Source organism: Nonomuraea aridisoli, assembly GCF_003236395.1.
Lineage (GTDB): Bacteria > Actinomycetota > Actinomycetes > Streptosporangiales > Streptosporangiaceae > Nonomuraea > Nonomuraea aridisoli.
On record NZ_POUD01000044.1, the window covers coordinates 1 to 44375 of the forward strand.

At 71.5% G+C, this 44375-nt stretch carries 38 protein-coding genes; 17 read left to right on the forward strand and 21 right to left on the reverse strand.

What is annotated here, in order from left to right; all coding sequences use genetic code 11:
- Window positions 1–35 precede the first annotated feature (35 nt).
- The 3 genes from C1J01_RS54270 to C1J01_RS13320 all read right to left on the reverse strand — a co-directional run bounded on the left by C1J01_RS54270 (window position 36) and on the right by C1J01_RS13320 (window position 4574).
- Window positions 36–2522: an ATP-binding protein gene (locus C1J01_RS54270; RefSeq protein ID WP_111179262.1), complete on the reverse strand. Its 2487-nt coding sequence runs from the start codon at window positions 2520–2522 to the stop codon at window positions 36–38.
- A 50-nt stretch (window positions 2523–2572) separates the two neighbouring features.
- Window positions 2573–3766, reverse strand: coding sequence for a cytochrome P450 (locus C1J01_RS13315; RefSeq protein WP_235854416.1), 1194 nt, complete (start codon window positions 3764–3766; stop codon window positions 2573–2575).
- A 94-nt stretch (window positions 3767–3860) separates the two neighbouring features.
- Window positions 3861–4574, reverse strand: a complete 714-nt coding sequence (locus C1J01_RS13320) for a hypothetical protein (protein ID WP_111179264.1) — start codon at window positions 4572–4574, stop codon at window positions 3861–3863.
- A 334-nt stretch (window positions 4575–4908) separates the two neighbouring features.
- Here C1J01_RS13320 and C1J01_RS13325 point away from each other — a divergent pair, with 334 nt between their 5' ends.
- Window positions 4909–6429: an FAD-dependent monooxygenase gene (locus C1J01_RS13325; protein ID WP_235854417.1), complete on the forward strand. Its 1521-nt coding sequence runs from the start codon at window positions 4909–4911 to the stop codon at window positions 6427–6429.
- A 484-nt stretch (window positions 6430–6913) separates the two neighbouring features.
- Here C1J01_RS13325 and C1J01_RS13335 read toward each other — a convergent pair whose 3' ends face one another.
- On the reverse strand, window positions 6914–7747 hold the full coding sequence (locus C1J01_RS13335; RefSeq protein WP_235854419.1) for an RpnC/YadD family protein: 834 nt from the start codon (window positions 7745–7747) through the stop codon (window positions 6914–6916).
- A 291-nt stretch (window positions 7748–8038) separates the two neighbouring features.
- Between C1J01_RS13335 and C1J01_RS13340 the strand changes: the two genes are divergently transcribed.
- From C1J01_RS13340 to C1J01_RS13350, 3 genes are read left to right on the forward strand one after another with little or no spacing between them, the layout of a single operon-like run.
- A complete protein-coding gene (locus tag C1J01_RS13340; protein WP_111179265.1) occupies window positions 8039–8299 on the forward strand; it encodes a type II toxin-antitoxin system Phd/YefM family antitoxin in 261 nt (86 codons plus the stop codon).
- Entirely contained in the window at window positions 8296–8550 is a 255-nt protein-coding gene (locus tag C1J01_RS13345; protein WP_111179266.1) for a Txe/YoeB family addiction module toxin, read from the forward strand. Before C1J01_RS13340 ends, C1J01_RS13345 begins: the two co-directional genes overlap by 4 nt.
- A gap of 36 nt (window positions 8551–8586) precedes the next feature.
- Window positions 8587–9540 carry an NAD-dependent epimerase/dehydratase family protein gene (locus C1J01_RS13350; RefSeq protein ID WP_111179267.1) on the forward strand — a complete coding sequence of 318 codons (954 nt, stop codon included), beginning with the start codon at window positions 8587–8589 and terminating at the stop codon, window positions 9538–9540.
- On the opposite strand, the gene C1J01_RS13355 is transcribed toward C1J01_RS13350, so the two are convergent.
- Genes C1J01_RS13355 through C1J01_RS13375 form a run of 5 tightly spaced genes read right to left on the reverse strand, consistent with a single transcriptional unit; the run spans window position 9530 to window position 14185 of the window.
- Window positions 9530–10813: an ABC transporter substrate-binding protein gene (locus tag C1J01_RS13355; protein WP_111179268.1), complete on the reverse strand. Its 1284-nt coding sequence runs from the start codon at window positions 10811–10813 to the stop codon at window positions 9530–9532. The genes C1J01_RS13350 and C1J01_RS13355 overlap by 11 nt on opposite strands.
- A gap of 4 nt (window positions 10814–10817) precedes the next feature.
- Window positions 10818–11831, reverse strand: coding sequence for a branched-chain amino acid ABC transporter permease (locus tag C1J01_RS13360; RefSeq protein WP_111179269.1), 1014 nt, complete (start codon window positions 11829–11831; stop codon window positions 10818–10820).
- Window positions 11828–12709 carry a branched-chain amino acid ABC transporter permease gene (locus C1J01_RS13365; RefSeq protein ID WP_111179270.1) on the reverse strand — a complete coding sequence of 294 codons (882 nt, stop codon included), beginning with the start codon at window positions 12707–12709 and terminating at the stop codon, window positions 11828–11830. Before C1J01_RS13365 ends, C1J01_RS13360 begins: the two co-directional genes overlap by 4 nt.
- A 4-nt stretch (window positions 12710–12713) precedes the next feature.
- Window positions 12714–13430 carry an ABC transporter ATP-binding protein gene (locus tag C1J01_RS13370; protein WP_111179271.1) on the reverse strand — a complete coding sequence of 239 codons (717 nt, stop codon included), beginning with the start codon at window positions 13428–13430 and terminating at the stop codon, window positions 12714–12716.
- Window positions 13427–14185 (reverse strand): ABC transporter ATP-binding protein, encoded by a 759-nt coding sequence (locus C1J01_RS13375; protein WP_111179272.1) that lies wholly within the window; start codon window positions 14183–14185, stop codon window positions 13427–13429. The genes C1J01_RS13370 and C1J01_RS13375 overlap by 4 nt, the downstream gene beginning before the upstream one ends.
- 178 nt (window positions 14186–14363) lie before the next feature.
- On the opposite strand from C1J01_RS13375, the gene C1J01_RS13380 reads away from it, so the two are divergent.
- Both C1J01_RS13380 and C1J01_RS13385 read left to right on the forward strand, forming a co-directional pair.
- A complete protein-coding gene (locus C1J01_RS13380) occupies window positions 14364–15728 on the forward strand; it encodes a PucR family transcriptional regulator (RefSeq protein WP_111179273.1) in 1365 nt (454 codons plus the stop codon).
- Window positions 15715–17199 carry a long-chain-fatty-acid--CoA ligase gene (locus C1J01_RS13385; protein WP_111179274.1) on the forward strand — a complete coding sequence of 495 codons (1485 nt, stop codon included), beginning with the start codon at window positions 15715–15717 and terminating at the stop codon, window positions 17197–17199. The genes C1J01_RS13380 and C1J01_RS13385 overlap by 14 nt, the downstream gene beginning before the upstream one ends.
- A gap of 9 nt (window positions 17200–17208) precedes the next feature.
- On the opposite strand, the gene C1J01_RS13390 is transcribed toward C1J01_RS13385, so the two are convergent.
- Window positions 17209–18228, reverse strand: a complete 1020-nt coding sequence (locus C1J01_RS13390; protein WP_111179275.1) for a LacI family DNA-binding transcriptional regulator — start codon at window positions 18226–18228, stop codon at window positions 17209–17211.
- Between the two features lie 131 nt (window positions 18229–18359).
- Between C1J01_RS13390 and C1J01_RS13395 the strand changes: the two genes are divergently transcribed.
- From C1J01_RS13395 to C1J01_RS13415, 5 genes are all read left to right on the forward strand, one after another.
- Window positions 18360–19730: an ABC transporter substrate-binding protein gene (locus C1J01_RS13395; RefSeq protein ID WP_111179276.1), complete on the forward strand. Its 1371-nt coding sequence runs from the start codon at window positions 18360–18362 to the stop codon at window positions 19728–19730.
- Window positions 19727–20593, forward strand: a complete 867-nt coding sequence (locus C1J01_RS13400) for a carbohydrate ABC transporter permease (protein WP_111179277.1) — start codon at window positions 19727–19729, stop codon at window positions 20591–20593. The genes C1J01_RS13395 and C1J01_RS13400 overlap by 4 nt, the downstream gene beginning before the upstream one ends.
- Window positions 20590–21432, forward strand: a complete 843-nt coding sequence (locus tag C1J01_RS13405; protein WP_111179278.1) for a carbohydrate ABC transporter permease — start codon at window positions 20590–20592, stop codon at window positions 21430–21432. The genes C1J01_RS13400 and C1J01_RS13405 overlap by 4 nt, the downstream gene beginning before the upstream one ends.
- Before the next feature lie 26 nt (window positions 21433–21458).
- Window positions 21459–23486: a glycoside hydrolase family 2 protein gene (locus C1J01_RS13410; RefSeq protein ID WP_111179279.1), complete on the forward strand. Its 2028-nt coding sequence runs from the start codon at window positions 21459–21461 to the stop codon at window positions 23484–23486.
- Between the two features lie 79 nt (window positions 23487–23565).
- Window positions 23566–24315, forward strand: coding sequence for a sulfite exporter TauE/SafE family protein (locus C1J01_RS13415; RefSeq protein ID WP_111179280.1), 750 nt, complete (start codon window positions 23566–23568; stop codon window positions 24313–24315).
- Between the two features lie 3 nt (window positions 24316–24318).
- Here the strand turns inward: C1J01_RS13415 and C1J01_RS13420 are convergent, their stop codons facing one another.
- The 3 genes from C1J01_RS13420 to C1J01_RS13430 form a co-directional block, all read right to left on the reverse strand.
- Window positions 24319–25590, reverse strand: coding sequence for a serine hydrolase domain-containing protein (locus C1J01_RS13420; protein ID WP_111179281.1), 1272 nt, complete (start codon window positions 25588–25590; stop codon window positions 24319–24321).
- Window positions 25591–25648: 58 nt separating this feature from the next.
- Entirely contained in the window at window positions 25649–25933 is a 285-nt protein-coding gene (locus C1J01_RS13425; protein WP_235854418.1) for a hypothetical protein, read from the reverse strand.
- Window positions 25934–26016: 83 nt separating this feature from the next.
- Window positions 26017–26595 (reverse strand): TetR/AcrR family transcriptional regulator, encoded by a 579-nt coding sequence (locus C1J01_RS13430; protein WP_111179282.1) that lies wholly within the window; start codon window positions 26593–26595, stop codon window positions 26017–26019.
- A gap of 86 nt (window positions 26596–26681) precedes the next feature.
- Between C1J01_RS13430 and C1J01_RS13435 the strand changes: the two genes are divergently transcribed.
- The 3 genes from C1J01_RS13435 to C1J01_RS13445 all read left to right on the forward strand — a co-directional run bounded on the left by C1J01_RS13435 (window position 26682) and on the right by C1J01_RS13445 (window position 32835).
- A complete protein-coding gene (locus tag C1J01_RS13435; protein WP_438943114.1) occupies window positions 26682–28229 on the forward strand; it encodes an MDR family MFS transporter in 1548 nt (515 codons plus the stop codon).
- 121 nt (window positions 28230–28350) lie between these two features.
- Entirely contained in the window at window positions 28351–31584 is a 3234-nt protein-coding gene (locus C1J01_RS13440) for an AfsR/SARP family transcriptional regulator (RefSeq protein WP_111179284.1), read from the forward strand.
- Between the two features lie 93 nt (window positions 31585–31677).
- Entirely contained in the window at window positions 31678–32835 is a 1158-nt protein-coding gene (locus tag C1J01_RS13445; RefSeq protein ID WP_111179285.1) for an FAD-dependent monooxygenase, read from the forward strand.
- Window positions 32836–32837: 2 nt separating this feature from the next.
- Here C1J01_RS13445 and C1J01_RS13450 read toward each other — a convergent pair whose 3' ends face one another.
- Window positions 32838–33653, reverse strand: coding sequence for an SAM-dependent methyltransferase (locus C1J01_RS13450; RefSeq protein WP_111179286.1), 816 nt, complete (start codon window positions 33651–33653; stop codon window positions 32838–32840).
- Between the two features lie 58 nt (window positions 33654–33711).
- The gene (locus C1J01_RS13455) at window positions 33712–34014 is read right to left on the reverse strand and encodes a hypothetical protein (RefSeq protein ID WP_111179287.1); all 303 of its coding nucleotides are present in this window, start codon (window positions 34012–34014) and stop codon (window positions 33712–33714) included.
- A gap of 343 nt (window positions 34015–34357) precedes the next feature.
- On the opposite strand from C1J01_RS13455, the gene C1J01_RS13460 reads away from it, so the two are divergent.
- The gene (locus C1J01_RS13460) at window positions 34358–34543 is read left to right on the forward strand and encodes a hypothetical protein (protein ID WP_111179288.1); all 186 of its coding nucleotides are present in this window, start codon (window positions 34358–34360) and stop codon (window positions 34541–34543) included.
- A gap of 9 nt (window positions 34544–34552) precedes the next feature.
- Here C1J01_RS13460 and C1J01_RS13465 read toward each other — a convergent pair whose 3' ends face one another.
- Window positions 34553–35653: a serine hydrolase domain-containing protein gene (locus C1J01_RS13465; protein WP_111179289.1), complete on the reverse strand. Its 1101-nt coding sequence runs from the start codon at window positions 35651–35653 to the stop codon at window positions 34553–34555.
- A 98-nt stretch (window positions 35654–35751) separates the two neighbouring features.
- Between C1J01_RS13465 and C1J01_RS13470 the strand changes: the two genes are divergently transcribed.
- Complete coding sequence (locus C1J01_RS13470) at window positions 35752–36384, forward strand: TetR/AcrR family transcriptional regulator (protein ID WP_111179290.1); 633 nt, start codon at window positions 35752–35754, stop codon at window positions 36382–36384.
- Here the strand turns inward: C1J01_RS13470 and C1J01_RS13475 are convergent.
- The 4 genes from C1J01_RS13475 to C1J01_RS13490 form a co-directional block, all read right to left on the reverse strand.
- Window positions 36365–37114, reverse strand: a complete 750-nt coding sequence (locus C1J01_RS13475; protein ID WP_111179291.1) for an N-acetylmuramoyl-L-alanine amidase — start codon at window positions 37112–37114, stop codon at window positions 36365–36367. The two genes, C1J01_RS13470 and C1J01_RS13475, sit on opposite strands and share 20 nt — an antisense overlap.
- A 50-nt stretch (window positions 37115–37164) precedes the next feature.
- Entirely contained in the window at window positions 37165–38832 is a 1668-nt protein-coding gene (locus tag C1J01_RS13480; RefSeq protein ID WP_111179292.1) for a carbamoyltransferase C-terminal domain-containing protein, read from the reverse strand.
- Window positions 38833–38914: 82 nt separating this feature from the next.
- Complete coding sequence (locus C1J01_RS13485) at window positions 38915–39319, reverse strand: hypothetical protein (RefSeq protein ID WP_146615582.1); 405 nt, start codon at window positions 39317–39319, stop codon at window positions 38915–38917.
- Window positions 39320–39439: 120 nt separating this feature from the next.
- Window positions 39440–41380 (reverse strand): family 10 glycosylhydrolase, encoded by a 1941-nt coding sequence (locus C1J01_RS13490; RefSeq protein WP_111179294.1) that lies wholly within the window; start codon window positions 41378–41380, stop codon window positions 39440–39442.
- Window positions 41381–41563: 183 nt separating this feature from the next.
- Here C1J01_RS13490 and C1J01_RS13495 point away from each other — a divergent pair, with 183 nt between their 5' ends.
- The gene (locus C1J01_RS13495; protein WP_111179295.1) at window positions 41564–43090 is read left to right on the forward strand and encodes a golvesin C-terminal-like domain-containing protein; all 1527 of its coding nucleotides are present in this window, start codon (window positions 41564–41566) and stop codon (window positions 43088–43090) included.
- 63 nt (window positions 43091–43153) lie between these two features.
- Here the strand turns inward: C1J01_RS13495 and C1J01_RS13500 are convergent, their stop codons facing one another.
- A complete protein-coding gene (locus C1J01_RS13500) occupies window positions 43154–44212 on the reverse strand; it encodes a serine hydrolase domain-containing protein (RefSeq protein ID WP_181448733.1) in 1059 nt (352 codons plus the stop codon).
- Between the last annotated feature and the right edge of the window lie 163 nt (window positions 44213–44375).

Here is a 44375-nt window from a genome sequence, read left to right on the forward strand (position 1 = left end):
TACCAAATTCAATCCGCGGAAGATCGTCGGCAGCGTCAGATGGTTATAAGAGACAGCTCCAGAAGGGCCTGGGCCGAACGGGCGTCGCCAGGCCCGTCGCGGGACAGGAGTGTCTCGGCGAGGTGGGCGCGCGCCAGCACCGACCACGGCCGGGCCCGCATGCGGTCAGCCGAACGGTACGCCGCGGTGAGCTCCTCGATCGCCTCGTCCCACCGCTCCTCGGCGGCGTCCACCAGCCCGAGCCAGAAGTCGAACGGCCCGGAGATCTCCCAGCCGAACAGCGCCACCAGCCACCGCCCCCGGTGTGGCGCCAGCAGGGCCCGCGCTCTGGCGCACAGGTCGGCGTCGTGGGTGGCCGCCGCCAGCTCGGCCTGCAGGCGCAGCCAGATGGGCTGGATCATGCCGGACGCGGGTGGTTCGTCGTCGGCGTGGCGGAGGGCCGTGTCGAGGTCGCCGGCGTGCACTGCGGTCAGCGCCTCGAGCAGCGGGACGCAGGGATGGTCGGTGGCCCTGAGCTCGCGCAGCGCCGCCTCCTGCTCGTCGAGCTTGCCCTGCAGCGCCATCAGCGCCCAGCGGTGGTGGGCGAGCATGAAGAGGAACCGATCGTGCCACCCTCCGCGCGGGATGCCCGCGAGCACCTCTTCGGCCTCGGCGAACCGCCCCGCGAGGCCCGCGATGATGCTCACGTCGACGTCGGTGGTCAGGACGTGGTGGAGCCGGTCACTGCGCCGGCCCCTGGCCACGTAGTGGCGGAACTCCTCCAGGTAGCGGGGGTCGCCCTGCTCGATCATGGCGCCCCAGCGCAGGGCGGTGGCGAAGTGTTCGAGGTCGTCGTCGGAGGTGCGCCGGGCCAGCTCGATCAGCTCGCTGGTCAGCGTCATCCGCTCGGCGGCCGTGCCGGGGCCCCAGATGATGTCGTGGTGGGCCCACAGGCCGAACGACAGCGCGTCGTCGTCGCCGCCCTGCTTGGCCCGCGAGACCAGGTGGAGGACCAGGTCGAGCGGAAGGCGTTCGTCGGGCACGGGGCCGCCGCCGATCAGCCGCCGGTGGGCGTCTCTGAGGCGGTCGAGGGCGGTGGTCAGGCCGTAGTGGGTGTGGAAGATCAGCGCGACGCGGGCGGGCAGCTCGGGGTCGTCGGTGGCGTCGGCGATGCGGGCCGCCTCCTCGAGGATGCGTCTCGCCTCGTCGAGCTCGCCGCGGTGGTGCAGCTCCACGCCGAGGTCGACCGCGGCCACGCCGCGCCGGCGCGGGCTCGCCGCGGCGCTCACGGCATAGGCCCTGCGCAGGTGGACGAGCTGCTCGTCGCCCGCGAGCCGCCCGCCGGCCTCGCGCGCGGCGGTCAGCAGCAGGCCGACCGCCCGCTCCGGATCGACGCGGTCACCGGCGAGGTAGGCGTGCCGGGCCAGCTCGCTCGGCAGGGCCGAGCCCTCCAGCGCGGCCAGGGCCGCCGCGTGCAGGTCGCGCGGGTCGTCGAGGGAGTCGTAGAGGGTCTCGCGCACCAGGTCGTGGGCGAACGCGAACGCCCCGCCGCCCCTGGCCACCACCAGCTTGGCGACGACGGCCAGCTCCAGCAGCCGGTCGACGTGAGCGACCGGCGCCCCGGCGGCGGCGGCGAGCGCCTGCCGGTGGAACTCGCGCCCGAGCACGGCGGCGGCGGGCAGCAGCTCCGCCACCGGCTCCGGCAGCAGGGACAGCCGCCGCAGCAGCGCGTCGCGCACGCCGGGGGCGATGACGTCGGCCGAGCCGCCGCTGCGCCACAGCCGCGCGGTCTGCTCGACGAAGAACGGGTTGCCGCCCGTGCGCAGATGAACCTGCTCGACCAGCTCCGGCGGCGGCTCGAAACCGGCGGTGCGGGTCATGAGGGCGGCGACGCCGGGCCGGTCGAACCCGGTGAGCGTGATCGTGGTGGCCTTGGCGACGAGCGGCGACAGCAGGTCGCGCAGCGGGTGGTCGACCGGCTCGACCTCGGCGTCGCGGTAGGTGCCGATCAGCAGCAGCCGCTCGAACCAGGTCTGCCGCGCCGCGAACTCCAGCAACCGCAGCGACGCCGGGTCGGAGGCGTGCAGGTCTTCGATGACGATCACGACCGGGCGGCGCTGGGCCAGCGCGACAAGGGCCGAGGTGACCGCGTCGAACAGCCGGAAGTCGTCGGCGGGAGCCTCCCCCAGCGCCGGCGCCTTCGCCTCGCCGAGCAGCGCGGCCAGGCTGTCACCGCCCTCGGCCGTGGCCGCCGCCCACTCCTCGGGGTCGGCGGCCCGCCGCAGCGCCCGGATGACCTGCACCCACGGCCAGTAGCCGGGCGCGCCGTCGGACTCCCAGCACGCGCCGCCGACCACCAGCGCGCCCCGCTGCCTGGCCTCGCCGGCCGCGCTGGTGACGAGCGTGGTCTTGCCGATGCCGGCCTCGCCGGTGACCAGCACCAGGCCGCCGTGGCTGACGACGACCCGGCTGATCTCGGCACGCAGCAGCGCGGCGGGGTGCTCCCTGCCGATCAGCTCGTGTGCCGCAAGGTCGATGGGCATGACCCTTGCACGCTATCCGGCGGTGCCGACAATTCCCATCGACGCGGGTCCTACCAGGAGACCTTCAGCGACGACAGCCCGTACACGATGCTGAACGTGCGGAAGGCGGCGCCGTCCTCGACCGCGCGCAGGTTGGGGAAGCGCCGGAAGAGGGCCGGGAGGGCGGTCCGCAGCTCCATGCGGGCCAGCGGGGCGCCGATGCAGTGGTGCACGCCGTGGCCGAACGCGAGGTGGCCGGGGGCGCCGCGGGTGAGGTCGAAGCGGTCGGCGTCCGGCAGGAAGCCGGGGTCGCGGTTCGCGGCGGGCAGGGAGCAGAGGACCAGCTCGCCGGCCGGGATGACCTGGCCGCCGACCTCGACCTCCGCGGTCGTGATCTTCGTGGTGCCGTTGTTCACGATGCTGAGCCAGCGCAGCAGCTCCTCCACCGCCGCGTCGATCCGTTCCGGCTCCTTCTTCAGCAGGTCGAGCTGCTCGGGGTGGCGCAGCAGGGCGAGCGTGCCGAGGGAGAGCATGTTGGAGGTGGTCTCGTGGCCGGCGAACAGCAGCAGGCCGCCGATCCCGACCAGCTCGTCGGCCGACAGGTCGTCGCCGTGCTCGCGGACGAGCATGCCGAGCAGGTCGTCGCCGGGGTCGGCCTGGATGCGGGCGACCAGGTCCACCATGTACGCGCGCTGCTCGAACTGGGCCTTCAGGCGGTCCTCGCCGGGCGCCGTCATGTCGAGCATCCGGCCGGTACGCCGCTGGAACCCCTCCCGGTCCTCGTACGGCACCCCCAGCAGCTCGCAGATCACCAGCGACGGGATCGGCAGCGCGAACGCCGGCACCAGGTCGGCGGGCGACCCGGCGGCCTCCATGGCGTCCAGGTGGTCGTCGACGATGCGCTGGATCCGCGGCTCGAGCCGGCGCATCCGGCGGATGGTGAACTCGGGGGTCAGCATCCGCCGGAGCCGCGTGTGCTCGGGCGGGTCGACGCCGAGCAGGTTGCCCGCGCGGACCTGGGCCTTCTGCTCCTCGGTCATCGGAGGCGATCCGGGCAGCCGGGCGACGCCCTGCGGGGCGACCTTGAAGCGCTCGTGGTCGCCGAGCACCTCCCGGACGTCGGCGAAGCGCGTCACCAGCCAGGCGTCGTCGCCGAACACCGTCTTGATCCGCTTGACCCGTTCCTCGTCGCGCGCCGCCGCCAGCTCGGGCGCGGGATCGAACTCCACCCGCCGCATGTGCAGCGGCATCGTGGTCTCGCTCAATGCAATCACCTGGATCCCGGGGGTTTTTGCGTAGCACGCTACTGACCCAGGCCTTGATCCACTAGTGCGATCTTCGAGGGAAATGCGGCTTACGTCACCCGGCGGTCGTGTCCCACACGATGAGGCGGTCCCACCACTGGCCGAGACGGTCGAGCAGGGCCGCGTCGCGTCCGCCGCTCTCGACGTAGCCGACGACGGCGAGGCGGGAGTAGACCGCCGACATGGTGCCGCGCCCGGACCCGTCGAACCAGCCGCCGCGGCGGAAGTCCTCGCCGCCCGTCGAGGGGAACGCGGCGCGTTCGAGGTCCATCCACGGGAAGCTCGCCGGCACGGGGAGCTGCACGGCCTCGATGAAGTCGTGGGTGTAGCGGATCTTGGCGTCCAGCCCCTCCCGGAACCTCGCCGGGTTCAGGACCTCGGGGCGGGGCGCGCCGGTCCAGTACGCCTCGGCCCACGACGACGACCTCGGGACGGTCACCCCGCTGTCGCGTACGGCGCGCAGCACGCTGCCGAGCTGGGCGATCGCGTTCGGCGACCAGCCGTACGTGATGAGGTAGGGCTGCTCGCCGCCCTCGTCGCCGATGACGTACTCGGCCCCGTCGAGCGGGAAGCCGGCCGGGGCGCCCGCGTACACGAGGGTCGGGTCGATGGCGGTGGTGCCGAGCAGCTGCCGGGTGCCCGCGGCGGCGGCGTCGTTGTACGCGCCGTCGTGGAAACGTCCGAAGCCCTTGGCCAGCGCCCTGATGGCCTCGTACTGGTCGAGGGAGAGCATCGCGAGCGCCCAGGTGGAGACGTCCCAGGTGCCCATGCTGCCGTCGTCGCCGGTGATCAGATGGGGGAACGCGCCGGTGAAGCGGTCGGCGCCGAACCTGCCGGCCGCCTCCTGGCGGGTGAACTGGAGCTGGACGAGCCGGTCGAGCAGGACGCGGGCGGCGGCGTCGAAGCGCGCCGGGTCGGCCTCGCTGCGGCCCCGGCGGCGGCGAGGAGGGGTAACTGGAGAGCGTGACGGCGGGACAGATGCACGGCCATTTCCTCTTTCCGGTCCGGTCCGAAATTGGAGGTTAGTGGGCCGTGAATCCGGTCGGCAAGGGGTCGTCGCAGGCCCTACGACAGCGGGAACATGCCTGCCATCATGGGCGACCATGAACCTGGATACCCCAATTCCCACCTCGGTGCCCGTGTTGGTGGCCGGAGGAGGTCCCGTCGGCCTCGCGACCGCCGTGGAGCTGCGCCATCACGGCGTACGCTGCCTGGTCGTCGAACCCCGCGAGTCGGTGTCATGGCTGCGGCCGCGCGCGAAGACGACCTCGGCCCGCACGATGGAGCTGCTGCGCAGATGGGGGCTGGCGGAGACCTTACGCTCGCGGGCGCCACTGCCGGTGTCGTGGTCCCAGGAGGCGGTCTTCGTCACCAACCTGCTCGGGCGGGAGATCACCCGGATCGGCGCCTGCTTCGGACTCGACCTGGTCGGCTCCGACCTGGCCGCCGAGCCCGGCCAGCAGGCGCCGCAGCCGCTGGTGGAGGAGGTGCTGCGCGAGGCCGTCGGCGACGCGCTGCTGACGGGCTGGCAGGTGAGCGGCCTCAGCGAGGACGCCGACGGGGTCACCGTACGGATCGCGCCGGCCGGTGGTGGCGAGGAGCGCGAGATCCGGGCCCAGTACGTCGTCGGCTGCGACGGCCCGCGCAGCGTGACCCGGGCCGCCATCGGCGCCCGCTACGAGGGCCGCCAGGACGAGCGGCCCAACTTCAACATCGTCTTCCGCGCCCCCGGGCTCGCCGACCGCATCCCGCACGGGCCCGCCGTGCACTACTGGGTGCTCGACCCGGCCCAGCCCGGCATCGTCGGCCGTCTCGACCTGAAGGAGACGTGGTGGTGCATCGCGCAGGGCGTGCGGGCCGAGAACGCCGACCCCGTGCGGCTGCTGCGCACCCTGGCCGGCGCCGACATCGACGTGGAGATCCTGGCCACCGACCCGTGGACGGCGCGGATGCTGCTGGCCGACCGGTACGGAAGCGAGCGGGTGTTCCTGGCCGGTGACGCGGCCCACCAGAACCCGCCCTTCGGCGGCCACGGCTTCAACACGGGCGTCGGGGACGCGGTCAACATCGGCTGGAAGCTGGCCGCCGTGCTCAAGGGCTGGGCGCCGGCCCGGCTGCTGGCGACGTACGAGAGCGAGCGCCGCCCGATCGCGGCCGACACCATCGAGGAGGCCGCCAGGAACATGGCCACCGGCGCTCCGGAGCTGGCGAATCCGGCGCTGATGGGCGACGAGGCCGCGTTCGAGGAGGTGCAGCCGGCGGTCGCGAAGGCGGTGCTGCGCACCAAGGACAGCGAGTTCCACAGCCTCGACCTGGTGCTCGGCTACACGTACGCGGACTCGCCGATCGTCTCCCCGGGCGCGGGCGAACGGCTCCCCCACCGCTGGCTCGCCCCCGGCGACTCCCTCTACGACCGCCTGGGCCCCGGCTTCACCCTCCTCGGCGACCAGAGCTCACCTGAGGCCGCCGTGGTCACCGCCGAGGCCCACGCCCTGGGCGTCCCCCTCCACGTCGCCGGCGTCCCGGACGAGCCCCTCACCCTCGTCCGCCCCGACCAGCACGTCGCCTGGCGCGGCGGCTCCCCCCAGGGCGCCCTCCACCGCGCCCTGGCCCACACCCTCTGACTGCGTGGGACAGCCCGCGTCGTCGAACAGCCCTTGAGGGGTCCCAACGGTGACGGCGCGGGCGATCCAGCTTTTGAGCCGCTCGACATCGATGCAGGAGAGGATCCGGCCCCGGACGTCCGCCGGCACGTCGATCTCCCGCACATCGAACAGCAGCAACACCGCACTGGCCATGCCTGCGGCCCTATCTCCGGCGTCGCCGAACAGCTCTTCAAGGTCCCGGACGATGGCGGCGCGCGCGACCCAAATCTCCAGCTGCCCGAGATCCGCGCACGCGGTGATCCGCGCACGCGCCTCCTCCGGCACCTCGATCCCCCGAGCAGCGAGCACCAGCAACACCGACTTGGCCTTACCTTCCGCTTTTCCTTCCGCTTTTCCTTCCGCTAGTCCGTCGGCCTTGCCGTGGCCGTAGTGCTCGCGGGCGAAGGGGCTGTAGACCGGCCAAGCAGTGGATGTCATGAAACTCCTCCAGAAGGCAGCCGGCTCAACCCTCGTCGCCGAACAGGTCGTCGATGCTCTGGACGATGGCGGCGCGGGCGACCCACGTCTCCAGCTGCGTGAGATCCGTGCACGTGGTGATCCGCGCCCGGACCTCCTCCGGCAGCTCGATGCCCCGAGCGCTGAGCACCGTCAGCACCGACTCGGCCTTACCTTCCGCTTTTCCTTCCGCTTTTCCTTCCGCTAGTCCGTCGGCCTTGCCGTGGCCGTAGTGCTCGCGGGCGAAGGGGCTGTAGACGGGCCAGGCAGTGGACGACATGATTTCCTCCATGAGGCGACGGAGCTCGGGCGAGGACATGCTGTACGCGTATTCATAGTACTTCGGAGAGTGATCGTCGGGCCTGTCGGAAAGCGCGTCGGCGAACGCCTCGACCACCTTCCGGTTGTTGCGTCCGTGCACCATGACAGACATGGCGGACAGGTGCAGCTGGGCGGCGGCCTGCTTCGGATCGATGATGACGGGAATGCCGTCCGGGCCCAGCACCCATGGCGTGGGACGGTAACCGCCGAGCCCCGACTCGATCGTTCGGGCGTAGTAGGCGGCGACCCCCTGCTCAGGGCAGATGACCAGAACGGTGACGTCGCATCCCAGGTGCAACCAGACGGCGGCGGCATAGCGGGCGAGTTGGCGGGGGAGCTTGGACTTGTCCTGCTGGACCTCCACGACGATGGCGTGTGCGGGGGTCTGCGGAGCTCCCATGACGACGACCACATCGGGCTCGATGTCATCGGAATTGCGGGTGTTGAAGGTGTTCTTCTCCAATCGCAGGAGTGGGGTGTCGGGTAGCTCGGCTCCCATGAGGTCGCACAGGATGTCCACCGCCAACTGAGGGCGGTCTTGGAAGAGCTGGACGAGAGCGTCATGTCTGGGGGATGGCATGCCACTCATTGTCACGTAGCAGACACGGATAGCGACTCTCGCCATCGGGGCGGAGGAGGAAGCTTCCGCCTCAGAGTGAAAGAGGTTGCACCACACCTCTTCTCCATTGGAGCCCGACACGCCGCCGGCGGCTTTGCGGGCAGCGAGCCCAGGCCTGGGCGGCTCGTGGGCGCGGGTGAGCCGTCGAACGACTGGTACAATTTCCGGTACCAGAGTTCGTGGAGGCTTCTGATGTCCATCACCGCTAGCGAAGCCCGGCGTAGGCTGTTCCCCCTCATCGACGAGGTCAACGACGACGGCGCTCCCGTAGAGATCGTCGCCAAGAACAACCGCGCCTACCTCGTGCCCGCCGCCGAGTACGAAGCGCTGGTGGAGACCGCGCACCTGCTGCGCTCCCCGGCCAACGCACGCCGGCTCATCGCCTCCTACCAGAAGGCCCTGGAGGGCCGCCACGAGATCCGCGACCTCATCGACCCCGACGAGCGGTCGTGAAGCTGGCCTTCACTCCCGAGGGCTGGGAGGACTACACGTCCTGGCTCGCCTCCGACCGGCAGGTGCTGAAACGGATCAACCGGCTCATCGACGACGCGCTGCGGGACCCCTACGAAGGCATCGGAAAGCCTGAACCACTCCAACACGCCCTCCAAGGAGCCTGGTCCCGAAGGATCACCGAGGAACACCGCCTCGTCTACCTGCCGTATGACGACGAACTGATCATCATTCAGGCCCGCTACCGCTACTGAGTCTTCGGTCGATGATGGGCAGGTTACGCTGACCGCATGCGTGTTGTGGTGATCGGCGGTAGTGGCCATATCGGGACGTATCTCATTCCCCGGCTGGTCGAGGCGGGGCATGATGTCGTCAACGTGAGCCGGGGGAAGCGGGAGCCGTACAGTCCGCATGGGGCCTGGCAGCGGGTCACGACGGTGACGGCCGATCGGGAGGCCGAGGAGGGTGACGGGACGTTCGGGCGGCGGATCGCCGAGCTCGAGGGCGACGTCGTCATCGACCTGATCTGTTTCACGCAGGACAGTGCGCGGGCGCTGGCCGAGGCGTTGAGCGGGAAAGTCCGGCACTTCTTGCATTGCGGGACGATCTGGACGCATGGCCCGAGCACGCAGGTGCCGACCCCGGAAGACGCCAGGAAGCGGCCCTTCGGCGAGTACGGCATCCAGAAGGCGGCCATCGAGGCGTACCTGCTCGACCGGGCCCACCGCGACGGTTTCCCGGTCACGATCATCCATCCGGGCCACATCACCGGCCCGGGATGGGTGCCGGTCAACCCGGCCGGCAACGTGAACCCGGCAGTCTTCCAGACGCTGGCCGACGGTGAGGAGCTGGCGCTGCCCAACTTCGGCATGGAGACCGTCCACCACGTGCACGCCGACGACGTGGCCAGGCTGTTCATGGACGCCATGGCGAGCCGCTCGGCCGCCGTCGGCGAGAGCTTCCACTCCGTGGCCGCCACCGCCCTGACGCTGCGCGGTTACGCCGAGGCGGTGGCGGGCTGGTTCGGCCGCGAGGCGAACCTGACGTTCCTGCCCTGGGAGCGGTGGCGGGCCACGGTGTCCGAGCGGGACGCCGAGATCACCTACGACCACATCGCCCACAGCCCCAACTGCTCGATGGAGAAGGCCGAGCGGCTGCTGGGCCACCGGCCCAGGTACACGCCGCTCGAAGCCGTCTCCGAAGCCGTCGACTGGCTGGTCAGGTCGGGTGTGATCACTCGGTAGTGGGCGGACCGAACTGCGCGCGGGTGTCGATCACTTCGCCGATCAGCTCCCACCGCTCGCCCTTGAACTCCATGAGCTGCATCGACTCGATCGGGAAGCCGTCGTCGGGCCCGGTCTTCATCGTGATGCCGGGCAGCAGCATCGGCACCTCGACGTTGTCGAGGTTGCGCACGGAGTCGCGCAGGCCCTCACGGGTCGGGCAGGCCGCCGCGTCCATGGCCTTGTGGAAACTGCTCGCCGCCGCCCAGCCGAAGGCGTGGTAGGGGATGTTCGGGTCCTTGCCGGCGGCGTACTGCTGCATCTTCTGCTTGTACAGCTTCATCTCCGCGTCGTCGTCCCACGTCGGGTCGTTCGGGTCCTTGTAGTACGTGGCGGACATGACGCCCTGGACGTTCTCGAAGCCGACCGGTTCGAGGACGGTGCGGGAGGCGGCGACGTTGTTGACGATGTGCAGCGGGTTCCACCGGGTGTTCTTGGCGTCGGCGGCCAGCGCCAGCGCGCCGAACTTGGGCGTGGTGATGTTCAGGAACACGTCGGCGCCCGACTCGGCGAGGTTGCCCATCTGGGCGTCCACGGTGGGGTCGGCGACCTCGTAGCTCTGCTCGGCCACGACCTGGATCCCGGTGCCCTCGATGGCCTTCTTGAAGCCGCCGAGCAGGTCCTTGCCGAAGTCGTCGTTCTGGTAGAGCGCGGCGACCTTGGCCTCGGGCTTCTCGTCCTTGAGGTACTGCGCGTACACGCGGGCCTCGGAGACGTAGTCGGGCTGCCAGCCGATCGTCCACGGGTGCTCGGTGTTGGAGCCCCACTGGGAGGCGCCGGTGGCGACGAAGACCTGCGGCACCTTGCGCTGGTTGGTGTAGTCCCAGACCGCCGTGGTCGACGGGGTGCCGAGCGTCTGGAACAGGGCGAAGACCTGCTCCTGCTCGACGAGCCTGCGGGCCTCCTCGACGGCCTTGGGCGGGCTGTAGCCGTCGTCGCGCACGACGAACTCGACCTTGCGCCCGTCGATGCCGCCCTGCTCGGCGTTGACGTAGTCGAAGTAGGCCTTGATGCCGGTCGGGATGTCGCCGTAGGCCGAGGCGGGGCCGGACAGCGGGTAGATGCCGCCCAGCTTGATGCTGGTGTCGGTGATGCCGGTGGTCTGCTGGCCCGCGCACTGGCCCGCCGCGGCCGTTCCCCCTCCGGCGGCGGTCTCACCGCCGCTGTCCCGCCCCCCGCAGGCGGCGACGGCGAGCAGGAGCAGCGCCGTGCAGCCGATCGCAGATACTCGCATCCCTTTACTCCTTCTTCCGGGGAATCTTCTTGATCAGGCGGCCGGCGAGACCGGCCAGGCCCGTCGGGGCGACGTACATCACCGCGATGATCAGCAGGCCGAAGATGACGCCGGGCGCGGCGTCGTTGATGTCCTGCGAGATGCTCGGTACGAACATCACGAACAGACCCCCGAGCACCGGTCCCGACAGCGAGCCGAGCCCGCCGACGACGATGCCGGCCAGCAGGTTGATCGAGAGGTTCACCGTGAACGAGTCCGGCGAGACGAATCCGATCACCCACGTGTAGACGGAGCCCGCGACGCCGGCGAGCATGGCGCTCCAGGCGAAGGCGAGCGTCTTGTAGAACGACAGCCGCACGCCCATGACCTCGGCGGCGATCTCGTTGTCCCTGACGGCGTGCAGCGCCCGCCCGACCCGCGACCGCAGCAGGCTCGCGACCAGCAGGAACGCTCCGACGGCGACGATCAGGGCGATGAAGTAGAGCCACTGGTCCTCGGCCAGCCCGGTCCAGGCGGGCGGCTGCGGCTTGGCCAGGGTCAGGCCCATGGAGCCGCCGGTCAGCTCCTCGAACCGCTTGAGCAGCGGCACCAGGAAGATCGCGATGGCGAGGGTGACGAGCGCCAGGTAGAGGCCGCGCAGCCGCATGGCGGGCACCCCGAGCCCCAGCCCGATCAGGAACGCCACCGCGGCCGCGACGGGCAGGGTCAGCGGGTACGGCAGCGCCTCCCGCTCCATGAGGATGGCCGCGGTGTAGGCCCCGATGGCGAAGAAGGCGCCGTGGCCGAGCGAGATCTGACCGGCGTGGCCGACCAGGAGGTTGAGCCCGAGCAGCGCCACCGCGTACACCAGCACCATGGTGAGCTGGAAGACGTAGAAGGGGGCGAGCTGGAAGGGCGCGTAGACGGCGAGCACGAGGAGCACGGCGAGCGCGCCCCACCGCCACCGCGCGACGGCCGAGGTCCTCACCGGCGCGGGCGGCGCCGAGGTCTTCTCGTCCGTCTTCGTCGATTCGGTCATGCGCGTTCCACCGCCGCTCGTCCGAAGAGTCCCTGGGGCCGCAGCAGCAGGACGGCGAGGATGATCAGCAGCGGGACGCCGATCTTCAGGTCGGACCCGATGAAGCCGACGTACGCCCCGGCGAGCGTCTCGGCGACGCCGACGACGAGCCCGCCGACGACGGCTCCCACGGGGCTGTCGAAGCCGCCGAGCGTGGCCGCGGCGAAGGCGTAGATGAGGACGCCCGCCATCATGTTCGGCTCCAGGAAGAGCAGCGGCGCGACCAGCACCCCGGACACGGCGCCGACGGTGGCGGCCAGGCCCCAGCCGAGAGCGAGCGTCCAGCCGACGCGGATGCCGACCAGCCGCGCCGAGGCGGGGTTGGTGGCCACCGCCCGCATCCCGAGCCCGATCTTGGTGTGCTGGAAGAGGAGGTAGAGCAGGCCCATGACCAGCGCCACCACGCCGAGCACGCCGAGCGTGGAGAAGTTCACGGTGACGGCGCCGAGTTCGAGCGCGCCGCCGGGAAACGGGTTCGGGAAGTCCTTGATGAGGAACGTCCAGATCCAGCCGGCGGCGGCGTTGACGAAGATGAACAGGCCGACGGTGACGATCACGATGGTGAGCTCGGGCGCCCCCTCGACAGGCCGGATGACGACCCGTTCGATGAGCATCCCGCCCACGAACGAGACGACCAGCGTGATGACGAGCGCCAGCCAGAACGACATCCCGGCGGCCACCAGCGTCCAGGCGACGTACGTGGAGAACATCGCCAGCTCGCCCTGCGCGAAGTTGACGATCCCGGTGAACTGGTAGATGAGCACCAGGGCCAGCGCGAGACTGGCGTAGATGGCGCCCGCGCCCAGCCCGGTGACGATCTGCTGGAGGAATCCGGCCATCGCGCTACACCCGGTACCCGAGGTAGGACTGCGCGACCTGCTCGTCGGCCCTGATGTCCTCGGCCGTCCCGGACAGGACGATCCGCCCGGTCTCCAGGACGTGCGCCTGCTGGGCGATGCCGAGAGCGAGATGGGCGTTCTGCTCGACGACGACCACGGTGGTCTGCTCCTCTGCGTTGATGGCCTGGACGATGCGGAACAGCTCCCGGGTGACCAGCGGGGCCAGGCCGAGCGACGGCTCGTCGAGCAGCAGCAGCCGGGGCCGCAGCATGAGCGCCCGGCCGAGGGCCAGCATCTGCTGCTCGCCGCCGCTGAGACTGCCGGCCTCCTGCTTGAGCCGGGTCTTCAGGACCGGGAAATAGGTGAAGATGCGTTCGAGGTCGGCCTCGACCTCGGCCCGCCCGCGCCGGACGAACGCGCCGAGGCGCAGGTTGTCCTCGACGGTCAGCGGCATGAACGTGCCGCGCCCCTCGGGCACGTGGGCGACGCCGAGCCGGGCGACGGTGTCGGGCGAGCGCCCGGCCAGTTCCGTGCCGCCGAGCGTGGCCGTGCCGCGCGTCCTGACCATGCCGGACAGGGCCCGCAGCAACGTCGTCTTGCCGGCGCCGTTGGGGCCGAGGATCGCGCAGACCTCGCCCTGCCTGACGGTGAAGCTGACGCCGTGCAGCACGCGGACGTCGCCGTACCCGGCGACCAGGCCGTCCACCACGAGGTCGCTCATGCCGCCGTCCCCAGGTACGCCTCGATGACGGCGGGGTCGCGCTGCACCTCGGCCGGCGGCCCTTCGGCGATCTTGCGGCCGAAGTCGAGGCAGACGATGCGCTCGCAGATCCCCATGACGAACCCCATGTGGTGCTCCACCACGATCACCGTCAGGTCGTACTCGGTGCGGATGGCGCCGAGCGTGCCGGCGAACTCCTCGACCTCGGCCGAGTTGAGGCCGTTCACCGGCTCGTCGAGGAGCAGCAGGCGGGGGCGGCCGATGAGCGCGCGGGCCAGTTCGACGCGCTTGAGCGTGCCGAACGGCAGGCCGGTCGCCGGATGATCGGCCACCGCCGTCAGGCCAAGCCGCTCCAGCACGGCGTCGGCGTCCTCGCGCAGGGCGCGCTCCTCGCGGCGCACGCCGGGCAGCCGCAGCGCGGCGGAGACGAAGCCGGCGCGGCCCCGGGGGTGCGCGCCGACCAGCACGTTGTCGCGTACGGACAGGCGCGGGAACAGGCCGAGGTTCTGGAACGTCCTGGCGATGCCGAGCCCGGCGATGGCGTGCGGGGCGAGGGCGGTCAGGTCGCGGTCCTCGTAGGCGATGGTGCCCGAGTCGGCGTCGTAGCGGCGGGTCAGGCAGTTGAACAGGGTGGTCTTGCCGGCGCCGTTCGGGCCGATGAGCCCCACCATCTCGCCGCGGCCCACCTCGAATCCGACGCCGTCCAGCGCGGTGATGCCGCCGAAGCGAACGGTGAGATCATGCACCTCCAGCATCCGGCCTCCTGGAGAACAATGTTCTGAATTGCGCTCAGCGTAGGAGCCGCCCGTCAAAGGCCGCATTGGGCACGGTCACCCAAGATGTTTCAGGCGAGTTGTCCTCTGAGCACAGCGTCTGTCTCGGACCGGTTACGACCCGTTGACCGTCCGGCAATGGGCATGGATCATCCCGGGCATGTCCACTGGTTCGCGTACCGTGGAAGCCGCCGTACGCGCGGAACGCACTCGCATCCTCTCCGAGCTGCTCGACGATCTGCCGAAGCTGGCCGACGCCGCCGTCGCGACGATGCGCGAGGAGATCCCCGCCTACGAGGCGCAGGGGCCGGCCTTCCACGCCGACGTCCGCGACCAGGTGGCCAGGCACTACCGGGCCAAGCTCGGCGTGCTGCTGGAGGAGCGCACGGTGACGTACGAGGACATCGCCTTCACCCGCCGCGCCGCCATGCGCCGGGCCAGGGCCGGGGTGGCGCTGGCCGACTACATCAACGCCTTCCGGGTCGGGCAGCAGGTGTTCTGGGAGGCGGTCGTCGAGCGGGCCGGGCACACCTACGCCGGCCGCGAGGCGGCGCTGGCCCTGGCCACCCCCTTGATGCGCTACTGCGACTTCGCCAGCACGCACGCGGCCAACGCGTACATGGAGTTCCAGCAGTACGCGGCGGCCGAGGCCGTGCGTGAGAGCCGTGACCTGCTGGAGACGCTGCTGGCCGGGGCCGTGCCCACCCGGGGCAGGGAGCTGGCCGCCGCGCAGGCGCACGGCCTGGCCCCCGACGCCCGCACGCCGCTGCTGGTGGTGACCGCGGTGCTGGCCGGCCCGCCGAACGAGGTGACGACAGGGCCCGACCGCGGCGCCGACGCCCGGCACGCCGCCTGCGCGGCCATCGCCAGGACCGGCGGGAACGGCACCCGCACCCTGTCGGTCGTCCGCCAGTCGGAGATCGTGGCCATCCCCGTGCTCGGCCCCGGCACCGCCCCGGAGGAGCTCTGCGACCGGCTGCAGGCGGTGCTGGACAGCCTGGCCGCCGAGGGCATCCGGCTCGCGATGGGCATCAGCACGGTGTCGTTCGGCACCGCGCAGATCCCGCAGGCCTACCAGGAGGCCAGGGCCGTGCTCGACTTCGTGCCGGAGGAGGGCGGGGTGGCGGCGCTGCCGCGGATCACGCCGTTCCAGTATCTGGCGCTGAAGGCCGACGACACCGCCCGCCATCTGGTGGACCCGCGCATCACGGCGCTGCTCGCGGAGGACCGCGCCCGCGGCGGCGTGCTGACCGCCACGATCAGGGCGTTCGCCGCCGCCGACCTCAACCTGCGGGCCGCGGCCGAGCGGCTGCAGATCCATCCGAACACCGCCCAATACCGCTTACGCCGCATCCAGGAGCGCACCGGGCGGAGCCTGCGGTCGATCAACGATCTCGTCGAGTTGCTCGTCGCGATCGCGTTGCAGGACTCGCTCCCCACCAATGACGGCCGGGAAAGACTGGCCACCGCGACCAATGAGGGCCGTGGGAGAGCGGACGTACGGTCTTCCCATGAACCTCGCTGACCGGCTCCAGGCGGCCGCCGAACGGCTCGGCGGCAGGGCGGTTCTCACGCTCGACGAGGCGGAGCTCACCTACGGCGCGCTCGAGGAGCTGAGCGCCCGCCTGGCGGGACTGCTGCGGTGCCGCGGGATCGGCGCCGGCGACCGGGTCGCGATCATGTTGCCGAACGTGCCCGAGTTCGGCGTCGTCTACTACGGGGTGCTGCGGGTGGGGGCCGTCGTGGTCCCGCTCGACCCGCTGCTGAAGCGGCGCGAGATCGCCGCGTACCTGGGGGACTGCGGGGCGCGGCTGTTGATCGCCTGGCACGCGTTCGCGGAGACGGCCGAGGCCGGCTCGTCGGGCACGAAGGCCGACTGCTTCTTCGTGGTGCCGGAGGAGTTCCGGCGCGTGCTGCGCGGCGTGCCGGCCGAGCGGGAGATCGTCTCCATGGCGCCCGGCGACACCGCGGTCATCCACTACACCTCCGGCACGACCGGGCGGCCCAAGGGCATCGAGCTGACCCACGCCAACCTCGGCGGCAACGCGGCCACGGTGGCGCGCATGCACGCGCTCGGCGTGGACGACGTGGTGCTGGGGGCGCTGCCGCTCTACCACACGTTCGGGCAGACGTGCTCGCTGAACGCGACCGTGCAGGCGGGCGCGCGGCTGACGCTGCTGCGGCGCTTCGAGGCGGGGCGGGCGCTGGAGGTGATCAGGCGCGACGGGGTGACGGTCTTCCAGGGTGTGCCGACCATGTTCATCGCGCTGCTCGACCACCCGGGGGCGTCCGACATGTCGATGTTGCGGGTCTGCGCCTCGGGCGGCGCGGCGCTGCCGCTCGACGTGCTCCGCGCGTACGAGACCCGGTTCGGCTGCGAGATCGTCGAGGGGTACGGGCTGAGCGAGACGTCCCCGGTGAGCGCGACCAACCGGGGCGGCCGGCACCGGCGACCCGGCTCGATCGGCTGGCCGATCAGGGGCGTCGAGATGAGGGTCGTCGACGAGGAGGGCCGCGAGACGCCCACGGGCGAGATCGGCGAGATCGTGGTGCGCGGCCCCAACGTCATGAAGGGCTATTGGAACGACCCCGAGGCCACCGCCGAGGCCGTCCGCGACGGCTGGTTCCACACCGGCGACCTCGGCCGGGTCGACGAGGACGGCTACTTCTTCCTCGTCGACCGCCGCCGCGACGTGATCATCCGCGGCGGCTACACGGTCTATCCGCGCGAGGTCGAGGAGGTCCTGTACGAGCACCCGGCGGTGCGGCAGGCCGCCGTCATCGGCGTGCCCCACCCCGAGCTGGGCGAGGAGATCGAGGCCGTGGTGGCCCTGCGGGCGCCGGTGAGCGCGGGCGACCTGCGCGACTTCGTACGGGAGCGGGTGGCGGCGTACAAGTATCCGCGGCACGTTTCGTTCGTGGACGAGCTGCCGATGAGCGCCACCGGGAAGATCCTCAAGCGTGCCCTCACCCGTCCGGCGCCGAGTCCGCGCTGACGCACCCGGTCAGACCGGCTCGCCCGCCGTGCTGTCCCGGACGATCAGGCGGTGCGGCACCACGGTCTCGGTGGGCGTGGCGGCCGAGCCGTTGATCGACTCCAGCAGCATGTCGACCGCCGTCCGCGCGATCTCCCCCTTGTCGGGGGCGATCGTGGTGAGGCTGGGCGTGCTGTACTGGCCCTCCTCGATGTCGTCGATGCCGACCACGGCGACGTCGTCGGGGATGCGGCGGCCCGCCCTGGTCAGCGCCCGCATGGCGCCCAGGGCCAGCAGGTCGTTGTAGCAGAACACCGCGTCGGGGGGCTCGGGCAGGGCGAGGAGCCGTTCCATGGCCTCGGCGCCGAGGCGCCGGTGGAAGTGCGGCGTGGCGACGACGAGCCCCTCGTCGACGTCGAGGCCGGCGCGGGCGTGCGCCTGCCGGTAGCCGGCGGTGCGCAGCTGGGCGGTCTCGCCGGTCGCGTACGGCTGGTCGCCGATGGCGGCCACCCGGCGCCGGCCGAGGTCGAGCAGGTGGGCGGTGGCCTCGCGGGCGGCGGCCACGTTGTCGATGGCGACGTGGTGGAAGCTGCCGTTGAAGATGTGCTCGCCGAGCAGCACGATCGGCACCTTGTTGCCGCGCCCGCGCAGCTCCTCGGCCGTCACGGCGAGCGGGCTGAGCAGCAGCCCGTCGAACATCGTGGCGCGGGAGTCGCGCCCGAGCAGCTCGCGCTCCCGCTCGACGTCGCCGTCGGTCTGGTCGACCATGACCACGTAGCCGCGCGTGCGGGCGGCCTTGATCACCTCGCGGGCCAGCTCCGCGAAGTAGGGCACGTCCAGCTCGGGCACGACGAGGGCGATCATCCCGGTCCGCCCCTGCTTGAGGTTGCGGGCGATGAGGTTCGGACGGTAGCCGAGCTCGTCGAGCACGGCCTGCACCCGGGCACGGAGCTCGTCGGAGACGGGCGCGTAGCCGTTCACCACGTTGGACACCGTGCGAATCGACACGTTTGCCCGCTTGGCGACGTCGCGCAGGGTTGGGGCGGCCATGCGTCTCTCTTACCTCCCGCTGCTCGTCCTTGGAAAGATCCCAAATCCGCTCTTGCATCGTTGCAGACAAGTATGCATGATGTCTGCAACGTTGCAGAGCCCTCACAGGGGAACTGGCCGAGGAGTCAAAGATGTCCCTATCCCCCATAGACCGGCGCGGTTTTCTCAAGGGAGCCCTCGGCATCGGCGCGCTCGCCGCGACCGGTGGCGCACTGACCGCGTGCGCTCCCGGCACCGGCCCCGGCGCGCAGCCGAGCAGGCTGGCCAAACCGACCGTCTCGGCGTCCTCGGCCAAAGGGGAGATCACGATCTGGAACCGGTCGGGTGACCTGTTCAAGGTCTTCGACGCGGCGATCGCCAAGTTCCGCGAGGCATACCCCGGTGTCACGGTGAACCACCAGGCCGTCGACATCGACGCCAAGCTGGCCAACACCCTGATCAGCGGCACCGACGTGCCCGACGGCAGCTTCTGGGACGACGCCAAGATCGGCGGGCAGGCCGAGCACCTCTTCGACCTCACCGACCTGATCGCGCCCTACCGCGACCAGACCTCGCCGTACAAACTGTCGGTGAACACCGTGGAGGGCAGGATCTACGGGGTGCCGTGGGACCTCGACCCGGGCCTGCTGTGGTACCGCGAGGACGTCCTGGAGCAGGCGGGGGTCGATCCCGCCGGCCTGGCCACGTACGACGACCTGCTGGCGGCGGCCAGGACGATCAAGGAGAAGGACCCCAAGACCAGGCCCATCCACCTGGAGAAGACCCCGTTCCTCGGCCAGCTCTGGCTGGAGATGCTGGCCAACCAGCAGGGCACCAGCCTGGCCGACGCGCGGGGCGAGCTCCGCCTGGACTCCCCCGAGTACCGGCGCATCTTCGGCTGGATCCAGGACGCGGTCAAGGACGGCCTCGTCACGCACGCGCCGTACCTGGAGCCCGCCGACGTCAACACGCTCGACAGCGGCCAGCAGGTGTTCGTGCCGTGGGCCATCTGGTGGTCGTTCGCCCCGCAGCAGCTGCTCAAGGCCACCACCGGAAAGTGGCGGGCCGCGCCGCTGCCGGCCTGGACGCCGGGCGGCGCGCGCAGCGGCGCCATGGGCGGCAGCAGCTTCGTCATCCCCGCCAAGGCGAAGAACCCCGAGCTCGCCTGGCTCCTGTACGAGTTCCTCTGCTTCAAGGAGCCCGGCTACACCGCCGTGTACGGCCCCAACGACGTCTACCCCGGCGGCCTGTCCACCTCGATCCCGAGCTACCAGCCCGCGCTCGACCCGGCCAAGCCGCTGTTCCAGCCGATCGAGGCGCTCGGCGGCCAGGACCTGTGGAAGGTGGCCGTGGACGCCGCCGCCACCATCCCGGCCGCGGCGCCGATCCCGTGGTGGTGGGCTCAGTCGGTCGACTATCTGGGCGACAACCTCCAGCGCCTGATGGACGGCACGATGTCGCCCGACCAGGTCATCGCCGATTCGTCCGAGAAGATCCAGCGGAACCTGATCGACCGCTCATGAGATCCGTACGACTGTCGCCGTACCTGTTCATCGCGCCGTTCCTGCTGGTCTTCGCCGCCTTCGGGGTCTATCCACTGATCTACGCGCTGCAGCTCAGCTTCATGCGCTGGCGCGGCGCCGGCGCGGCCCGCTGGGTCGGCCTGGACAACTACCTCTACCTGCTGACCAGCCCCGAGTTCTGGGCCTCGCTCGGCAACAGCGCCGTCATGTGGCTGCTGATCGTGCCGATCCAGATCGTCGCCGGGCTGGGCGGCGCGGTGCTGCTGGCCAACGCCAAGCTGAAGCTGCGCGGGCTGTTCAGGGTGGCGTTCATCGCGCCGTTCGTGACGCCGCTGGTGGCCATGGCGCAGGTCTGGATCGTCGTGTTCGACCAGGACTACGGCCTGATCAACTACGCGCTCAACCTGGTCGGGCTGCCCGACGTCGGCTGGCTGACGTCCACCGTGTGGTCGAAGCCGACGCTCGCGCTGTTGTTCCTGTGGAAGACCACCGGCTTCGCCATCATCATCCTGCTGGCCGGGCTGCAGGCGGTGCCCGGCGCGGTCTACGAGGCCGCCGCGCTCGACGGCGCCTCCCGGTGGCGGCAGTTCTGGTCGATCACCGTGCCGCTGGTGCGCAGGAGCATGGCGTTCCTGGTGGTCGTGCAGACCCTGGCCGTCTTCCAGATGTTCGCCGAGCCCTACGTCGTCACCGAGGGCGGCCCGTACGGCTCCACCACCACCGCGGGCCTGTACCTGTACGAGCACATCACCGCATCCGACCTGGGCACCGGCGCCGCGAACTCGTTCCTGCTGGTGCTGCTGGTCTTCGGCCTGTCGCTGGTCTCGGTCAGGCTGCTGCGGCCGAAAGACGAGGTGTCATGACCCAGACCAGGCCGGGCCCCGTCCAGTACGCGGTGCTGGTGCTGCTCGCGATCGCGTTCCTCTACCCGATCTGGTGGGCGGTCAGCTCCTCGCTGAAGCCCGCGGCCGAGATCATCGCGAGCCCGCTGTCGATCGGCGAGCTGACGCTGGACAACTACCGCGCGATGTTCGCCGACGTGCCGATCGGCACCGGATTCGCCAACACGGCGCTGGTGCTGGTGGTCAAGGGCGCGATGACGATGTTCTTCTGCCCGCTGGCCGGCTACGCGTTCGCGAAGTACGCCTTCCCCGGCAAGAACCTGCTGTTCGGCGTGGTGCTGCTGACGCTGATGCTGCCGACGCTGGTGCTGATCATCCCGCTGCTGCTGGAGATGAGCGCGCTGGGCTGGGTGAACACGTACCAGGCGCTGATCCTGCCGGGCAGCGTCGACGCGTTCAGCATCTTCTGGATGCGGCAGACCATCGCCGCCATCCCCGACGAGCTGATCGACGCCGGGCGGGTGGACGGCGCGGGCGAGTTCGGGATCTTCGCCAGGGTCGTGCTGCCGGTGATCCGGCCGGGGCTCGCCGCCCTCGCCGTGCTCACCACCATGAACATCTACAACGACTTCGTCTGGCCGGTCGTCGCCGTCAACGACACCGCGCACCAGACCCTCCAGGTGGTCCTGTCCACGCTGGCGCAGAACGTCACGGGCAACAGGATCGGCGCCGACTTCGCGACGGTCTGGGGCGAGCTGCTCGCCGCGGGCAGCATCGCGCTCCTGCCGCTGCTGGTGATCTTCGTCCTGCTGCAGCGCCACTTCATCAACGGCATCCTCGCGGGCAGCGTCAAGGGCTGACCCGCTCACTCATGAAACGGAGCACCATGACGCCGCGTGCGGAATATCCCCGGCCCCACTTCGACCGGTCGCACTCCTGGTCGAGCCTGAACGGAGACTGGGACTTCCGGGCCGACACCGAGCCGGACTGGAGCCGGACCATCACCGTGCCCTTCGCCTGGGAGACCCCGGCGTCGGGCATCGAGGCCCACTGGCTGCCCGTCGCCTGGTACCGCCGTCAGGTCACCGTCCCCGCCGCATGGGCGGGGCAGCGCGTGGTGCTGCACTTCGGGGCGGTGCACCACGAGGCGACCGTCTGGGTCAACGACGTCGAGGTGGTGACGCACCGGGGCGGCTACACGCCGTTCGAGGCGGACGTCACCGACGCGCTGCGCGACGGGACGCAGGAGGTCGTGGTGCGCGTCTCGGCGCCGCTGGACAAGCGGGAGATCGCGCACGGCAAGCAGCGCAGCGTCCCGCGCGACGACTTCGACGGCGTCTGCTTCACCCCGTCGTCGGGGATCTGGCAGAGCGTCTGGCTGGAGGCGCGGCCCGCGACCCACCTGACCGCCCTGAGCCTACGGCCCTCCCACGAGCTGGACGGCATCGAGGTGGCGGCCCGGGTGGCCGGACCCGCCGAGGCCGTGCTCCGGCTGACCGTGCGCGAGACCGGCACGACGGTCGAGGCGCCGGTCGCCGGCGGGAGCGCGCGGGCCACGCTGCCGATCGCGCGGCCGCGTCTGTGGTCGCCCGAGGACCCGTACCTCTACCACGTGGACGCCGAGCTCGTCTCGGCCGACGGCGCCGACCGCGTCACCGGGTACACCGGGCTGCGGCGCGTCGAGGTGATCGGCGAGGAGCTCCATCTCAACGGCCGCCGCCTGTTCGTGCGGGGTGTGCTCGACCAGGGGTACTGGCCGCGCACCGGGATCACCGCGCCCGACGACGCCGCGCTCCGCCACGACCTCGAGCTGGCCGCGGCGACGGGCTACAACCTGGTGCGCAAGCACCTCAAGCTGGAGGACCCGCGCTTCGTCCACCACGCCGACGTGCTCGGCATGCTGGTGTGGGCGGAACCCGCCGCGACCGGCCGCTTCTCCGCCGACTCCGTCGCCGCCTTCGAGGCGCAGATCGCGCCGATGGTCGAGCGCGACGGCAACTCCCCCGCGATCGTCATCTGGGGCCTGTACAACGAGGAATGGGGCCTCGACTGGGACATCCCCGGCGACCCGGCCAAGCAGGAGGCGACGGCGCACGCGTACGACCTGCTCAAATCGCTTGACCCGAGCAGGCCGGCCGTCGACAACTCGGGCTGGACGCACGTCAAGACCGACCTGCTCGACTGGCACTACTACGACGAGTCGGCCGCCTCGTGGGGCAGGACCGTGGCCGCGCTGCTCGACGGCACGCAGGACGACTTCCCCGTACGCCTCGGCCCCGACTTCGTGGTGCGCAAGAAGCTGGCCGGCGTCCCCGAGCAGCCGCTGCGCGGCCTGCCCAACCTCAACAGCGAGTACGGCGGCGGCTTCACCGGCGTCGAGCGCGCCTGGCACCTGCGCTGGCAGACCCAGGAGCTGCGCCGCCATGACCGGCTGGCCGGCTACGTCTACACCGAGCTGTACGACATCGAGCACGAGTCCGCCGGCCTGCTCGACTTCGAACGCCGGGCCAAGGACCTGGCCGGCGTGGAGCCCGCCCACGTCAACGCCGTGACCACGCTCGTCCTCGACGTCGTGCCCGTCGCGCCCGGCCGCGACCTGCTCAGCGCGGAGCGCGAGGTCGCCGTGCCGGTCCGGGTCTCGCACCACGGTAGCGAGCCGGTCGGCGGGCACCTGCACACCGCCTGGACCCCCGTGTTCGGGGCCGCGCCCGTCTCCCCGGGCGAGCGGGGGCCGTGGATCGAGGCCAAGCCGTTCCTGCTCAGCGGCCCCGCCGAGGTCCGCGCCGAGCTGCCGGCCGGGTGGACGAGCGGGCGGCTGCACGTCACCCTGGTCAGCGACGGCGTCGTCGTGGCCCGCTCGGCCGTGGACGTGGACACCTTCACCGGCGACGTCATCGGGGACGACCGGAGCTGAAACCGCGCGGCTGTGGGTAATGTCTCATATGTCGGCACGGAACGTCTTACCCCTCAAGACATGCCCTAGAGTCCGCACCATGACACCCTGGGAGATGGTCGCGGTGGTCGCGGCCGGCGTCGCGGGCGGGGCCATCAACACCGTGGTCGGCTCCGGATCGCTGATCACCTTCCCCACGCTGCTCGCCGTGGGGCTGCCGCCGATCACCGCCAACGTCTCCAACAACATCGGCCTGGTGCCCGGCGGGCTGGCCGGCGTCGCGGGCTACCGCGCCGAGCTGGCCGGCCAGCGGGCGCGGCTGCTCCGGCTGGCGCCCGCCTCCGTGGTGGGGGCGCTGGCCGGCGGGGTGCTGCTGCTCACCCTTCCAGAGGGTACGTTCACCGCGGTCGTCACCGTGCTCATCGCGATCTCCTGCGCACTGGTGCTGATCCAGCCCAGGCTGGGCGCCCTGCTCGCGGCCCGGCCGCGGCGCGAGCACGGCGGCCCGTGGTTGTGGCTGGGCGCCCTCGCGGCCGGCGCGTACGGCGGCTACTTCGGCGCCGGCCAGGGCATCCTGCTCATCGGCCTGCTGGGCATCCTGCTCGACGACGGCCTGCAACGGCTCAACGCGGCCAAGAACGTGCTCGTCGTCCTGGTCAACGGCACGGCCGCCATCCTGTACACGCTCGTGGCGGACGTCGACTGGCTCGCGGTGCTGCTGGTGGCGCTGGGTTCGATCGCCGGCGGCTTCCTCGGCGCCCGCCTCGGCCGCCGCCTGCCCGCCCCGATCCTGCGCGCCGTGATCGTCTGCATCGGCGTCGTCGCCATCGTCCAGCTCCTCACCGGCTGAGCGTCAGAAGTAACGCGGGAACAGGTCGGTGGTCGGCCAGGTGGTGACCTTGCCGATCTCGGCGTTGATCCGCGGGCTCAGCACGTTGAAGTCGGGCGACCCGGTCTCCTCCCGCCGGTTGAAGATCGCGGCGTAGGTGAAGCCGTTCTGCAGCCGGGCGGTGTAGCTGTAGGTGCCGGGCAACGATCCGTCGTGCCAGGTGTTGAGGTGGCCGGTCACCTGGCGCACCCACAGGCCGGCGCCGTACCACGAGCCGCTCTCCGTGACGCCGGTCTCCGGCTTGGCCAGCATCCTGCCGATGGAGGTGGAGTTCAGCACCGCGCCGGGCGCGTCGAGCACCCGGGCGAAACGCACCAGGTCGACGGCCGAGGCCAGCCAGCCGCCACCCGGGCCGCGGTTCTCCATGCTGAACGCGCCGTACGGCGCCGGCACCACCGTGCCGGAGGCGTCCGTGACGGTCCTGCTGGTGACGTCCGACTCGTAGACCACCTCGCCGGGCGCGGCCTGCGATTCGAGGGTACGGCCGAGCCGCAGCCGGCTGATGCCGACGGGCGCCAGGATCTGCTGCCTGACGTACGACTCGTAGCTCATGCCGGAGACCTTCTCGACGATCATGCCGAGCAGCATGTAGCCGTAGTTGCTGTAGGCGTACCTGCTGCCGGGGGCGAAGTCGAGGGGGCGGCCGCCGGCGTACTGGATGATGTGGTCGCGCGTGATCGGCAGGGAGACGCCGAGGGACCGCGCGATGGTGTGGTCCATGTAGAGGAGGTCGCCGGAGATGTCGCGGTCCCAGCCGCCGGTGTGCTGCAGCAGCCGCCACACCGTCACGTCCGCCAGCCGGGCGTCGGCCGCGGTGGACAGGCCGAGCAGCGCGGCGACGGACGTCCCCAGGTCGAGCCGGCCGTCCTGGGCCAGCCGCATGATCGCCACGGCGGTGATGTGCTTGCTGAGGCTCGCGACCCGGAACAACGAGGTCGGCGACACCGACGGCACGGCTGGGTCGTCGCTGTAGCGGTAGCCCCTGGCCAGCACGAGCTTGCCGTTCTTCGTGATCGCCAGCTGCGCGCAGGAGATCCGGCGTTCCGCGACGTACGTCTTCAGCACGTTGTCGAAACCGGCGAGCGCGGCAGGCGCCACCCCGGAGGTCTGGACCGTCGCGGCGAACGCCGGCCGCGAGCCGCCGAGCACGACGGCGGGTAACGTCGCGGCGCCGGCCGCGAGGAATCGCCTCCTGCTCACCTGCGTGACGGAAGCCGGACGATCGATTCTGGGCATGACCGTATTTCTAGCGGACGATGTCAGAAAATGTCCGGAGTTTTCGTGAATCGACCGCTCACCCGGCCGCGCCGACGAGGAACGCCACGGGCACCAGGGCGGCGGTGAGCGCGACGGCCCACCAGCGAGGTGCGGGGCCGGTGCGCAGGACGGCGACGCCGAGAGGGACCAGGGCGACGGCGAGCCCCGCCAGGGCGGCCAGGGACACGGGGTCGCTGCCGCCCTTGAGCACGCCGAGCGGCAGCGCGGCCGCCGACGCCAGCGCGACGCATCTGACCGGATTGAGCACCCGCGCCCGGCACGCGCCCACGGCCCAGCGCCCGGGAATCGCAGTGATCGTCATACCGGCCATCCAAGCCCCGACCGTACGGCCGCACACGGGCGCTGCGGCGAGGACTCGTGGTGGACCTGGCACTAGCCACGGAGTCACGTGAAGGGCTGGGCCATCTGGCTGAGGGTCTCCTCCACGACGTCGAGGAGGGTGCGGGCCTCGTCCTCCTCGGTCCACTTGTGGCTGGCCAGGCGCAACGCGACCAGGGTCGCCGCGGCCATGACGCGCGGCGGCACCGTGCTCTCGCGGTCGGCGATCGCGTCGGCGAGGTCGCGTTCGAGGGCGGCGAGGCTGGCGAGCTGGCGGGCCAGGATCGAGGGGTGGCGTTTGGCCAGGCGGGTGCGCAGCGCCCACTCCCGTTCGGGCTCCCCCATCTGGTGGTAGAGCTCCTGGACGGACAGGCGCAGCGCCTGCCAGGCCGTCATGTCCGCCGGCTGGGAGCGGACCTGCTCGACCAGCCGCCGGATGCGCTGCTCCTCGCCGTAGAGCAGCGCGTCCTCCTTGCCGGAGAAGTAGTTCGAGAACGTCCGGCGCGAGATGTTGGCCGCGTCGGCGATCGCCTCCACCGTGACGGCGTCGAGCCCGTGCTCGACGACGAGCCGCAGGGCCGCCTCGTGCACGGCTTGACGGGTCTCGGCCTTCTTGCGTTCGCGCAGCCCCACGTTCATGTCCATGATGCGGCTTATCCTACCCATTGGGAATATATGCTCAATAGGCAAATTTGCTCAATGGGCATATATTTACTCGGGGAGGTCCGTATATGAACGCACCACCGCAACAGATGAGCCACCGGCAGATCCTGGAGGCCCTGAGCGGCCTGTTACTGGCGCTGTTCGTCGCGATGCTGAGCGGCACGATCGTGTCCGTCGCCCTGCCGCAGATCATCGGCGCCCTGAACGGCAGCCAGTCCCAGTACACGTGGGTCGTCACCGCGACGCTGCTGGCCTCCACGGCCTCCACGCCCATCTGGGGCAAGCTGGCCGACCTGTTCAGCAAGAAGCTGCTGCTCCAGATCTCCATCGTGATCTTCATGGTCAGCTCGCTGGCGTGCGGCTTCGCCCAGGACACCGCACAGCTCATCGCGTTCCGCGCGGTGCAGGGCCTCGGCATGGGCGCCCTCCAGGTGCTGGTCCAGGTGATCATCGCGGCGATGATCACTCCGAAGGAGCGCGGGCGCTACAACGGCTACCTCGGCGGCGTCATGGCCGTGGCCACCGTGGCCGGGCCGCTGCTCGGCGGGCTGATCGCCGACCAGCTGGGCTGGCGCTGGTGCTTCTTCATCGCGGTGCCGTTCACCGTGCTCGCGTTCGGGCTGCTGCAGAAGACGCTGCGCGTGGCCACCGTGCGCCGCGACGACGTCAAGATCGACTACGTGGGCGCCACGCTCATCGCCGCGGGCGTCAGCGTGCTGCTCATCTGGGTGACGTTCGTCGGCAACTCCTTCGACTGGCTGTCGTGGCAGACGGCCGCGATGGTGATCGGCGGGCTCCTCCTGCTCGGCGTGGCCACCTGGGTCGAGGCGGTCGTCAGGGAACCCGTGGTGCCGCTGCACGTCATCCGCCGCCGTACGCCGGCGCTCGCCATCCTGGCCAGCCTCGCGGTGGGCATGGCGATGTTCGGCGGCTCGGTCTTCCTCGGGCAGTACTTCCAGATCGGCCGCGGGTACAGCCCCACCGAGGCGGGTCTGTTCACGATCCCGATGATGCTGGGCGTACTGGTCTCGTCCACCGTCACCGGGCGCATGGTGTCGAAGAGCGGCCGCGTCAAGCCGTACATCGTGACCGGTGCGGTCGTGCTCACGATCGGGTTCCTCGGGCTGTCGGCGATGGACCACGAGACCTCGCTGGTGTTCATCGCCGTGTCGATGGTGCTGGTCGGGGCCGGGGTCGGCATGTCGATGCAGAACCTCGTGCTCGCCATCCAGAACACCGTCCCGCTGCGCGAGCTGGGCGCGGCCAGCGGCGCGATCACCTTCTTCCGGTCGCTGGGCGGCACCATCGGCGTGTCCGTGCTCGGCGCGGTGCTGGCGAACCAGGTCGCGACGAGCATCGCGCAGGGGCTGGCCAAGATGGGCATCGACGCCTCCGGCGCGACCGGCGGCAGCACACTGAACATCGCGGCGTTGCCCGAGCCGGTCAAGCCCGTCGTACGGGCCGCGTACGGCGACGCCACCGGCCACATCTTCCTCATCTCGGCGGCCATCGCCGTGGTCGGCCTGATCGCGACCCTGTTCCTGCAGCCGGTCAAGCTCCGCGACAGCCTCGACCTGCCCGCTCCGGCGGAGGAGGAGAAGTCGCCCGTCTCCTGAACGGGCAGGCTGAACGGGTAAGGGGGCGTGCGAGCCCCGGCTGCGGACAGGGCTCGCACAAGATCATTTTCCCCGATCCGCGGGGCGGTCCGTCCGCGCTCCGGGTGGGAGGATCGGGAACGTGCAGTTCGGCATCCTGGGCCCGCTCGTGGTGCGGCCGTCCGGCGGCGACCCGGTCGCCGTGGGCGGCCCGCGCCCGCGTGCCGTGCTCGCGATGCTGCTGCTCGACGCCGGACGGCTGGTGAGTCTCGAACGCCTCATCGACGGCCAGTACGGCGACCGCCCGCCCGCCGGCGCCGCCAACGCCGTCCAGGCGCAGATCTCCCGGCTCCGGCGCGCTCTGCCGGACGGTCTGATCGAGTTCCACGGCGCCGGTTACCGCCTGGCCGCCGACCGCGACGACGTGGACGCGCACCGCTTCGAGCGGCTGACCCGGGAGGGGCGCGGGCTGCTGGCCGCCGGCCGGGCCGCCGAGGCCGCCGCCGTGCTGCGGGAGGGGCTGGAGCTGTGGCGGGGGCCGGCGTTCGCGGACGTGGCCGACGCGCCGTTCGCGGGGCCGCAGGCGCTGCGGCTGGAGGAGCTGCGGCTGGCGGCGGCGGAGGACCTGTCCGAGGCGGAGTTGTCCCTGCCGGACGCGCGGCCCGTGGCGGGGCTGCGGGAGCTGGTCGCCGCCCATCCGCTCCGCGAACGCCCGCGCGGCCTGCTCATGCGGGCCCTGGACGCCGCCGGACGCCAAGCGGAGGCGCTCGCCGTCTACGAGGAGGGCCGGCGGCTGCTGGCTCACGAGCTCGGCGCCGACCCCTCCCCCGAGCTGGCCGCCCTCCACCTGGAGATCCTGCGCGGCGAACGCCCTGCGCAGCCGAGGGGCTGGTCGGCTCCCCCGGCCCAGCTCACCACGTTCGTGGGCCGCGAGGCCGAGCTGGCCCGGCTCACCGCCCTCCACGACGCCCGGCTGATCACCGTCGTCGGCCCCGGCGGCACCGGCAAGACCCGCCTCGCCCTCGAATGGATCGCCCACGCCCCCGACGCGCAGGGCAAGAGCGCTGCACTCCGGCCCTCGACCGGCCGCGACCCGCACGTCACGCCCCACCACCGAGGCGCCGGCCGGCGGGACGGGCAGGTGTGCTTCGTGGACCTCGGGGTCGTCGAAGGCGGTGTGGCGGCGGCGGTGCTCGCGGCCGCCGGGCTGCGGGAGCCGGCGTTGCGCCCGCTCGCCGCGGACGGCCCCGACCCCGTCGAACGGCTCGTCGCGGCCTTCGGCGGCCGGCCTCTCCTACTCGTGCTGGACAACTGCGAACACGTCGTCACCGAGGCCGCCACGCTCGCCCGCCGCCTGCTCGCCGGCTGCCCCGGCCTGACGATCCTGGCCACCAGCCGCGAACCGCTCGGCATCACCGGCGAACACCTGGTGCCGCTGGCGCCCCTGCCCGTCCCCTCCCCGGAGGAGGCCCCGGCGGATCCGCTCGCCTGCGCGGCGGTCCGGTTGTTCGCCGACCGCGCGGCGGCCGTCAGGCCCGGGTTCGAGGTCGGCCCGCACAACCTCGGCGCGGTGCTGCGCATCTGCGCGGCGCTCGACGGCCTGCCGCTGGCGATCGAGCTGGCCGCCGCGCGGGTGCGGACGTTCGGTGTGGCGGAGATCGCCGACCGGCTGGCCGAGCACGGCCGGTTCCGGCTGTTGTCCCGGGGCGACCGTACGGCCGCCGCGCGGCACCGGACGCTGCACGCCGTCGTGGAGTGGAGCTGGGACCTGCTCGACGCGGAGGAGCAGGCGCTGGCCAGACGGTTCGCGGTGTTCGCCGGCGGCGCGAGCCTGGAGGCGGTGGAAGGGGTCTGCGGCACCGCCGAGTCACTCGTCGGCCTGGTGGACAAGTCGCTGGTCGAGACCGACGGCGAGCGTTACCAGATGCTCGACACGATCCGGCTGTTCTGCCTGGAGCGCCTGGCCGAAGCGGGCGAGGAGGCACGCTTTCGGCAGGCCCACGCGGCTTGGTTCCTGGAGTTCGCGCGGCGCGCCGGCGACCGCCTCTACCGCGACGAGCAGCTCACGTGGCTGGCCCGGCTGTCGGCCGACAACGCCAACCTGCAGGCGGCGCTGCGCTGGAGCGTCGAGCACGACCGTCCGACGGCGTGGCGGCTGGTGGCGGCGCTGGCGATGTACTGGTGGCTGAGCGGGCGGCGCGGCCAGGCCACCCGCCACGCCGTACGCCTCCTCGACGCGACCGGCCCGGAGCCGCCCGCCGGGCTGGCCGAGGAGTACGTGATGGCCGTGCTGCACGCCGTACCGGAAGCGGGGTCGCCGCACTGGGAGCGGGCCCGGCAGATCATGGGTTCGTCCGACCGGCCGATGCGGTACCGCTTCGGCGTGGCCCTGTGGGGCATGCTCGCCGGCCCGCCCGAGCCGTGGTCACAGGACGGGCCGCAGAGCGGGCAGGACGCGCCGGTGCTCGGCTCCGAGCCGTGGAGCCGGGCGCTCGGGCGGCTCAGTGTCGCCCTGATGCTGCTGCTCGGCGGTTCGCCCGCCGACGGGGAACGCGAGCTGGAGCGGGTGCTCGCCGACTTCGGCGCGGTCGGCGAACGCTGGGGGACGGCTCAGGCGCTCGACTGGCTGGCGCTGGCGGCGAGCTGGCGCGGCGACTGGGCACGGGCGTTCCCGTTGTGGGAGCGGGCGCTCGGCCTGCTGGAGGAGCTGGGCGCGCTCGACGAGCTGGCCGACGTGATGGGCAGGCGGGCCGAGGCGCGGCTGCGGGCGGGCGACGTCCGTGCGGCCCGCGCCGACCACGAACGGGTCGGCGAGCTCGAACGCCGGCTGGGCAGGCCGGAGCTGATGGCGTGGGTCCACCTCCAGCTCGGCGAGCTGGCCCGCTACGAAGGCGACCTGCCCGAGGCGGCCCGCCGTCTGGAGACGGCGCTGGCCGGCTCGCGGACCGGCGCGTTCACCGCCGAGGGCACCCGGGCGCGGGTGTACACCGCCCTCGGCCGGCTCGCCACCGCCAAGGGCGCGGCCGAGGAGGCCGAACGCCTGCACGCCCTGGCCGTGACCACCGCGCTGCACTCGCCCATGTCCAGCGACCTCGCCGACGCCGCCGAGGGCCTCGCTTCCGTACGGGAGCCGGCCGAGCAGGCGGCGCTGCTGCTCGGCATCGGGGTGGCGCTGCGCGGCGTTGCCGTGGTCGGCGACCGCGACGTCGCGGCGGCCGCCGCCGAAGCCACACGGTCCCTGGGCCCGGACGGCTTCGCGACCGCGTACGCCCAAGGCGCGGCGATGACCCGCGCCGCGGCACGAGCCACCCTGCGACGCGCAGCCGCCGCACTGACAGAACCGGCCACCCAGCGCGATGGCGAGCCACCGCACTGACCAGGCCCGCCGGCCCGAGGCGCTGACAGGGCGGAAACGGGCTGTCAGGCGGTGGTCGCCGGGTTGTCAGCGGCGGGCGGGACGCTGCGGGGCATGCGAAACATCCTCATATCGGGCGCCGGTATCGGCGGCCCGGCGTTGGCTCACTGGCTCGTGCGCAGCGGGTACCAGGTCACCGTCGTCGAGAAGGCGCCGGGCCCGCGCCCCGGCGGGCAGGCGGTGGACTTCAAGGGGGAGACCCATCTGGCCGTGCTGAGACGCATGGGGATCCTCGAAGACGTACGGCGGCTGCGGACCGGCGGGACCGACCAGGAGATCGTGGACGCGCACGGCCGCCGGGTCGCGGTCATGCCGGGCGCGTTCACCGGCGGCGACCTGGAGATCAGGCGCGGCGACCTGTCCCGCATCCTGTACGACCGCACCTTCCCCCACTGCGAGTACGTCTTCGGCGACTCGATCACCTCGCTCACCGACACCCCGGGCGGCGTGCACGTCACCTTCGAGCGCTCCGTGCCCCGCACGTTCGACCTGGTGGTGGGGGCGGACGGCATCCACTCGGCCGTGCGCCGCCTGGCGTTCGGCCCGGAGAAGGAGTTCGTCAGGTTCCTCGGCCACTACTACGCCCTGGCCGAGATCGAGCAGGACGTCGGGCAGACGCCGTGGATGTACAACGAGCCGGGGCGGCTGGTCGCCGCGGGCGGCCCGAAGGCGCCGGCGTTCTTCGTCTTCGCCTCCGAGGAGGAGCTCGACTACGACCGCTACGACCCCGACCGGCAGAAGGACATCCTGGCCCGCGCGTACGCCGGCATGGGCTGGCGGACCCGGGAGGTCATCGACGCGGTGCGCGACTCCGGCGACGTCTACCTCGACTCGATCAGCCAGGTCAGGATCGACCGCTACAGCGCGGGCCGGGTGGTGCTGCTCGGCGACGCCGCGTACGGCAACACGCTGGGCGGGTTCGGCACCGGCCTGGCCGTCGTGGGCGCGTACGTGCTGGCGGGCGAGCTGGTCCAGGCGGGCGGCGACCACCGCGCGGCCTTCGCCGCCTACGAACGGCACATGCGCCCGTACGCCAAGATCGCCGAGAACGGCAACACCGGCCCGTTCCTGGCCCCCGGGACCCGGGCGCGGATCCGCATGCGCAACCTGATGTTCCGCCGCGCCTTCCTGCTCCGCCTGATGATCAGAATCGGCGACAGGTTCGCGACCGACATCGCGCTCGAGGACTACCCGGCTCTGACGCGCGCGTGACCTCAGGCCAGGCGGCCGACGCCGCCGTCGATGCGGAGCCGCGGCATGCCGTCCAGCAGGGGCACCTCGGGCTCGGACGGGTCGATGCGCCACTCGTGCACCGGCACCAGGCCGGGCCCGATCAGCTCGAAGCCGTCGAAGAGCCGCAGCACCCGCTCGCGCTTGCGGAAGGTGGGCTGCGCGGGCGAGCCCGCCGTCGCCATCGTGAGCTGGGCGATCGCCTCCGGTGAGCTCTCGGCCATCGCGTGGGAGAGCACCAGGTGGCCGCCCGGGGACATGCGGTCCCTGAAGGCGGCCACGATGCCCGCGGGGTCCTCCTCGTCGGTGACGAAGTGCAGCACGCCGACCATCAGCACGCACACCGGCTGGTCGAAGTCGATCAGGCCGGTGACGTGCGGGTCGGCGAGGATCTCCGCGGGACGGCGCAGGTCGGCCTGGATGCTCGCCACCCCCGGGGCGTCCGCCAGCAGCACCTGGGCGTGCATGCGCACCACGGGGTCGTAGTCGACGTAGACCACCCGGCACGCGGGGTGCACGGCGCGGGCGGTCTCGTGGATGCTGGGCGAGGTCGGGATGCCGGTGCCGAGATCGATGAACTGCCGGACGCCCTGCTCGGCCAGGTGGCGCACCGCCTCGACCTGGAAGCGGCGGTTGGCCCTGGCCACCAGACGGGTGTCGGGGGCGACCGCGAGGAGGCGCTCGGCCACCGCGCGGTCGACCGCCAGGTGGTCCTTGCCGCCGAGCAGATAGTCGTACACCCGGGCGGAGCTCGGGACACTCGGATCGACACCGGGCGGAACGCGTTCTAGCTCGGTCACGTGGGCCGTCTCCTCCTACGCGCACGACGTGGGGCTCATCATAGACGGAGAGCAGGGCTCACAAGGCGGAGATCACCAAGCCCGAATCAGAACACGTTCCGCCCGGCTGGTCCCGGGCGAATCCGCAGGTCTCGACGGGCCGGATGACGGTGATCCTGTCGACCGCCCAGCACAGACCGATGGCCAGCCCGAGCAACGGCAACAGGGCCAGGAAGACCAGCACCGGCGTGCTGATCAGGTGACCGAAGATCGTGGTCTGGGTGATCCCCGCCTGGTCGGGGGTGACGCCGAACGTGTCGTACACGCTCTCGAACCCCATGTAGAGCAGCGCGTAGACGGCCACCGCGACCGGCACCACCACCGTGCCGAGCTTTCCAAGATCTCCAGCGCGCTGCCCCGGCCCGTCTCCGGGGTGGATCGCACGGTTTCCTGGTGTGACGGGGTCAATGTTTCGTGAGTCATGAGAGGGAAGGATCGCAGCAATCACCACGAGCCGGGCTAGAACAGGTTCTCGATTACCGGGGTGGCTGGCGCGCACCAGGTGAGTTCGGCAATTATGAGGGCCTTCGAGTTGATGCACCCTCCTCCGGGGGGACCGGAAATACAGCCTCATGACCGATGCGCTCAAGGCGCGAGCCTGTGCATCCTGGTGGGGACGGGTCCGGCGCGGGGGCTCGTACCGGACCTGAGAGGAGCCACGAGGCATGGACCACACGGAAGGCCGACCCACCGTGATCTTGGACAACGGGGTCGTCGGCAGGGTCATGCTGGCCCATTCCTCCAGGCGCGACCTCGTGCTCGTGCTCGGCATGGACGGCACCCTGCTCAGCTGCCAGCTCGACGACATCGCCTGCGTGGTCGGAGGCGCCCCGCTCTGCCGCGACGGCTGACGCCCGGGGTCACCCCCGCGAGACGATGCCGGCGAACAGCTCGGCCGCGGCGAAGTCGTTGGTCAGCCGGTTCTTGGTGAGCGCGAAGGCCGTGCCGGTGGCGGTGTCGGCCCAGGCGGCGCTGCCGCCGGCGCCCGGCACCCCGAAGACCGTCGGGCTCAGCTCCGCCGTCGAGGTCGGCCCGCCGATGCCGTAGCCGAGCCCCCAGGTCGACGGCATGCCGAAGACCTCGTCGATCCCGTCCGAGACCACGGACGTCGCCTCGCGCAGCCGCTCCGGTGAGATCAGCCGCACGCCGTCGACCTCGCCGAGCAGCGCCGCGTACATCCGGGCGATGGCCCGCGCCGAGGTCTTGCCGCCGGCGGGGATGTCGGCGGCGAGGTAGTCGGGGCGGTTGCCGAGCTCGGCGTTCGGCATCAGCGTCATCGGGCCGGCCTTGAACATCGGCAGGTCGGCCGGCATCTCCCCGAACGCCGACATGTCCATCGGCGCGTCCTCCAGCCGGGCCAGCCGGTGGTGCTCCTTCTCCGGCATGCCGAAGTAGAGCTCGTCGGCCACGCCCAGCGGCCCCGCGACGTCCTCGCGCAGCACCTGCGAGATCGGCTTGCCGGTGACCCGCCGGACGATCTCGCCGACCAGGAAGCCGAACGTGTAGGCGTGGTAGCCCATCTTCGTGCCCGGCTCCCACCACGGCTCGGCGTCCTCCAGCGCGGCGGTCATCTTCTCCCAGGTGCAGACGTCCTCGGGCGTGGTGTCGAGTGGGACGCCGGGCACGCCCGCCGTGTGGGAGAGGACGTGGCGCACGGTGACGCCCTGCTTGCCGTGCCGGGCGAACTCCGGCCACAGCTCCGCGACCGGGGTGTCGTAGTCGAACAGGCCGCGCTCGGCCAGCACGTGCGCGACCGTCGCGGTGGCGCCCTTGCCGATCGAGAAGTTGTAGAAGGGCGTGTCATGGGTGACGGGCCGGCCGGTCTCCGGGTCGGCGACGCCGGCGACCACGTCCACGACCTGCACGCCGTCGCGGTAGACGGCCACCTGGAGCCCGCGCTCCTCGCCCGACTCGACCAGCCTGTCGGCCGCTTCCTGCACCTGCTTCTGGAGGTCGCTCATGACCTGTCCTCTCGTTGGGGGAACTAGACGGTACAGTACTGGCCATAGTACGGAACTGTCTAGTACTCTTCTCCGCAGGGACGACGAGAGGGCGGTCCATGGAAGACAACGGCCGAACGGCACGCAAGCGGGCGCAGATCCTGGAGGCGGCGCGGCCGGTGTTCCTGCGCAACGGCTACGTCGGCGCCAGCATGGACGAGGTGGCCGCGCTGGCCTCGGTGTCGAAACAGACGGTCTACAAGCACTTCACCGACAAGGAACAGCTCTTCACCAGCATCATCATGGACACCACCGCCCAGGTGGAGGGTCTGACCAAGATGATCACGGCGACCCTCGACGACGACGGCGACCTGGCGCGAGACCTCCGCGCGCTGGCCCGCGGATTCCTCGGCGCGATCATGGAGCCCGAGCTGCTGCGCCTGCGCCGCCTGGTCATGGCCGAGGCCGAACGTTTCCCCGACCTCGGCCGCACGTGGTACGAGCGGGGCTTCGAACGCTCGCTGAAGACCCTCGCCGCGGCCTTCGGCCGGTTGGGCGAGCGCGGCGTGCTCCGCCTCGACGACCCCGAGCTCGCCGCCGAGCACTTCGTCGGCCTGCTGTTGTGGATCCCGGTCAACAAGGCCATGTTCCGCGGCGGCAACGACCTCTACGCCGAGGCCGACCTCGACCGCCTGGCCGAGGCCGCGGCCGGGGCGTTCCTGCGCGCGTACGCTAGTCCAGATACCGCCTGAGCCCGTCGGCCAGGGCCTCGGCCATGCGCTCGCGGAAGGCGGGGTCGGACATCTTGGCGGCGTCGCCCTTGTTGCGCATGTTGCCGGCCTCCAGGAAGACCGCCGGCCGCTTCGACAGGTTGAGCCCGCCCAGGTCCGTACGGCTCTGCAGGCCGTTCGTCGCCGTGTAGTTCGCGTACGGCATCCCCGTGCCGTCGCGGTAGGCGTCGCGGATGTCCCGGCCGAGCCGGGCTGACGGCTCCACCACGTCGTCGTTGTGGCCGGGCAGCAGCCCCGGCGTGATCACGTGGAACCCGTGGCCGCTCGCCCTGGCGCCGTCGCCGTGGATCGACAACACGGCGTCGGCCTTCGCCTGGTTGCCGATGGCGGCCCGCTCGGTGATGCACGGCCCGACGCCCTTGTCGTCGGGGCGGGTGAGCACGACCTTGGCGCCCATGCCCTCCAGGATCGGCTTGAGCCTGCCGGCGACATCCCAGGTGAACGCGTGCTCCTGGAAGCCGGCGGCGGTCGAGGCGCCGGTGGTGTTGCACGGTTTGCGGCCGGTGATGATGTCGACCGGGCGGTTGATCACCTCGGGATGGGCGGCGTTGCGGCCGTTGTGGCCGGGGTCGATCACCACGACCTTCCCGTCCAGCGGACGCGCGGGCGCCGGAGAGGCGGCCGACACGCCCCCTGTTGTCAGCACCACCAGCATGGCGAACGCCACGGCTCCGGCTCGGTTGGCAGCCATGAGACCGTCCGTACCCGCCAGGGCGCGCAAGGAACCGGCTTGACCTGCACTTACGTCGCCAGCGGCGGCTCCTCGCGCCTGCGGATGAGGTACGGCGGCATCGCCAGCGCGTGCAACCCGGTCGTGCGCAACAGCTCGACGGCGTGCTCCGGCGTCTCGGCCAGCGGCTCGCCCGGCCCGCTCAGCGAGGTGTTGACCAGCACCGGCACCCCCGTGCGCCGCTGCCAGGCGGTCAGCAGGGCGTACAGGAACGGGGTGGTCGCGCGTTCGGCCGTCTGGAGCGCGGCCGTGCCGTCCGCGTGCGTGACGGCGGGCAGCAGCTCCCGGTACGCGGGCCGGACGGGGGCGGCGTACTGGCGGAACGGCGCGGGCCGGTCGATCTCGAAGTAGCGCCCGGCCTGGTCGGCCGGCACCACCGGGGCCAGCGGCCGGAACCACTCGCGGCCCCTGACCTCCCGGTTGACGTAGTCCCGCAGACCGGGCCTGCGCGGGTCGGCGAGCACGCTGCGGTGGCCCAGCCCGCGCGGCCCCGACTCGCCGCGTCCCTCGTACAGCCCGACCACGCGCCCGCTCGCCAGCAGCGCCGCCACCTCCGCCACCAGGTCGCCGGGCCGCTCGGCGTACAGGTCGTCCGGCAGCGCGCGCACGGCCGCCTCGACCGCGCCGGCGTCGGCGTCCGGGCCGAGGAAGTCGTCGGTCCACCGGAACCGGCTCTCCACGCCCAGGCACGTGATGAGCCCGTACAGGGCGCAGCCGACGGCCGTGCCGCCCGCGTGCGGGCTGGGCGGGACGAACACCTCACGGAACGGCGACTCGCGCAGCAGCCGGCCGTTGGCGGGGACGTTGAGGGCCGCGCCGCCCGCGAACACCAGCGCGTCCAGGCCGGTCCTGTCGTGCAACCACCCGGCCAGGCGGGTCAGCGCCCGCTCGAAGGCGCGCTGGCCGGCCGCGGCCAGGTCGGCCGCCCGCCGGAACTCCTCACCGCCCGGCTCGTAGCCGGTCGCCGCGCCGAACGCCGCCATCCAGGCGGCCGGGATGTGCACCTCGTGACCGCGGACGTCGAGGTCGGGCAGGCCGAGCGCGTCCGGGTCGCCGTACGCGGCGAGGCCCATCACCTTCTCCTCGTCGCCCTCGCCGGGCCACAGCGCCGCCGTCAACAGCGCGTAGAAGGCGCCGAGGCCGGCCGGGCGGGCCCAGTCGCCGTCCCAGAGCTGCTTGGCCACGCACTCGATCCGGCCGCGCGCGCACCGGTAGAACGAGGCGACCTCCAGCAGCTCGCCGTCGGTGCCGGGCGGCAGCTCGACGCGCTCGGTGAAGTCGCGCACCCGGCTGCCCTGCGCGTCGATGACCAGCCCCGCCGCCTGCCCGAACGGCGAGGGGTAGAAGGCGCCGTAGAGGTGCGCGAGGTGGTGCGAGATCAGCGCGACCGGGGCTCCCCGCCTCAGGCTGAGCGTCTCGCGCATCTCCCCGTGGTACGCACTCGCGTGCTCCATCTCCGAGTCGCAGGAGTAGCACTCCACGACCAGGTCGACGGGCTCCTTGAGCTGCGGGAGAGCCGGCAGGTAGCTGTCGGGCAGGTCGCCGAGCCGCCCCCAGTGACCCTTGCGGCGGGTGACGCGATCCTTCTGCAGGCTGTACATGCCCGACTCGCCCACCGCCACGGCGAGAGAGCCGTCCTGGGTGCGATTGATACCGACAACGATGGGAACGTCCGCCATCTTCGGTGCCTCCTGGTCGTGATCATGGGCACCATTACCCTTCGCATGCGCAAGACGATCTCCCAACCGCGTAAGGGACCCGTCAGCAGCTCTCCACGACACGGGCGTCGCCGCCCCCTACAGTGGGCCCGGTGGGAGGTGCCATGTCCGACGACGCCGGCGAGGCCGTCGCCGCCCGCGTACGGCGCCACCTGTCCGCCTGCCGCGACCTGCTGCTGCGGCACGCCGAGCCGTTCCCCGCCACGACCGGCGGCGGATCGACGCCGCGATCCGCGCGCTCGACCGGCCCGGCCCGCTGGACTTCGCCGCCCTGGTCACACGGGCGGCCTTCGACCCCGGCCGGTCGGTCCTCAGCGTGCCGGCGCAGCGGTTCGTACTGGCCTGCGCCCGCGAATGGCTTCTCACCGCCGCCCACGTTCCCGTACGAGATGCCGAGGAGCTCGTCGTGCGGCGCGTCGCTGCGCCAGGTGGTCTGCGCGTTGCGCACCTGGATGCGGAATGCCGCATCAATCGCCCTCTGCGGGGCCGGGGGGATGTGCGGACAATTCTGGCCCACTCGCAGTGGGCCAGGCAGTAAATGCCGAGACTTCCTCAGGTGTTTCTTGATCTAGGGGATTTCGGTGATGCGGACGGCGTCGGCGATGACGTAGCCGGGGGACGACGTCCAGCGGCTCACCCCCACCACGTCGTACGTGCCGGCGGCGAGGGTGAACGTGCCGAGGGCGCGCCAGGCGCCGCCGCCCGTGCGCTGGTCGACGGTGACCGTCCGGTTGCCCGTCGAGGTCGCCACGATGTACGGGGTCGCGCTGTTGTAGCCCGCGTCGGCCGGATGCCAGACCTCCACTCGGTAGGTGCCGGCGCTGGGAACGGCCGTGCGGAACCAGGCCGGGTCGCTGGCCGCGACCGGGTCGGCGAAGCGGTAGTCGGCGCCGTGGCGCTGCCCGGAGAAGGCGGAGGTGCCCCAGTTCGTACTGGCGGTGAAGCCGGAGCCGGCGTTGTCCACCACCACGCTGAACCCGCCGCCGCCCGATCCCACGGCCCGGCCCGCACTCGGCGCGCTCTCCTGGTGGGTGCGGGAGAGCGCCGTCACGTAATAGGTCCCGCCGTCGGCCGAGGCGTCGGTGAACGTCGTCTGGCGGGTCGTCCCGACGAGGTTGCGCGCGTCGGCGAAGAAGCACGGGTCGGCCGCCGACGGCGAACCGGCCACCCGGTAGACCGCGTACGAGGTGCCCGAGCCCGTCCAGGAGAGCTGGACGCCGTTCGACGCGCGGACGGCCGACGTGATCGAGGGGGCGGCGGGCGCGGCGCCGGAGCCACGGGCGGGCGGCAGGGCCGGACGGGTGTAGTGCGTGTTCGCCAGGCGGGTGATCGCGCCGATGCGGTCGGCCCTGACGTCCTTGGCGCTGAAGAACACGTCGCCGACGATCTCGGGGTGACGGCGGTTGTCCGTCAGGTGGTCGCTCAGCTCGGCCGGGTCCTGCCAGGCGGCGGCCTCGCCGGAGGCGCCCGCGCGATAGGCGGCCTGGCCGATGACGAGCTGTACGCCTGTGCCGCTCACCACGTCGGACCACCAGGCGGTGAGCACCTCGTACGCCGCCGTGGAGAAGCCGATGTGCCAGTAGATCTGCGGCGCGAGGTAGTCGACCCAGCCCTCCTTCACCCACCGCCGGCTGTCGGCGTAGATCGCGTCGTACGACTGCAGGCCCGAGGTGCGCGAGCCGAGCGGGTCGGTGCCGGCGTTGCGCCAGATGCCGAACGGGCTGATCCCGAACGACACGTGCGGCTTGGCGGCGTGGATGCGCTGGTCGAGCTCGCGGACGAGCAGGTTGACGTTCTCCCGCCGCCAGTCTCCGATGGTGTCGAACGCGCCGCCGTAGCGCTCGTACGTGGCCGTGTCGGGGATGCTCTGGCCGCTGACCGGATACGGGTAGAAGTAGTCGTCCAGGTGGACGCCGTCCAGGTCGTAGCGGGTGACGGCGTCCATGATCGCGTCCTCGATGAAGTCGCGGACCTCCGGGATGCCCGGGTTGTAGTAGAGCTTGCCGCCGTAGGCGAAGCGCCAGCCGGGGTTGCGCCGCGCGGGGTGCGAGGACACCAGGCGCGAGGCGTCGTCGTGGTTGGCGATCCGGTACGGGTTGAACCAGGCGTGGAACTCCAGGTTGCGGGCGTGCGCCTCCCTGACCATGAACGCCAGCGGGTCGTAACCCGGGTTGCCGCCCTGGGTGCCGGTCAGCCACTGCGACCACGGCTCGTACGGCGAGGGCCAGAACGCGTCGGCCGTCGGCCTGACCTGCACGACCACCGCGTTCATCCGCCTTGCGACGGCGAGGTCGAGCCAGGCGCGGAACTCGGCCTGCTGGACCGACGCGCTCAGCCCGGTGCGGCTGGGCCAGTCGATGTTGGCGACCGAGGAGATCCACATGGCCCGCAGCTGACGCTTCGGGGTGGCCGGATCGACGACGCAGGCGGTCGCGGAGGACGACGAGACGGGGACCAGGACGACGGCGGCCGTGAGCGCCGCGAGGACGGTACGCAGAAGCGCGGTCACGAAGGGAAGTTTCAGCGCATTTGCGAGAGGGCGCAATAGTTTTCACAACTTGGAGGGGGCCCAATTCTCAGGCGCCCCAGAAGGCGAGGAGTTTCACCTAACTCACGAGTAATGTCAATTGTCGACATCCAGTCAGAAGCTGCCGTAGCGTGCTCCCCGTCCACTCGTGAACGAGGAGCCCTCATGACTCTCGTCCGCACGCGATTAGCAGCCCTCGCCACCTCCCTCCTGGCCGTCCTCCTCATCGCCGCAGGTCAGCCTGCGTGGTCCGAGGCCAAGGACGCGCCACTGCCCGCCGCCTTCGCCAAGGCCGCCGCCAAGTACGACGTGCCGCGCGACCTGCTGGTCGCCCTCGCGTACGCCGAGACCCGCCTCGACGGGCACGGCGGCGAGCCCAGCGCCAGCAACGGCTACGGCGTCATGCACCTGGTCAGCAACCCGGCCAACCACTCCCTGGAGAAGGCCGCCGAGCTCACCGAGCTGCCGGCCGACAAGCTCAAGACCGACGACGAGGCCAACATCCTCGGCGGCGCGGCCGTCCTGCGCTCCCACGCCGACGCCCTCGGCCTGGACGAGAGTGCCAGGAAGGACCCGGGCCGCTGGTACCAGGCGGTCGCCGAGTACGGCAACGCCTCCTCGCCCGAGCTGGCCCGCCTGTACGCCGACGCGGTGTACGAGAACATCGGCCTCGGCATCAACGCCCGCGGCCTGCAGGTCAAGCCGCAGGAGGTCACCGCCGACCGCGGCGAGTACGCCAAGACCCGCGACCTGACCTCCAGGGCGGCCGACGCCGGCATCCTCAGCACCGACTACGGACCCGCGGCGTGGGTGCCGGCCAACTCCGGCAACTACCGCGTCTCCAGCCGCGAGACCAGCTACAACATCGACCGGGTCGTCATGCACGTCGCCCAAGGCTCGTACGCGGGCACGATCTCCTGGTTCCAGAACCCGAGCGCCAACGTCTCGGCGCACTACGTGATCAAGTCGTCCAACGGCGCCGTCACCCAGATGGTGCGCGACAAGGACGTCGCCTGGCACGCGGGCAACTCCACCTACAACAACCGGTCCATCGGCATCGAGCTCGAGGGCTACGTCTCCGACGCCTCGTGGTTCACCGACGCGATGTACCGGTCCGCCGCGGCCCTCGTCAGACACCTGTGCGACGAGTACGCCATCCCGAAGACCCGGACCGGCATCATCGGCCACAACGAGGTCCCCGGCGCGACCCACACCGACCCGGGCCCGCACTTCAACTGGACCACGTTCATGAACTACGTGACCGGCGGCGGCACCACCCCGCCGACGTTCACGACGACCGTGGACAACACCACGGCCGGCCAGTTCACCGCCAGCGCCAACTGGGGCACCTCGGCCTACTCCAGCCAGCGCCACGGCGCCGACTACCGCTTCGCCGAGCCCGTCGCCGCCAGCGACCCCGCCTGGTACTCGGCCACCATCCCGAGCGCCGGCACGTACCGGGTCGAGGTCTGGTATCCGGCCGATCCCGGGTACAACAGCTCGGCGCCGTACATCGTGGCGACGTCGAGCGGCAACCAGACCGTCTTCGTCGACCAACGATCGGGCGGCGGAGCCTGGCGCACGATCGGCACGTTCTCCCTCAACGCCGGCACGTACAACGTGGTCGGCGTGAGCCGCTGGACCTCCGGCACCGGCCTCGTCATCGCCGACGCCGTCCGCATCAGCCGCTGACCCCACCCCCGACCGAGACCCGCGCCCCGACCGGGGCGCGGGCTTCTCGCCGACGGGTGCGCCTCAGCCCTTGCAGAACACCTTGGTGGCGAGGCCCATCACCTCCTGGGTGGACGGGTTCCGGGTCGAGGGGTTGATCGACAGGGTCAGCGACGTGCCCGAGTCCGAGCGGAACGCGAACGTCAGGTAGCCGATCAGCTCGCCGCTGTGCCCCCACACCTTGCCGCACGGCAGCGCGTACGCCTGCAGGCCCAGCCCGTAGGCGAACCCCGCCCCGGTCTCGACGGTCGTGCGCATGGCCCGCAGCGACGCGGCGCTGGTCAGCTTGCCGCTCAGCAGGGCGGACATGAACCGCTCCAGGTCGGCCGTGGTCGAGATCATCTCTCCCGCCGCCCAGTCGAGCGAGGGGTTCATGCGGGTCGCGTCGACGAGCCGGGGCATCGGCTCGTACCCCTTGGCGTGCGGGGACGGCACGCCGGGGCGGTCACCCGGGACGATCGTGTGGCGCAGGCCCAGCGGGCGCAGGATGCGGCGCGTGACCTCGTCGCCGTACGGCCTGCCCGTCAGCTTCTCCACCAGCAGGCCGAGCACCACGTAGTTGGTGTTGGAGTAGTGCCATCCGCCGTCGTCGGGGAGCTTCTTGGCGAAGGCCACGTTGAGCAGTTCGCGCGGCCGGTAGGAGCGGAACCTCGCCTCACCGCGCCACCGGTTGGTCGAGTATCCCGGCTCGCTCATGTAGTCGTACAGGTGACTGGTGTGGTTGAGGAGCTGCCGGACGGTGATGTGCTCCCCGCCCGGGACGAGGCCCGGCAGGTGGCGGTCGATGGGGTCGTCGAGCCGTACCCTGCCCTCGTCCACGAGTTGGAGCACCACGGTGGCGACGAACGTCTTGGTGACGCTGCCGATCCGGAAGTAGCCGGCCGGCGAGGGCCGGCCGTCGTTCTTGATGTCGCGCACCCCCACGGCGCCGGACCAGGTGCGGTCTCCGTCGGAGACCCGCGCGAGAGCGGCGGTCGCGCCCTTGCCTTCCACCATCTTCTCCAGTTCGGGGCGTACCCCGATGCCCTGGCCGCCTGCCGCGACAATTACCGCCAGCACCACGTTCATGATCGCTTGCATCATGCGGTCAACGCTAGGGAGGCCGCGGCTGGAGCAGAATGCGGCGATCCGCTCACTTACCCTGCGGAAAACCCCAGCCCCGCCGTACACGGCCGAGATCTTTCAGGGAGAAAGCGCGAGCGACACCCCACCGGCGAACCCGGCCAGGAGACGCATGGAGTCCGGC

Excerpts from the sequence above, each read along its gene's own strand:
- C1J01_RS13395 (WP_111179276.1), top strand. The coding sequence starts at position 18,360 with ATGTCCCTATCCCCCATAGACCGGCGCGGTTTTCTCAAGGGAGCCCTC.
- C1J01_RS13465 (WP_111179289.1), bottom strand. The coding sequence starts at position 35,653 with ATGAGCGACCTCCAGAAGCAGGTGCAGGAAGCGGCCGACAGGCTGGTC.
- C1J01_RS13385 (WP_111179274.1), top strand. The coding sequence starts at position 15,715 with ATGAACCTCGCTGACCGGCTCCAGGCGGCCGCCGAACGGCTCGGCGGC.
- C1J01_RS13355 (WP_111179268.1), bottom strand. The coding sequence starts at position 10,813 with ATGCGAGTATCTGCGATCGGCTGCACGGCGCTGCTCCTGCTCGCCGTC.
- C1J01_RS13375 (WP_111179272.1), bottom strand. The coding sequence starts at position 14,185 with ATGCTGGAGGTGCATGATCTCACCGTTCGCTTCGGCGGCATCACCGCG.
- C1J01_RS13425 (WP_235854418.1), bottom strand. The coding sequence starts at position 25,933 with ATGACGATCACTGCGATTCCCGGGCGCTGGGCCGTGGGCGCGTGCCGG.
- C1J01_RS13410 (WP_111179279.1), top strand. The coding sequence starts at position 21,459 with ATGACGCCGCGTGCGGAATATCCCCGGCCCCACTTCGACCGGTCGCAC.
- C1J01_RS13470 (WP_111179290.1), top strand. The coding sequence starts at position 35,752 with ATGGAAGACAACGGCCGAACGGCACGCAAGCGGGCGCAGATCCTGGAG.
- C1J01_RS13445 (WP_111179285.1), top strand. The coding sequence starts at position 31,678 with ATGCGAAACATCCTCATATCGGGCGCCGGTATCGGCGGCCCGGCGTTG.
- C1J01_RS13430 (WP_111179282.1), bottom strand. The coding sequence starts at position 26,595 with ATGGACATGAACGTGGGGCTGCGCGAACGCAAGAAGGCCGAGACCCGT.
- C1J01_RS13460 (WP_111179288.1), top strand. The coding sequence starts at position 34,358 with ATGGACCACACGGAAGGCCGACCCACCGTGATCTTGGACAACGGGGTC.
- C1J01_RS13400 (WP_111179277.1), top strand. The coding sequence starts at position 19,727 with ATGAGATCCGTACGACTGTCGCCGTACCTGTTCATCGCGCCGTTCCTG.
- C1J01_RS13495 (WP_111179295.1), top strand. The coding sequence starts at position 41,564 with ATGACTCTCGTCCGCACGCGATTAGCAGCCCTCGCCACCTCCCTCCTG.
- C1J01_RS13390 (WP_111179275.1), bottom strand. The coding sequence starts at position 18,228 with ATGGCCGCCCCAACCCTGCGCGACGTCGCCAAGCGGGCAAACGTGTCG.
- C1J01_RS13435 (WP_438943114.1), top strand. The coding sequence starts at position 26,682 with ATGAACGCACCACCGCAACAGATGAGCCACCGGCAGATCCTGGAGGCC.
- C1J01_RS13350 (WP_111179267.1), top strand. The coding sequence starts at position 8,587 with ATGCGTGTTGTGGTGATCGGCGGTAGTGGCCATATCGGGACGTATCTC.
- C1J01_RS13320 (WP_111179264.1), bottom strand. The coding sequence starts at position 4,574 with ATGGGCACCTGGGACGTCTCCACCTGGGCGCTCGCGATGCTCTCCCTC.
- C1J01_RS13325 (WP_235854417.1), top strand. The coding sequence starts at position 4,909 with ATGAACCTGGATACCCCAATTCCCACCTCGGTGCCCGTGTTGGTGGCC.
- C1J01_RS13340 (WP_111179265.1), top strand. The coding sequence starts at position 8,039 with ATGTCCATCACCGCTAGCGAAGCCCGGCGTAGGCTGTTCCCCCTCATC.
- C1J01_RS13360 (WP_111179269.1), bottom strand. The coding sequence starts at position 11,831 with ATGACCGAATCGACGAAGACGGACGAGAAGACCTCGGCGCCGCCCGCG.
- C1J01_RS13405 (WP_111179278.1), top strand. The coding sequence starts at position 20,590 with ATGACCCAGACCAGGCCGGGCCCCGTCCAGTACGCGGTGCTGGTGCTG.
- C1J01_RS13500 (WP_181448733.1), bottom strand. The coding sequence starts at position 44,212 with ATGATGCAAGCGATCATGAACGTGGTGCTGGCGGTAATTGTCGCGGCA.
- C1J01_RS13415 (WP_111179280.1), top strand. The coding sequence starts at position 23,566 with ATGACACCCTGGGAGATGGTCGCGGTGGTCGCGGCCGGCGTCGCGGGC.
- C1J01_RS13365 (WP_111179270.1), bottom strand. The coding sequence starts at position 12,709 with ATGGCCGGATTCCTCCAGCAGATCGTCACCGGGCTGGGCGCGGGCGCC.
- C1J01_RS13380 (WP_111179273.1), top strand. The coding sequence starts at position 14,364 with ATGTCCACTGGTTCGCGTACCGTGGAAGCCGCCGTACGCGCGGAACGC.
- C1J01_RS13475 (WP_111179291.1), bottom strand. The coding sequence starts at position 37,114 with ATGGCTGCCAACCGAGCCGGAGCCGTGGCGTTCGCCATGCTGGTGGTG.
- C1J01_RS13370 (WP_111179271.1), bottom strand. The coding sequence starts at position 13,430 with ATGAGCGACCTCGTGGTGGACGGCCTGGTCGCCGGGTACGGCGACGTC.
- C1J01_RS13420 (WP_111179281.1), bottom strand. The coding sequence starts at position 25,590 with ATGCCCAGAATCGATCGTCCGGCTTCCGTCACGCAGGTGAGCAGGAGG.
- C1J01_RS13480 (WP_111179292.1), bottom strand. The coding sequence starts at position 38,832 with ATGGCGGACGTTCCCATCGTTGTCGGTATCAATCGCACCCAGGACGGC.
- C1J01_RS54270 (WP_111179262.1), bottom strand. The coding sequence starts at position 2,522 with ATGCCCATCGACCTTGCGGCACACGAGCTGATCGGCAGGGAGCACCCC.